At 63.3% G+C, this 57,671-nt stretch carries 49 protein-coding genes and 3 pseudogenes (1 of these 52 only partly in view); 32 read left to right on the top strand and 20 right to left on the bottom strand.

Going from position 1 to position 57,671, the window contains the following annotated elements; genetic code table 11:
• Both J6497_RS23870 and J6497_RS23865 read right to left on the bottom strand, forming a co-directional pair.
• A protein-coding gene (locus J6497_RS23870; RefSeq protein ID WP_225706721.1) for a Ros/MucR family transcriptional regulator crosses the window boundary here: on the bottom strand, positions 1 to 205 show its beginning. Its footprint begins 209 nt before the window's first position; only the first 205 of its 414 coding nucleotides appear in the window; the start codon lies at positions 203 to 205; its stop codon lies off the left edge, out of view.
• A gap of 173 nt (positions 206 to 378) precedes the next feature.
• Complete coding sequence (locus J6497_RS23865) at positions 379 to 1,266, bottom strand: YgaP family membrane protein (RefSeq protein ID WP_312010351.1); 888 nt, start codon at positions 1,264 to 1,266, stop codon at positions 379 to 381.
• A 341-nt stretch (positions 1,267 to 1,607) separates the two neighbouring features.
• Here J6497_RS23865 and J6497_RS23860 point away from each other — a divergent pair, with 341 nt between their 5' ends.
• Both J6497_RS23860 and J6497_RS23855 read left to right on the top strand, forming a co-directional pair.
• Positions 1,608 to 3,257 carry a glycosyltransferase family 39 protein gene (locus J6497_RS23860; RefSeq protein ID WP_225706719.1) on the top strand — a complete coding sequence of 550 codons (1,650 nt, stop codon included), beginning with the start codon at positions 1,608 to 1,610 and terminating at the stop codon, positions 3,255 to 3,257.
• 103 nt (positions 3,258 to 3,360) lie between these two features.
• Positions 3,361 to 4,140, top strand: a complete 780-nt coding sequence (locus J6497_RS23855) for a class II aldolase/adducin family protein (protein WP_225706718.1) — start codon at positions 3,361 to 3,363, stop codon at positions 4,138 to 4,140.
• A 151-nt stretch (positions 4,141 to 4,291) separates the two neighbouring features.
• Here the strand turns inward: J6497_RS23855 and J6497_RS23850 are convergent, their stop codons facing one another.
• From J6497_RS23850 to J6497_RS23835, 4 genes are all read right to left on the bottom strand, one after another.
• Positions 4,292 to 4,822 carry an REP-associated tyrosine transposase gene (locus tag J6497_RS23850; protein WP_225706717.1) on the bottom strand — a complete coding sequence of 177 codons (531 nt, stop codon included), beginning with the start codon at positions 4,820 to 4,822 and terminating at the stop codon, positions 4,292 to 4,294.
• Between the two features lie 66 nt (positions 4,823 to 4,888).
• Positions 4,889 to 6,292, bottom strand: coding sequence for a M20/M25/M40 family metallo-hydrolase (locus J6497_RS23845; RefSeq protein WP_225706716.1), 1,404 nt, complete (start codon positions 6,290 to 6,292; stop codon positions 4,889 to 4,891).
• 11 nt (positions 6,293 to 6,303) lie between these two features.
• Positions 6,304 to 7,629 carry a glycosyltransferase family 87 protein gene (locus J6497_RS23840; protein ID WP_225706715.1) on the bottom strand — a complete coding sequence of 442 codons (1,326 nt, stop codon included), beginning with the start codon at positions 7,627 to 7,629 and terminating at the stop codon, positions 6,304 to 6,306.
• A gap of 45 nt (positions 7,630 to 7,674) precedes the next feature.
• Complete coding sequence (locus J6497_RS23835) at positions 7,675 to 9,297, bottom strand: helicase HerA-like domain-containing protein (protein ID WP_225706714.1); 1,623 nt, start codon at positions 9,295 to 9,297, stop codon at positions 7,675 to 7,677.
• Positions 9,298 to 9,644: 347 nt separating this feature from the next.
• Here J6497_RS23835 and J6497_RS23830 point away from each other — a divergent pair, with 347 nt between their 5' ends.
• The 14 genes and pseudogenes from J6497_RS23830 to J6497_RS23765 all read left to right on the top strand — a co-directional run bounded on the left by J6497_RS23830 (position 9,645) and on the right by J6497_RS23765 (position 21,293).
• Positions 9,645 to 10,010 (top strand): DUF2267 domain-containing protein, encoded by a 366-nt coding sequence (locus J6497_RS23830; RefSeq protein ID WP_225706713.1) that lies wholly within the window; start codon positions 9,645 to 9,647, stop codon positions 10,008 to 10,010.
• Positions 10,011 to 10,047: 37 nt separating this feature from the next.
• Positions 10,048 to 10,455 (top strand): DUF4332 domain-containing protein, encoded by a 408-nt coding sequence (locus J6497_RS23825; protein WP_225706712.1) that lies wholly within the window; start codon positions 10,048 to 10,050, stop codon positions 10,453 to 10,455.
• A 48-nt stretch (positions 10,456 to 10,503) separates the two neighbouring features.
• Positions 10,504 to 11,352: a dihydropteroate synthase gene (gene folP / locus J6497_RS23820; protein WP_446479931.1), complete on the top strand. Its 849-nt coding sequence runs from the start codon at positions 10,504 to 10,506 to the stop codon at positions 11,350 to 11,352.
• On the top strand, positions 11,349 to 11,729 hold the full coding sequence (gene folB, locus J6497_RS23815) for a dihydroneopterin aldolase (RefSeq protein WP_225706710.1): 381 nt from the start codon (positions 11,349 to 11,351) through the stop codon (positions 11,727 to 11,729). The genes folP and folB overlap by 4 nt, the downstream gene beginning before the upstream one ends.
• Positions 11,730 to 11,732: 3 nt before the next feature.
• Positions 11,733 to 12,014 (top strand): annotated as a pseudogene (gene folK, locus J6497_RS23810) (2-amino-4-hydroxy-6-hydroxymethyldihydropteridine diphosphokinase); the annotation flags it as partial.
• 184 nt (positions 12,015 to 12,198) lie between these two features.
• The gene (locus J6497_RS23805) at positions 12,199 to 14,064 is read left to right on the top strand and encodes a methylmalonyl-CoA mutase family protein (RefSeq protein WP_225706709.1); all 1,866 of its coding nucleotides are present in this window, start codon (positions 12,199 to 12,201) and stop codon (positions 14,062 to 14,064) included.
• A gap of 2 nt (positions 14,065 to 14,066) precedes the next feature.
• Positions 14,067 to 14,531: a GFA family protein gene (locus J6497_RS23800; RefSeq protein ID WP_225706708.1), complete on the top strand. Its 465-nt coding sequence runs from the start codon at positions 14,067 to 14,069 to the stop codon at positions 14,529 to 14,531.
• Between the two features lie 43 nt (positions 14,532 to 14,574).
• A complete protein-coding gene (scpA, locus tag J6497_RS23795; protein WP_225706707.1) occupies positions 14,575 to 16,731 on the top strand; it encodes a methylmalonyl-CoA mutase in 2,157 nt (718 codons plus the stop codon).
• 35 nt (positions 16,732 to 16,766) lie between these two features.
• A complete protein-coding gene (locus J6497_RS23790) occupies positions 16,767 to 17,063 on the top strand; it encodes a nucleotidyltransferase family protein (protein ID WP_225706706.1) in 297 nt (98 codons plus the stop codon).
• 1 nt (position 17,064) lies between these two features.
• Entirely contained in the window at positions 17,065 to 17,409 is a 345-nt protein-coding gene (locus J6497_RS23785) for a HepT-like ribonuclease domain-containing protein (protein WP_225706705.1), read from the top strand.
• Between the two features lie 5 nt (positions 17,410 to 17,414).
• Positions 17,415 to 18,188 carry an RsiV family protein gene (locus J6497_RS23780; RefSeq protein ID WP_225706797.1) on the top strand — a complete coding sequence of 258 codons (774 nt, stop codon included), beginning with the start codon at positions 17,415 to 17,417 and terminating at the stop codon, positions 18,186 to 18,188.
• The gene (gene meaB / locus J6497_RS23775) at positions 18,185 to 19,171 is read left to right on the top strand and encodes a methylmalonyl Co-A mutase-associated GTPase MeaB (protein ID WP_225706704.1); all 987 of its coding nucleotides are present in this window, start codon (positions 18,185 to 18,187) and stop codon (positions 19,169 to 19,171) included. Before J6497_RS23780 ends, meaB begins: the two co-directional genes overlap by 4 nt.
• Entirely contained in the window at positions 19,168 to 19,827 is a 660-nt protein-coding gene (locus J6497_RS23770) for a pyroglutamyl-peptidase I (protein ID WP_225706703.1), read from the top strand. Before meaB ends, J6497_RS23770 begins: the two co-directional genes overlap by 4 nt.
• Positions 19,828 to 19,922: 95 nt before the next feature.
• Positions 19,923 to 21,293: a TIGR03808 family TAT-translocated repetitive protein gene (locus tag J6497_RS23765; protein ID WP_225706702.1), complete on the top strand. Its 1,371-nt coding sequence runs from the start codon at positions 19,923 to 19,925 to the stop codon at positions 21,291 to 21,293.
• Between the two features lie 3 nt (positions 21,294 to 21,296).
• Here J6497_RS23765 and J6497_RS23760 read toward each other — a convergent pair whose 3' ends face one another.
• From J6497_RS23760 to J6497_RS23745, 4 genes and pseudogenes are all read right to left on the bottom strand, one after another.
• Entirely contained in the window at positions 21,297 to 21,755 is a 459-nt protein-coding gene (locus J6497_RS23760) for a TIGR03809 family protein (RefSeq protein ID WP_225706701.1), read from the bottom strand.
• A 454-nt stretch (positions 21,756 to 22,209) separates the two neighbouring features.
• Positions 22,210 to 22,781 (bottom strand): annotated as a pseudogene (locus J6497_RS23755) (S8 family serine peptidase); the annotation flags it as partial.
• Positions 22,782 to 22,834: 53 nt separating this feature from the next.
• On the bottom strand, positions 22,835 to 23,569 hold the full coding sequence (locus J6497_RS23750; RefSeq protein ID WP_225706700.1) for a hypothetical protein: 735 nt from the start codon (positions 23,567 to 23,569) through the stop codon (positions 22,835 to 22,837).
• Positions 23,566 to 24,135, bottom strand: a pseudogene (locus J6497_RS23745) (sigma-70 family RNA polymerase sigma factor). The gene J6497_RS23750 and the pseudogene J6497_RS23745 overlap by 4 nt, the downstream one beginning before the upstream one ends.
• A gap of 426 nt (positions 24,136 to 24,561) precedes the next feature.
• On the opposite strand from J6497_RS23745, the gene J6497_RS23740 reads away from it, so the two are divergent.
• Together J6497_RS23740 and J6497_RS23735 are read left to right on the top strand one after the other, a co-directional pair.
• Positions 24,562 to 25,710 (top strand): GGDEF domain-containing protein, encoded by a 1,149-nt coding sequence (locus J6497_RS23740; protein ID WP_283844868.1) that lies wholly within the window; start codon positions 24,562 to 24,564, stop codon positions 25,708 to 25,710.
• A 75-nt stretch (positions 25,711 to 25,785) separates the two neighbouring features.
• Positions 25,786 to 26,892 (top strand): DUF2336 domain-containing protein, encoded by a 1,107-nt coding sequence (locus J6497_RS23735; RefSeq protein WP_225706699.1) that lies wholly within the window; start codon positions 25,786 to 25,788, stop codon positions 26,890 to 26,892.
• Positions 26,893 to 27,084: 192 nt separating this feature from the next.
• Here J6497_RS23735 and J6497_RS23730 read toward each other — a convergent pair whose 3' ends face one another.
• Both J6497_RS23730 and J6497_RS23725 read right to left on the bottom strand, forming a co-directional pair.
• Positions 27,085 to 27,723 (bottom strand): NrsF family protein, encoded by a 639-nt coding sequence (locus tag J6497_RS23730; protein WP_225706698.1) that lies wholly within the window; start codon positions 27,721 to 27,723, stop codon positions 27,085 to 27,087.
• 2 nt (positions 27,724 to 27,725) lie between these two features.
• Positions 27,726 to 28,271, bottom strand: coding sequence for a sigma-70 family RNA polymerase sigma factor (locus J6497_RS23725; RefSeq protein ID WP_225706796.1), 546 nt, complete (start codon positions 28,269 to 28,271; stop codon positions 27,726 to 27,728).
• A gap of 263 nt (positions 28,272 to 28,534) precedes the next feature.
• Between J6497_RS23725 and J6497_RS23720 the strand changes: the two genes are divergently transcribed.
• The 4 genes from J6497_RS23720 to J6497_RS23705 all read left to right on the top strand — a co-directional run bounded on the left by J6497_RS23720 (position 28,535) and on the right by J6497_RS23705 (position 32,979).
• A complete protein-coding gene (locus J6497_RS23720; RefSeq protein ID WP_225706697.1) occupies positions 28,535 to 29,347 on the top strand; it encodes a hypothetical protein in 813 nt (270 codons plus the stop codon).
• A 117-nt stretch (positions 29,348 to 29,464) separates the two neighbouring features.
• Entirely contained in the window at positions 29,465 to 30,244 is a 780-nt protein-coding gene (locus tag J6497_RS23715; RefSeq protein WP_225706696.1) for an enoyl-CoA hydratase, read from the top strand.
• 221 nt (positions 30,245 to 30,465) lie between these two features.
• Positions 30,466 to 31,884: a TolC family outer membrane protein gene (locus tag J6497_RS23710; RefSeq protein WP_249793705.1), complete on the top strand. Its 1,419-nt coding sequence runs from the start codon at positions 30,466 to 30,468 to the stop codon at positions 31,882 to 31,884.
• Positions 31,885 to 32,007: 123 nt separating this feature from the next.
• Positions 32,008 to 32,979: an amidohydrolase family protein gene (locus tag J6497_RS23705; protein WP_225706694.1), complete on the top strand. Its 972-nt coding sequence runs from the start codon at positions 32,008 to 32,010 to the stop codon at positions 32,977 to 32,979.
• Here the strand turns inward: J6497_RS23705 and J6497_RS23700 are convergent.
• Positions 32,969 to 36,097 carry an efflux RND transporter permease subunit gene (locus J6497_RS23700; protein ID WP_225706693.1) on the bottom strand — a complete coding sequence of 1,043 codons (3,129 nt, stop codon included), beginning with the start codon at positions 36,095 to 36,097 and terminating at the stop codon, positions 32,969 to 32,971. The genes J6497_RS23705 and J6497_RS23700 overlap by 11 nt on opposite strands.
• A gap of 31 nt (positions 36,098 to 36,128) precedes the next feature.
• The gene (locus tag J6497_RS23695) at positions 36,129 to 37,373 is read right to left on the bottom strand and encodes an efflux RND transporter periplasmic adaptor subunit (RefSeq protein WP_225706692.1); all 1,245 of its coding nucleotides are present in this window, start codon (positions 37,371 to 37,373) and stop codon (positions 36,129 to 36,131) included.
• Between the two features lie 600 nt (positions 37,374 to 37,973).
• On the opposite strand from J6497_RS23695, the gene J6497_RS23690 reads away from it, so the two are divergent.
• Positions 37,974 to 38,114 carry a hypothetical protein gene (locus J6497_RS23690; RefSeq protein ID WP_225706691.1) on the top strand — a complete coding sequence of 47 codons (141 nt, stop codon included), beginning with the start codon at positions 37,974 to 37,976 and terminating at the stop codon, positions 38,112 to 38,114.
• Positions 38,115 to 38,286: 172 nt separating this feature from the next.
• On the opposite strand, the gene J6497_RS23685 is transcribed toward J6497_RS23690, so the two are convergent.
• The 4 genes from J6497_RS23685 to J6497_RS23670 form a co-directional block, all read right to left on the bottom strand.
• Complete coding sequence (locus J6497_RS23685) at positions 38,287 to 39,126, bottom strand: universal stress protein (RefSeq protein ID WP_225706690.1); 840 nt, start codon at positions 39,124 to 39,126, stop codon at positions 38,287 to 38,289.
• A 401-nt stretch (positions 39,127 to 39,527) separates the two neighbouring features.
• The gene (locus tag J6497_RS23680; RefSeq protein ID WP_225706795.1) at positions 39,528 to 43,250 is read right to left on the bottom strand and encodes an error-prone DNA polymerase; all 3,723 of its coding nucleotides are present in this window, start codon (positions 43,248 to 43,250) and stop codon (positions 39,528 to 39,530) included.
• A complete protein-coding gene (locus tag J6497_RS23675) occupies positions 43,250 to 45,010 on the bottom strand; it encodes a Y-family DNA polymerase (protein ID WP_376708261.1) in 1,761 nt (586 codons plus the stop codon). The genes J6497_RS23680 and J6497_RS23675 overlap by 1 nt, the downstream gene beginning before the upstream one ends.
• On the bottom strand, positions 44,904 to 45,695 hold the full coding sequence (locus J6497_RS23670; protein ID WP_225706689.1) for an ImuA family protein: 792 nt from the start codon (positions 45,693 to 45,695) through the stop codon (positions 44,904 to 44,906). The genes J6497_RS23675 and J6497_RS23670 overlap by 107 nt, the downstream gene beginning before the upstream one ends.
• Positions 45,696 to 45,878: 183 nt before the next feature.
• Here J6497_RS23670 and J6497_RS23665 point away from each other — a divergent pair, with 183 nt between their 5' ends.
• Both J6497_RS23665 and J6497_RS23660 read left to right on the top strand, forming a co-directional pair.
• On the top strand, positions 45,879 to 47,237 hold the full coding sequence (locus J6497_RS23665; protein WP_225706688.1) for a UdgX family uracil-DNA binding protein: 1,359 nt from the start codon (positions 45,879 to 45,881) through the stop codon (positions 47,235 to 47,237).
• A gap of 399 nt (positions 47,238 to 47,636) precedes the next feature.
• Positions 47,637 to 49,265, top strand: a complete 1,629-nt coding sequence (locus J6497_RS23660) for an inorganic phosphate transporter (RefSeq protein WP_225706687.1) — start codon at positions 47,637 to 47,639, stop codon at positions 49,263 to 49,265.
• A 74-nt stretch (positions 49,266 to 49,339) separates the two neighbouring features.
• Here the strand turns inward: J6497_RS23660 and J6497_RS23655 are convergent, their stop codons facing one another.
• Complete coding sequence (locus J6497_RS23655; RefSeq protein ID WP_225706686.1) at positions 49,340 to 50,512, bottom strand: M20 aminoacylase family protein; 1,173 nt, start codon at positions 50,510 to 50,512, stop codon at positions 49,340 to 49,342.
• A gap of 213 nt (positions 50,513 to 50,725) precedes the next feature.
• Here J6497_RS23655 and J6497_RS23650 point away from each other — a divergent pair, with 213 nt between their 5' ends.
• From J6497_RS23650 to J6497_RS23620, 7 genes are all read left to right on the top strand, one after another.
• Positions 50,726 to 52,345 (top strand): GMC family oxidoreductase, encoded by a 1,620-nt coding sequence (locus J6497_RS23650; RefSeq protein WP_225706685.1) that lies wholly within the window; start codon positions 50,726 to 50,728, stop codon positions 52,343 to 52,345.
• A gap of 107 nt (positions 52,346 to 52,452) precedes the next feature.
• Entirely contained in the window at positions 52,453 to 52,827 is a 375-nt protein-coding gene (locus J6497_RS23645) for a type II toxin-antitoxin system RelE/ParE family toxin (protein ID WP_225706684.1), read from the top strand.
• Positions 52,824 to 53,165, top strand: coding sequence for a helix-turn-helix domain-containing protein (locus J6497_RS23640; protein ID WP_225706683.1), 342 nt, complete (start codon positions 52,824 to 52,826; stop codon positions 53,163 to 53,165). The genes J6497_RS23645 and J6497_RS23640 overlap by 4 nt, the downstream gene beginning before the upstream one ends.
• 269 nt (positions 53,166 to 53,434) lie before the next feature.
• Positions 53,435 to 54,385 carry a metallophosphoesterase family protein gene (locus tag J6497_RS23635; protein WP_225706682.1) on the top strand — a complete coding sequence of 317 codons (951 nt, stop codon included), beginning with the start codon at positions 53,435 to 53,437 and terminating at the stop codon, positions 54,383 to 54,385.
• Positions 54,386 to 54,399: 14 nt separating this feature from the next.
• Entirely contained in the window at positions 54,400 to 54,723 is a 324-nt protein-coding gene (locus J6497_RS23630) for a cupredoxin domain-containing protein (protein ID WP_225706681.1), read from the top strand.
• A gap of 91 nt (positions 54,724 to 54,814) precedes the next feature.
• Positions 54,815 to 55,369, top strand: a complete 555-nt coding sequence (locus tag J6497_RS23625; protein WP_225706793.1) for a sigma-70 family RNA polymerase sigma factor — start codon at positions 54,815 to 54,817, stop codon at positions 55,367 to 55,369.
• Positions 55,366 to 56,127: an anti-sigma factor family protein gene (locus tag J6497_RS23620; RefSeq protein WP_225706680.1), complete on the top strand. Its 762-nt coding sequence runs from the start codon at positions 55,366 to 55,368 to the stop codon at positions 56,125 to 56,127. Before J6497_RS23625 ends, J6497_RS23620 begins: the two co-directional genes overlap by 4 nt.
• A gap of 102 nt (positions 56,128 to 56,229) precedes the next feature.
• On the opposite strand, the gene hpnO is transcribed toward J6497_RS23620, so the two are convergent.
• Positions 56,230 to 57,621 carry an aminobacteriohopanetriol synthase HpnO gene (hpnO, locus tag J6497_RS23615; RefSeq protein WP_225706679.1) on the bottom strand — a complete coding sequence of 464 codons (1,392 nt, stop codon included), beginning with the start codon at positions 57,619 to 57,621 and terminating at the stop codon, positions 56,230 to 56,232.
• Positions 57,622 to 57,671: the final 50 nt, after the last annotated feature.

The following is a 57,671-nucleotide window of genomic DNA, read 5'->3' as shown; positions in this document are numbered from 1 at the left end:
GAGTAACCGACTTCTTCACCGATACCGCGGGCTTGGCCGGTTCGAGCGGAGCCTCGGTCCGTCCGCTGGCAACCCGCGTCAGGGCAGCATGAACCTGGCTGATCAGGTTGGGGATCTCGGAAGCCTGGGTCGGATTGTTGCTGAGATAGGCCGATACGATGTTGGCGGTCAGTTCGACGGGGTTTTTGCCGGTTGCATCGGTCATCGCGCAATTTTCTCTTGAGGCTTGAAGGGCGGATCCCGCAGACAGTATCGGCCAACACCAATACATCGGCGGAGCCACGCATTACTTGCAAATATGGGTGGACTACCAGGATTCTAGCAAGAACTACGCGCCTTTATTTTTCAACACAGCGCGATTGCAAGTATTTCTCAACCCTACGACGAACGCTGGTCGAGATGCGCCCGCAACTCGTCGATGGAGGCGAAGCGCATCATGCCTTCCGGCATCTGCGCCTCGATCGAGCCGTCGGAATAGAGCGAATAGGCCATGCCATCGACGACGCCCGATTTCAGCACCGTTACCGGCGGCTGCTCCTGCGGCTGCGGCGGACGACGGTCGGCCGCGGGCGCGCCGGGGCTCTCGCCTGACGTCAGCGGCGTCCGGGGCGCGCGGCGCGGCGGAAGGTCGGAAGGTCGTTGCCGCTCCGATCTTGGCCATGTGTCATCGAAGTTCACCTGCGGCGCCTCGCCCGATTCGGCGTCTGGTGCCGGCGGATTCGAACGCAGGTCTGGCGAAGCCATGTCGGGGGTCAAAGATTCGCCTCCGCGCGCCCGTTCGCGCTCCTTGCGCGTGGACGAGAACATCAGGTTGCGCCGCTTGGGTGCTGCCGGGGTAGCCTCCGACGATTCTGCGACGGGCGGCATTTCATTGCGGACGCGATCGCGGGCCGCGGCCTCATGATACCAAGGCGGCGGCGTCGCGCCGGGCGCCGTTGCCGCTGCCCCAGAATCTTCGGCCGCCGATTGGTCACGCCTGAATGGGAACCTGCTCTCGGAAGCAGCCGCAGCACGCGGCGCGACGGGCGACAGCGGAAATTCCGGGCGCGGCTCTGCAGGCATCCCGCTTTCCAGGCGCCGGGCGAGGTTCCGCAGCTCCCGCACATTGAGCCAGAGGCCGAACATAATCAGGCCGGTGCAGAACCCGAACACACCGGAGAGAATCAGCGTGCTGCCGACGCTGAATTCCTTGTATTGAATGCCATAGCCGATCGCTAGCAGGCCTGCCAAAAGCACGCCAAAACCCGCGACCAACATCCCGATCATCATCGAACTCACCCCCGAAAACCGCGCTAAATCTATGCGCCGGCCCCCTATGCCACGATACCGTCATATTATGTGCATCGCCAACCAACAATTCCGGAGACGGTTCCTATCCGGATCTTGAACCAGGAGATTAGCGCCGACTCCGCTCCTCTGGGACAGTCGGCCGGCAACGCGTCCCCGTAAATTTACCGGCTACGAATTGATGCCAAATTGCTGCGATGCATCCGGAAATTACGCCACAATTCCCAATTACTCGGTAATGGAACTGCGCTATATGGATGCCGGGGAATGAGGCCCTTAAAGCGTCAGCAGGGCCGAGGGACGCCGGGTCACCAATAGCCATGTCATCCATCACGACTTCTGCCATCGAAACGCCCGCGCGGCGCTCGGTGGAAAAGACTTGCGACGATCTCGCGATCGTCGTGCTGACTGCGGTCGCCTTGATCGCAGGCCTCACGTTCCGCGATTACGGGCTGGGCTGGGACGACTACACCCACGCCGAATATGCCGATCTCCTGCTGCGCATGTATGGTTCCGGTTTCAAGGACACCGGCGCGCTGTCATTCGCCAACCTCTACATGTATGGCGGCGGTTTCGATATGGCCGCGGCGCTCCTGCACAAGGTTATTCCGCTCGAATTGTTCGAAACGCGCCGGCTGCTCGGCGCGGTCGTTGGCGTGATCGGGCTCGCGGTCACCTGGCGGCTCGGTCGCCGCGTGGGCGGCCCCTTGGCCGGACTTGCCGCGCTGCTGTTGCTCGCGCTGTGCCCGACGTTCTACGGCCACATGTTCATGAACCCGAAGGACGCGCCATTCGCGGTGGCGATGGTGATCCTGCTGATGGGCCTTGTGCGCCTTGTCGAGGAATATCCGGCGGCCTCGCCGCGCACCATCCTGATCGTCGGATTTGGCGCCGGCCTTTCGCTCGGCTGCCGGGTCCTCGGCGGGCTGGCGCTGATCTACGCCGCAGTTGGTTTTCTGCCATTGCTGCTTGAAGAGGTCCGCGAGCAGGGCCTGCGCGAGGCGGCGTACCGCTTCGCCCACGCGGTCTACGTGCTGCTGCCCGGGCTGATCTTCGGCTATCTCGTGATGGGCCTGATCTGGCCGTGGTCGATCATGGAACCGGGCCATCCCCTCGAGGCCGTCACCTATTTCTCGCACTTCTTTGAAAAGCCCTGGAAGGAGATGTTCGACGGCGCGCTGGTCTCGGTGCCGGACATGCCGTGGTCCTATCTGCCGACGCTGTTCGCGCTGCAGCTTCCCGAGGTGCTGCTCGGCCTCTTGATCGCAGCGGTCGTCATGAGCCTGATGTCGCTGTCGCGTGCCGACGTTGCCGCGCGGCGCAAGACCATCCTGCTGATGTTGACCCTGGCGGCAACGTTGCCGCTGGTCGTCGCGATGGTGAAGCGGCCGGCGCTCTATAACGGCATCCGCCATTTCATCTTCGTGATCCCGCCGATGGCGGTGCTGGCCGGCTTCGCCTTTGCGCGCACCATGGACTGGCTCGGCGAAAAGCGCAGGAGCTGGCAGCCGGTGGCGCTCGCCGTCTTCACCTTCGGCCTACTGCTACCGCTCAGCGAAATGATCCGGCTCCATCCGTATCAATATACCCACTTCAACCACATCGCCGGCACGGTCCGCGGTGCCGACGAGCTGTTCATGCTGGATTACTGGGGGCTTGCCCTGAAGCAAGCCTCCGACGGCCTGCGCGAGCAATTGATCGAGCGACAGGAAATTCCGCCGCAGAACGGCAAATGGAAGGTCGCCGTCTGCGGCCCGCAGCGCCCGGCGCAGGTTGCGCTCGGGCCTGACTTCACGATCGGCTGGGACAGCCAGTCCGCCGATTTCGCGATGACGCTCGGCGAGTTCTATTGCAAGGGCCTGACCGCGCCCGTGATGGTCGAGATCAAGCGCGACGACGTCGTGTTCGCCCGTGTCTACGATATCCGCGGCCGCAGCATCTCGAGCCTGCTCGCGATCCCCGCCCCCTAAGTTACCGCGCGCCGCATATCAGTCACGCCGAGCCTGGCTTGCTGCTCGGCGGCGGCAAGGCTACGCTCCGCGCTGACAAATCGACACATGGGAGAAGCCGGTCATGTCGCCAGCGGAAGCTCGCCTAAAGGAAGTGCCGTCGGATATGACAGATGCCGAGTGGCAGCAGCGCGTCAACCTCGCCGCCTGTTACCGCCTCGTGGCGCTCTATGGCTGGGATGATCTGGTCGATACCCACATCTCCGCGCGTGTGCCCGGGCCAGAGCATCATTTCCTGATCAATCCGTATGGCCTGATGTTCGAGGAAATCACGGCCTCCAGCCTGGTCAAGGTCGATCTCGATGGCAACCTGCTGTCCAAGACCGACTACAACATCAATCCTGCCGGCTTCACGATCCATTCCGCCATCCACGAGGTGCGCGAGGACGCCGGCTGCGTGCTCCATCTGCACACGCCTGACGGGACCGCGGTCTCGAGCTGTCCCGAAGGGCTGCTGCCACTGAACCAGACCGCCCAACTCGTCACCCACGATCTCGCCTATCACGACTACGAAGGCATCGCGCTCGATCATGACGAGCGCCCGCGGCTGCAGCGCGATCTCGGCAACAAGAACCACATGCTGTTGTGCAATCACGGCACGCTCACGGTCGGCCGCTCCGTCGCGTCCGCCTTCGAGCGCATGTACCACCTGGAGCGGGCCTGCACGATGCAGGTGCGCACCCGCATGCTGGGGCCGACCGTCCACCCGGTCGAGCAGTCCGTGATCGACAAGAACGCCGCGCTGCTCTCCAATCCCGACCGCGCCGAATTGCGCTCGACGACGCTGGTCTGGCCGCCCCTCCTCCGCAAGCTCGACCGCATCGACCCGAGCTTCCGCAATTGAATTTTCGGGATTTTGGTGTAAGGTTGGGTCCAACAACCTCTGCACTACCGAATAAGAACGCCGCCCAATTCCGGGCGGCGTTTTAGCTTTGTGGGCTTGCCGTAGGATGGGTAGAGCGCAGCGAAACCCATCATATCGTCATATCGTCGCTCTAAGATCGCTCGCCGAAATTCCCGCCAAGCTCCGCAATGTCCCCTGCCGAATCCTCTGGGTAGATGCCGAGCCTCACCATCCGGTGGAATGACGAATACGGCCAATCCCTGACCCGGGTCACAAGTCCATGCTTGACCGGATTGATATGAATGTAGTCGATGTGGCGCGCGAAATCGTCCTCGTCGCGAATGGTATGCTCCCAATATCGCCGCTGCCATATGCCGCGTTCGCCCTTTGCGGCACGACTGGCTGAGATCGGTTCGTCAGATGAAAGATTGCGCGAAAACGTTGACTTGATCTGCCGCCAGCGCGTTGCGAAGGCTGTGTCCCCCTCGGGCAACGTCCAAACTGCATGGAGATGATCCGGCAGCACCACCATAGCATCAATCGTAAATGGATGACGCGCGCGGGTCTCCCGAAAGGCAAGGCGCAGCGTCTCGATGTGCTCCGTTAGTAACTGCAGCCGCCGGTCCGTTAGGTTCACAGTGAAGCTACCGCCGGGAACAAAGTTGCGGCGGTAGTCAGTCATTGTCAGGCGCTCGTATGGTTAGATGATGGGTTTCGCTTTCGCTCTACCCATCCTACGAATTCCGGTCTATTTCGGCTGCTCCGCCAGCGCCGCGAGAATCCGCGCCCAGGAGCGGATGCCTTTGTGGAAGCTCTTGAGGTCGTATTTCTCGTTCGGCGAATGGATATTGTCGTCGTCGAGCCCAAAGCCGACCAGGAGCGAATCGAGGCCGAGCGTGCGCTTGAAATCGGCGACGATCGGGATCGACGCACCTGATCCCATGAGAACCGCTTCCTTGCCCCACTCGTCCGTCAGCGCGCGCCTGGCGGCGGCGAGCGGCTTCATGTTCCAGTCAAGCGCGATCGCGGGCGCACTGGAATGGTCGCCGAACTCGACTGAACAATCCGCCGGGATTCGCGCCGCCACGTAATCGCGGAACGCCTTGCGGATCTTGGCTGGATCCTGGCCCTCGACCAGGCGGAACGAGACCTTCGCGGAGGCGAGCGACGGGATCACCGTCTTCGAGCCCTCGCCGATATAGCCACCGACGATGCCATTGATGTCGCAGGTCGGGCGCGAGGAGATCTGCTCGATCAACAGACGATCCTTCTCACCGGCCGGCACCGAGAGCCCGATCGGCTTCAGGAAAGTGTCGGGCGTCAGGTTCAGCTTCTTCCACTGCTCGAAGACATCGGGCGGCAGGTCCTTCACCCCGTCGTAGAAGTCGGGAATGGTGATGCGGCCGTTGTCGTCGAACAGTCCACCGAGAATGCGGGTCAGCACGCGGATCGGATTCTGCGCGCCGCCGCCGAACACGCCCGAATGCAGGTCGCGGTTGGCGGCCTTGATCTTGACCTCGTCATAGACCAGTCCACGCAGCGAGGTCGTGATCGCCGGCGTGTTCGGATCCCACATGCCGGTGTCGCAGACCAGCGCGAAGTCGGCCTTCAGCTCCGCCTTGTTCGCTTCCAGGAATGGCAGGAAATTCTTCGAGCCGACTTCCTCTTCGCCCTCGATCAGGATGGTGACGTCGACCGGCAGCGAACCCGCGACCTGTTTCCAGGCGCGGCAGGCTTCGACGAAGGTCATCAACTGGCCCTTGTCGTCCTCCGCGCCGCGCGCAACGATGATCTTGCGGCCATCGGCATGGTCGGTGACAACGGGCTCGAACGGCGGACGGTGCCAGAGATCGAGCGGGTCGACCGGCTGGACGTCGTAATGTCCGTAGAACAGCACGTGCGGCCGTCCGTCCGTGCTGCCATTGGCCTTGGCGACGATGGCTGGATGGCCCGCGGTCGGCCTGACTTCGGCAGCGAAGCCGAGCGTCGCGATGTCCTTGGCAAGGTGCTCTGCCGCCGCCTTGCAGTCAGCCGCGAAAGCTGGATCGGCCGAGATCGATTTGATCCGCAGCAGCGCGAACAGCCGCTCCAGGCTGTTGTCGAAATCGGCGTCGATGCGGTCGAGGACCGCCTGGAGCTTTGGATTGGACATCGCTGAATTCCCTAGCTGTGGGCGGTGTTGTCACCGAGTTTTAGCTCGCCTGCCGCTGGAGGCAAAGCGCCGGCCGCATCGGCTGGAGGCCGATCCCGTATATGCCAGACTAATCCACCTGCAAGCACGATGGTCGCCACGAGATTGTTACCGTAGGCCTGCACATCGATCGGAAACAGCGGCAGCGACAACAGCATCAGGCATCCGGCGGCGGCGAGCACGATCCAGGTCCCGGTCCTGACCGCCGGCCGCGGATCATAGGCGGCGCGATGCATCAGGACCGTCATCGGAAAGAACAGCCACAGGAAGTAATATTGTCGCGCCAGCGGCGAGGCGACCGTCATCAGGCAGAACAGGATGCCGATTTCCTCGGCATCGGATTTCTCGGTCCGGCGTGACGCCGGCGGCATCACCGCGAGATAGCCGAGACCGAGTGCGAGCGAGACCGCAAGCACGATGAGATTCGACGTCTTGAAATCGAGATTGACGATATTCATCGTGCGCGCCGGCTTGGCCACGAACGGATCGTCCTGATTGTAGTTCACCGGACGCGTCAGCCGATGCGTCATCGCGATGATCGACTGATTGACCCACGACCAGTTCTGCTCGTCGCGTTGGCCGAAGCCTTTTTCCGAGCTCGAGCCGACCATGCCCTGATACCAGGTCTTCAATTCCGTGACGTTGTGCTGGAAGCCGCGGAACGGCGCCGGCAGCACGAACAGGAACACGGCAAGAAATACGAGCGTGCTAGCAACCGCCGTCCAGTGCCTGCGCCAGATCAGATAGGGCAATACCGCTACCGGAAACACCTTGATCGCGGTCGCCAGCGCAAACATGCTTCCCGCGAACCACGACCGTTTCAGCCGCAACAGCCAAAATCCGTAGAGCATCATCGCCAGCAGCATCAGGTTCGGCTGGCCGAGATCGAACATATCAAAGACAAACGACAGCGTGACGATGCCGGGCAGCGCTTCCAACAGCCAGCCCGGCTTGCGGCCCGATCCCGCCATCGCGTGCGACAGCTGCGCCGTCGTCCACCACGCGATGATATTAAGCAGGCAGAGCGCAAGATAGAGCGCAATCTTGCCGAAATAGCTGGGCACGGCGAGCAGCACCGCCGGCAGCGGCGGGTAGATGAAATCAAAATAGGTGTGGGGATCGGCAGGATAGAGATCCTTGCCCTGCACCACCTGCTGCCCGGCCCAATACCACAGCGGATAATCCTTGGTTTTGCCGTGCCCGAAAATCTCGGGGACGAGCACATTCGCCGTCAATGCGATGCAAGCGAGGAAAAACAGGATGTCGAGCGGTGCCCGAAGCGATGGATATCTCAGCACAAGCTCGTTCCAGGAATCGTGGGCAGGTCGCGGCAGGAAAACATGTTAGCGCCGCAACAGCCCGCCGAGCGCGCCGCGCACCAGTGCGCGTCCGATCGAGCCGCCGAGCTGACCGCCGACCGATTTGCCGACGTTGGCCACGAGGCCGCCGATCACCTTGTTAGTGACCGAGCGGGTGACGTTGCGCGCGACGACCTGGCCAGTCGAGAGCCTGCCGCGCCTGACATTGGTGCCGAAAATCGCGGCGGCAATATCGCCGATCTGGCCGAGAATGCCGCCGCCTCCGCCGGCCTCCGGACCGTCCGCCGTCACCGCCGTGCCCTCGATCCGCTTCTGCAGCATCTCGTAGGCGGATTCGGAATCGACTGCGGTGTCGTATTTGCCCTTGAACGGGCTGGCGTCGATGATCTTCTTGCGCTCCTCCGGCGTGACCGGCCCGATCCGCGCCGACGGTGGCCGGATCATCACGCGCTCGACCATCGACGGCGTACCGCCGCCTTCAAGGAAAGATACCAGCGCCTCGCCCTTGCCTAGTTCCATGATCACGCGGGCGGTATCGAGCTTCGGATTGGGACGGAACGTCCCTGCGGCGGCCGCAACTGCCTTCTGATCGCGTGGAGTGAAAGCGCGCAACGCATGCTGCACGCGGTTGCCCAATTGCGCGAGCACCTTGTCCGGCACGTCGATTGGATTCTGGGTGACGAAGTAGACGCCGACGCCCTTCGAGCGGATCAGCCGCACCACCTGCTCGATCTTGTCCAACAGCGCCTTCGGCGCATCGTTGAACAAGAGATGCGCCTCGTCAAAGAAGAACACCAGCTTCGGCTTCGGCAGGTCGCCTGCCTCCGGCAGTTCTTCGAACAATTCTGAAAGCATCCACAACAGGAAGGTTGCATAGAGCCGCGGACTCTGCATCAACTTGTCGGCCGTCAGGATGTTGACCATGCCGCGGCCGTCGCTGTCGGTCTTCATGAAATCCTTCAGCGTCAACGCCGGCTCACCGAAGAATTTCGTGCCGCCCTGGTTTTCCAGCACCAGGAGCTGGCGCTGAATGGTTCCAACGGTCGCCTTGCTGACATTGCCGAAGCTCTGCGCGGCTTTCCGGATTGGCTCCAGCGGATCCTCCTCGTCATCGGCGGCTTTCTTGGCGCTAGACGGCACAATCGCATCGAGAAGCGCGCGCAGATCCTTCATGTCGATCAGCGTAAGTCCGTTCTCGTCGGCCACGCGAAACGCGACGTTGAGAACACCTTCCTGGACATCGTTCAGATCGAGCATGCGCGAGAGCAACAGCGGGCCCATCTCGGTGACGGTAGCGCGCACCGGATGCCCCTGCTCGCCGAACACATCCCAGAACACCGTCGAGAACTGATCCGGCTGGAATGCGAGCCCCATCTCGCTGGCGCGCTTGACAATGAAGTCCTTGGCCTCACCGACTTCGGCGATTCCGGACAGATCTCCCTTGATATCGGCGGCAAACACCGGAACGCCTGCGCGCGCAAATCCTTCCGCCATCACCTGCAGCGTGACGGTCTTTCCGGTTCCCGTCGCACCGGTAACAAGGCCGTGGCGATTGGCAAGCGCAAGCGTCAGCCATGCCGCCTGTTCGCCCTTACCGACAAAAATCTTCTCATCCGTATCGGCAATCTTGTTATCGGAAGTCGCCATCGCATCGCCTCTTCGCGCGTATCGGGAAGGCATCTTCACCGAACGTGCCCATCATATTGCATCTTGCCCGTCGATTGAAACTGTCAAGCGCCGACGGCGCTTTTTTTGCCGCCCGGATGCGATGCTTCTTATCTTGTCTTACTCTCACGAGCCGTTCAAAAAACGATGACGCAACGCGAAAGAACAGCGCGGCTGGCATATGCACTCTTGCATTACTGCAACACTTCGCCTGTGATGAAGGCGAAAAGCGGGGTCATCTGCGCTCCTCGCTTGTAATTCGCAGCACAGGCGCTCAAGATCAATTCCCAAGCAAGGTCCGGCGGCAAGCCGGCTGGGGACGGGGCAAGATGGACGAACTGGTTGGACGGCTGGCCGCCGAGGCCGGCATCGATAGCGTTGTCGCCGAAAAAGCCGTCGGCATCGTTCTGGGTTTCCTCCGTCGGGAGGGGCCATCCAGCCAGGTTGAAGCGCTGATCTATCAGATTCCGGGCGCGGAAGCGGCGATTGCGGCTTCGGATAACAGTGCAGGTCTCGTGCGATTGATGGGCGGCGGATTGATGGCTGCCGGCACCAGGCTGATGGCGCTCGGCCTCAGCATGAATGAGGTTCAGAAGCTTGCGCGTGAACTTTTCCGGTTCGGGCGCGACAAACTCGGAGCGGATCAGATGGGCGAGATCGTCGCGGGGACGCCAGGACTCAGCCAATTTGCTTGAACGCACCCTCAGGTTGAGTCATTCAATACCAGACATCATGACATACCCACTTTCCGAGATCGAAGGGCTGAGCGCCTATTGCGCCTCGAAATTGAAGGCGCAGGGCATTCGCACCACGGACGCGCTGCTTGAAGCCGCCCGCACCGTCAAGGGACGCAAGGCGCTCGCGGCCAAGACCGGCATCAGCGAACAACAATTGCTCGAATGGGCCAATGTCTCCGACTACATGCGCATTCCCGGGATGGGCAAGGCAAAGGTCGGGTTGGTTCGCGCCGCCGGCGTCACGACCGTTCGCGAACTCGCGCTGCGCAATCCGGCACGGCTTGCGCAGAACATGAAGGACGTGAACACCAGGCGTAAGCTGGTCCGCGTCCTGCCATCGGAAAAATCGGTTGAGCGGCTGATCGAGCGCGCACGTAAATTGCCGCCCAAGATCACGTACTAAACCCACTCCCATCTTGACTCGCCGTGGCGGGACGCGCAAAGCCACCGCATGATCGCTGCGATGCAAAGGGACATCCATTCCGGCGCCGCTGCCGTGCTGCCGGCGCTGCTATCCCGGCCCTACCCGGCCGTGATGGGCGTGCTCAACATCACCCCGGATTCCTTTTCCGACGGCGGCCGGTTTGCCGCGCCCGAACAGGCGCTGGCGCAAGCACGCAAGATGGTCGCTGAAGGCGCCGACGTCATCGACATCGGTGCCGAGTCCACCCGCCCCTACGGTTCCGAGCCGATCTCGGCGGAAGAAGAATTGCGCCGACTGCAGCCGGTGCTGCCTGGTGTCGTCTCGCTAGGCGTACCCGTGTCGATCGACAGCATGAAATCGGAAGTCATGGCCTGGGCGCTAGATCACGGCGCGCTCATCGCCAATGACGTCTGGGGCCTGCAGCGCGATCCCGGCATGGCGCCCTTGGTGGCGGCACGGCATGTACCCGTCATCATCATGCATAACCGCGAGCGGGCCGATCCCTCGATCGATATCATGAAGGACCTTGCGGCCTTCTTCGCGCGTTCGCTCGACATCGCCGCCAAGGCCGGCATTTCACCCGACCAGATCGTGCTTGATCCTGGCATCGGCTTTGGCAAGACGCCGCAGCAAAGCATGATGGTGCTGGCGCGGCTTGCCGAGCTTCGCGCGTTCGGCCTGCCGCTGCTCGTCGGCGCCTCGCGCAAGCGCTTCATCAGCACCGTGACGCCGTCGGAGCCGAACCAACGCATCGGCGGCTCGATCGCGGCGCATCTTATCGCCGCACACGGCGGCGCGCAGATCATCCGCGCCCACGATGTTGCGGAGACTGTGCAGGCGTTGCGGGTGGCGGCAGCGATCAGGGAACAGGAATGACCGACACGATCTTCATCACCGGCATCGTCATCCATGCCCGACACGGCGTGATGGAACACGAGACCGAGGTCGGCCAGCGCTTCGTCATCGATCTCGAGCTCGCCGTCGAACTCTCGGAATCCTCGCGCACCGACAAGCTCGCCGACACCGTGTCCTATTCCAATGTGGTGGCGACCGCGACCGAGGCATTCAAGGATACCAATTACAAGCTGCTGGAACGGGCTGCCGGCGCGGTGGCGGACGCGGTGCTGTCGACGTTTCCTCGCGTCAGCGCCGTCAAGGTCACCGTACACAAGCCGCATGCGCCGATCGCCGCGATCTTCGAGGACGTCGGCGTGGTGCTGACCCGCACGCGGCAAACGGCCACGCATGGCTAGCGCTTCTGTCTTCAGAAGGTGGAGAGCAAGTTCGGTCGCGATCGCTCCCATGAACGCCGCTTCGGCCCGCGCACGCTCGACCTCGATCTGATCGCCTATGACGATGCCCGGATCGACCGTCCGGAATTGACGCTTCCGCACCCCCGCCTGTTCGAGCGCGCCTTCGTGCTGGTGCCGCTCGCGGAAATCGCGCCCGACCGTGTCATTGCGGGACGCAGCATCAGGGATGCGCTGGCAGCGGTTTCGACCGAGGGTATCGTACGGCTCCCGGAGTCCGGCGAATAGCGCCGTAGCCCGGGTGGAGCGGAACGCGCAACCCGGGATATCTGCATCAACGTTTACCAGCGGCCCCGGGTTACGCTAGCGGTTCACCCGGGCTACGGTACCCCAAACTACCGTTTGGCTTGTCGGCTCCGGCATGGCAATTTCCGGCCAAACGGCGAGCAAGACTTGAGGAACGATAGGGCGGATGACGACCACGACTGACGATCTGCGATTGGCGGCCGATTTTGCGCCGGCGACTTACGAGGACTGGCGCAAGCTGGTGGACGGCGTCCTGAAGGGCGCGCCGTTCGAGAAGCTCGTCGGCAAGACCTATGATGGCATTAAAATCGAGCCGATCTATCGTCGCGCCACCACTGCCAGCTCGATCGCCGGCCGCGGCCTGGCTGCGCCCTGGCAGGTCATGCAGCGGATCGATGATCCCGATCCGCGCCGGGCCAATGCGCAGGCGCTGCATGATCTCGAGAATGGCGCCACCGGCCTCGCGCTGGTCTTCGCCGGCGGCAGTGGCGCCCATGGTTTTGGACTCGAGCCGACCGCCGAAACCGTCAACAAGGTGCTTGAAGACATCTACCTCGATGCCGGAATCGCCCTTGATCTCCAGATCGGTCCGCAATCGCGGATGGCCGCGATCCACGTCGCGGAATATGTGAAGCGCAGGGGCTTCGATCCCGCCAACTGCGACATCCGTTTCGGGCTCGATCCGCTGGCGGCCTGCGCGGTCTGGGGTTCTAGCCCCTATGACTGGAACGAGATCGTGCCGGCTGTGGCCGGCGCGATCAAAGGCCTTGTGGCGCTCGGCTTCAAGGGGCCTTTCGCCGCCGCCGATGGGCGCGTGATCCATGATGCGGGCGGATCGGAGGTGCAGGAACTCGCCTTCGTGCTGGCCTGCGCCGTCGCCTACCTGCGCCCCCTTGAACAAGCCGGTGTCGCGCTTGAGGATGCCCAAAGCATGGTCTATGCGCGGCTCAGCGCCGATGCCGATCAGTTCCTGACGCTGGCGAAATTCCGCGCGCTACGCCTGCTATGGGCGCGGATCGAACAGGCTTGCGGATTGATGCCACGGCCAGTGTTCATCGCTGCCGACACTGCCTGGCGGATGCTGACTCAACGCGATGCTTATGTGAACATGCTGCGCGCCACCATGGCCGCGTTCTCCGCGGGCCTTGGCGGCGCCAACGCCGTCACCGTGCTGCCGCACACGCTGGCGCTCGGCCTGCCCGACGACTTTGCGCGGCGCGTTGCGCGCAACACGCAACTCATTCTCTTGGAAGAGTCCAACCTCGCGAAAGTATCCGATCCGGCGGCGGGCTCCGGCGGCATCGAGGCGCTGACAAAAGAGCTTTGCGAAGCGGCCTGGTCGTTATTCCAGGAGATCGAAAAGGCCGGTGGCATTTTCGCCGCACTTCGGCAGAACCTGATCCAGCGCAAGGTCGCCGCTACGCGCGCGGCCCGCGAGGCCAACATCGCCAAGCGTCGCGATGTGCTGACCGGCGCCAGCGAGTTTCCAAACCTTCATGAAGCCGACACGACGGTGCTGGACGCAGAGCCGATTGTGCTGCCGCCTTATGGTGAGGCCAAATTCAAGTTCGATGCGCTGTCGCCGATGCGGCTCGCCGAGCCTTTCGAGGCGCTGCGCGACAAGTCCGACGCAAAGCTGAAGTCGAGCGGGGCGCGCCCCAGGGTGTTCCTCGCCAATCTGGGTACGCCCGCCGATTTCACCGCGCGCGCCACCTTTGCGAAGAGCTTCTTCGAGACCGGCGGTATCGAGGCGCTCGACAACGAGGGATTCTCCGATCCCAGCGCGGTCGCCGAGGCCTTCAAGGCGTCGGGGGCCGCGATCGCCTGCCTGTGTTCCTCGGACAAGGTCTACGCGGAACACGCCGCCGCGGCCGCCAAGGCCCTTCAAGCCGCCACCGCAAGACATATCTATCTGGCTGGACGGCCGGGGGAGCTGGAAACCGCACTGCGTGCTTCCGGCGTGACCGATTTCATCTTTGCCGGCTTCGACGCGCTGGCGACGCTGCAGGAAGCCTATCGGCGGATGGAGTGAGCATGACGTCGAGCGCCAAACCCGTTCTGACCGGCGGCTGCCAATGCGGCGCGATCCGCTTTGCGGTGACGGCGGCACCCACGCGGATCAGCATCTGCCATTGCCGGATGTGCCAGAAGGCCTCCGGCGCGCCATTCGCCTCCTTCGCCGACATCGACCATGCCGATTTCGCCTGGACCCGCGGCAAGCCGGCCTCGTTCCGCTCCTCCACGATCGCCGAGCGTGACTTCTGCCCCGCCTGCGGCACACCCTTGAGCTTCCGCGTCATCGACGGCCCCCGGATCGAGATCATGACCGGCACCTTCGACCGACCCGACATGGTGGTGCCGACCCGGCAATACGGCGCCGAATCCCGCCTCGGCTGGGTGGTCGGCATCGCCAACCTGCCGAGCCAGACCACGCAGCAGAACTATGGACCAGAGAAGATGGCGACTATCGTCAGCCACCAGCATCCGGACCATGATTGAGATGGCCGTCCCCTTTCGATCGCACATGTTATAGTTGATGACCATGAGCCGCATACCTGATTTCGCCGATATCGCGTTTGAGAAAACCGTGGCAGCTGCCTCTCCCGGCAACGCCGAACCTTGGCTGACGCCCGAGGGCATCCCGGTCAAGCCGGCCTACAGCGAGACCGACCTCGCCGGCATCGACTTCCTTGAGACCTGGCCCGGCATCGCGCCCTATCTGCGCGGTCCCTACCCGACCATGTATGTCAACCAGCCCTGGACGATCAGGCAATATGCCGGCTTCTCCACGGCTGAAGATTCCAACGCGTTCTATCGCCGCAACCTTGCGGCTGGGCAGAAGGGCCTCTCGGTCGCCTTCGACCTCGCCACCCACCGCGGCTACGACTCGGATCATCCGCGCGTCTCCGGCGACGTCGGCATGGCCGGTGTCGCCATCGATTCAATCTACGACATGCGCACGCTGTTCGCAGGCATCCCGCTCGATCAGATGAGCGTGTCGATGACCATGAATGGTGCGGTGCTGCCGATCCTCGCGCTGTTCGTGGTGGCCGCCGAGGAACAGGGCGTGCCGCCGGAAAAACTGTCGGGCACCATTCAGAACGACATTCTGAAAGAGTTCATGGTGCGCAACACCTACATCTATCCGCCGGTACCCTCGATGCGGATCATCTCCGACATCTTCGCCTTCACCTCGCAGCGGATGCCGAAATTCAACTCGATCTCGATCTCCGGCTACCACATGCAGGAGGCCGGGGCGACGCAGGATCTCGAGCTCGCCTACACGCTCGCCGACGGCGTCGAATATCTGCGCGCCGGCCTTGCCGCCGGTCTCGATGTCGACCGCTTCGCGCCGCGGCTGTCGTTCTTCTGGGCGATCGGCATGAACTTCTTCATGGAAGTCGCCAAGATGCGCGCCGCGCGCCTGCTCTGGGCCAAGCTTCTGAAGCCGTTCAATCCCAAGGACCCGCGCTCGCTCTCATTGCGCACGCATTGCCAGACCTCCGGCTGGTCGCTGACCGCGCAGGACGTTTTCAACAACGTGATGCGTACCACCATCGAGGCGATGGCGGCGACGCAAGGACACACCCAGTCGCTGCACACCAACGCACTCGATGAAGCGTTGGCGCTGCCGACCGACTTCTCCGCCCGCATCGCGCGCAACACCCAGCTCTTCCTGCAGCAGGAGAGCGGCAATGGTCGGATCATCGATCCCTGGGGCGGCTCCTACTACGTCGAGCGGCTGACCCGCGATCTCGCCGCAAAAGCCTGGGGCCACATCCAGGAGGTCGAGGCGCTCGGCGGCATGGCGAAGGCGATCGAAGCCGGCGTGCCGAAGCTGCGGATCGAGGAAGCGTCCGCGAAAACGCAGGCGCGGATCGATGCCGGCAAGCAGGCGGTGATCGGCGTCAACAAGTACAAGCCGGAGAACGAGGCGCCGATCGACGTCCTGAAGGTCGACAACACCAACGTGCGGCGGCTGCAGATCGACAAGCTGAAGCGGCTGCGGCAGGAGCGTAATCAGAAGGATGTCCAGCAGGCGCTGGCGGCACTGAGCCGCTCGGCTTCCGAAGGCAACGGCAATCTGCTGGCGCTCGCCATCGACGCTGCACGCGCGAAGGCGACCGTCGGCGAGATTTCGGACGCCATGGAGAAGGTGTTCGGCCGCCATCGCGCCGAGATCAAGTCCATCACCGGCGTCTACAAGCGGGAGGCAGCCGCCATGTCCAACCGGGTCGAGAAAGTGCAGGCGCTGATCGACGCCTTCGAGGAGGCCGAAGGCCGCCGGCCACGCATCCTGGTGGCCAAGATCGGCCAGGACGGCCACGACCGCGGCCAGAAGGTGATCGCATCGGCCTTTGCCGACATCGGCTTTGACGTCGATATCGGGCCGTTGTTTGCCACCGCTGACGAAGCGGCGCGGCAGGCAGTCGAAAACGACGTGCACATCCTTGGCGTCTCCTCGCTTGCCGCCGCCCACCTGACGGCCGTGCCGGAACTGAAGGCCGCGCTGAAGAAGTACGGCCGCGACGACATCATGATCATCGTCGGCGGCGTGGTGCCGCCGCAGGATTACGAGGCGCTGTACCAGGCGGGCGCGGAAGCGATCTTCCCGCCGGGCACCGTGATCTCCGACGCCGCCGAAGAGCTGATCCACAAGCTCAACGCCCGGCTCGGGCATAGCGAGGCGGCGGAGTAGCTGATAGACTGGCCAAACCGCCTACGGGTTGTGCGATGACGCGTGACGAGATCATTGCCGCGATACGGAATAACGCCGACGCCATCAAAGCGACGGGCGTGTCGAAACTCGCCATCTTCGGTTCGCGCGTCCGCGGCGACAATCGTTCCGATAGCGACATCGACGTACTTGTGGAGATCGAGCCAGACGTCTCGTTCTCGCTTCTCAACTTGATTGGTGTTGAGCACATCATCGAGGACGCGACTGGGCTGGAGGCGCAGGCCACCCTGCGGCGATCCCTAACTCCCCGCTTCGCGCAGCGAATAGCCGACGAAATCGTCGAAGTATTTTGACGTGCGACCGACCCTCGCTGATCGAATCGATCACATCGCTATAGCGATCGACGACATTCGACACATGGTGGCCGAGTTTACGCGCGAAAGCTTTGCCAACGATCTGATGGTACGACTGGCGGTGGAACGGTTGCTTGAAATCATCAGTGAGGCATCCCGGTTTATTCCAGCAGAATTGAAGGCGAAAGAACCTGGCATCAATTGGAGAGGTTTGGCTGATCTCGGAAATTGGTTGCGCCACGCCTATCACAGAACCGACCCAGATTTGCTGTGGAACATGGTCGAGCGCGATCTCGAACCTCTCAAGAACTTTGCCGAACAAATTGCCAAGGAAGCCAAACCTTGACCCTGCTGAGCAAATTGAGCGTCGCGCTGGCACTGAGCATCATATGTCTCGTTCCTGCCTTCGCAGCCGACCCAAAGCCCGACGCTTTGGTCAAGAACAGGAGCATCGAAGCCACCGTCTATCTCGACGACAAGATCAAGGCCGACGCGGCGCTGGCGGCGGACTGCCTTGCCGAAGGCAGGAAGTGGATCGACAAGAGCGCCGCCGAGGCGGCATCCGCGCGGAAGCAGGATCCGCAACTGTTCGATCGTGGCGGCTGGACCTTCGAGCGCAAGTACAATGTCCGCTCGGTGATCGATGGCCGTTACGTGAGCATCGTCCGCAACGACTATATCGATACCCACGGCGCGCATCCGAACTCGGACGTTAATACCATCCTGTGGAATTCTACCGAGAAGAAGCGTATCAGCATCCGCCCCTTCTTCACGGAGACCGCCGACAACGGGCCGACCATGAAGGCGATGCTGGAAGCGGTCATCGCTTCGCTAAACATCGAGAAGAAGAAGCGCGGCGCCGGCGAAACGGCGACCGCCGAGTGGTACAAGGAACTGAAGCCGACGCTGCTCAAGCTCGGCGCGGTGACGCTGGCGCCGTCGACCGAGGCGGGCAAGAGCTCCGGCCTGACGTTCCACTACCCGCCCTATGCCGTGGGTCCCTACGCCGAGGGCCGCTATGTCGCGTTCGTACCCTGGGAGACGTTGAAGCCGTATCTGACTCCGGAGGGTGCCAGGATCTTCGGCGGATCGCGGCCCAAAGCTGATGAAGACGATCAGCAATGAGCGGCACGAAGGCGCTCGACATCAACGCCCTTGCCCATGACTTGCGCGCCCGCAATCGCGCGGCGCTGGCGCGTGCGATCACGCTGGTTGAAAGCCGTCGTGCCGACCACCAGGCGGCGGCGCGCGATCTCGTGCAAATGCTCTTGCCCGACACCGGCAAGGCTTTCCGTGTCGGCATCACCGGCTCGCCCGGGGTCGGCAAGTCCACCACGATCGATGCGCTCGGCATGTTCCTGATCGAGCACGGACACCAGATCGCGGTGCTGGCGGTCGATCCGTCGTCGGCGCGCACCGGCGGCTCGATCCTCGGCGACAAGACGCGGATGGCGCGGCTCGCGGCGTCCGACCAGGCCTATATCCGCCCCTCGCCTTCCTCTGGCACGCTCGGCGGCGTCGCGGCGAAGACGCGCGAGGCGATGCTGCTGTGCGAGGCGGCCGGCTTTGACGTGGTGCTGGTGGAAACCGTCGGCATCGGCCAGTCCGAGACCGTGGTCTCTGAGATGACCGATTTCTTCCTTGCCCTGATGCTGCCCGGCGCCGGCGACGAGCTGCAGGGCATCAAGAAGGGCCTGGTCGAACTCGCCGACATGATCGCGATCAACAAGGCTGACGGCGACAATCTCAAGCGCGCCAATCTCGCAGCCGCCGACTATCGCAGCGCGCTGCATATCCTGAAGCCCCGCTCCGAACACTGGCATCCGCCGGTCGAGACCTATTCGGCGCTGACCGGCGCGGGCATCGACAAGCTCTGGCAGAAGATCGTCGAGCATCGCACCGCGATGAACGCCTCCGGCGAGTTTGCCGCGCGGCGTCGCGAGCAGCAGGTGAAATGGATGTGGTCGATGCTCGAGCAGCGGATCATGGCGCGGCTGCGCTCGGATCCCACGATCCGCGCCAGGGTGAAGAAGACGGAGGCCGAGGTTGCCGATGGCCGCATCTCCCCAGCGGTGGCGGCCGAGCAGATCGCGGACCTTCTGCGATGAGCGAAAAGCTCTCCGTCCTCGTCACCGGCTTCGGTCCGTTTCCCGGCGCGCCGTTCAACCCGACCATGCCGCTGGTGAAGCGGCTGACGGAGCTGCGCCGTCCGGCTTTCGATGACGTCAAGCTGACCAGCCACATCTTCAGGGTGACCTACGACACCGTCGATCGCGAATTGCCTGAATTGATCGCGCGCGTCCGTCCGCAGGCGCTTCTGATGTCCGGGCTTGCCAACCGCACCGCGCATCTGCGGATCGAGAGCCGCGCCCGCAATGCGGTCACCACGCTGGTTGCCGATGCCGGCCGCCGCCGCGCGCGCAAGGGCTCGATCGTCGACGGCGCCGATGCAACAATGTTCGGACCGCATACCGCAAAACTGCTGCGCGCCGCGCTCGCGACCGGCATCGACGCGCGCGCCTCCCGCGACGCCGGCAGCTATCTCTGCAACTACTTGAGCTGGCGAGCGATCGAAGCGATGGACAAGACCGATGGCCTGCGGCTCGCCGCATTCGTGCATGTGCCACTGATCCCTCGCCACGGCGCCGCGCGCCGCAAGGGAACCGAGCGCATCACGCTGGAAGATCTCGTCGATGCCGGCGAGGCGCTGCTGCTGGAAATCGTGAAGCTGGCGCGGCGCGCTGTAGTCTCCACCCACGATTAACCCTACCCCAACAATCATCCCCGCGCGCCCTCGCGTTCACCACGCGCGACTGCCGTTCTGCGCTACGATTTGCGGTGTCGCGAGGGCCATGCACCATGGACGTCAATCGCCGTCATCTCATCGGAGCTGCCACAGCGGGCGCCGCCGGCGCGCTGGCGCTGCCCGTGGATGCTGTGCGCGCGGCGCCGCTTCCCTCCGCGCTCGGCCGCGATGCCACGCAATATGGCGTCCGCCCTGGCAACCCTGACGACCAGACCAAAGTATTGCAGCGCGCGATCGATGAGGCGGCGCGCGCGCAAGCGCCGCTGGCGCTGCCGCCCGGAGTTTACCGCTCCGGCCCGCTCCGCCTGCAGCGCGGCTCGCAGCTCATTGGAGTGCGCGGCGCGACCAAGCTCGTCTTCAACGGCGGGCTGTCGATGTTTCTTGGTGAGGGCGCCGACAGCATCGGCCTCACCGGCCTCACGCTTGACGGCGGCAACGTTCCGCTGCCGACGCGGCGCGGCCTCGTGCATTGCCTCACCGCGCGCGATGTCCGCATCACCGGCTGCGAGATCACCGGCAGTGGCGGCAACGGCATCTGGTTCGAGCAGGTGTCGGGCGATGTCAGTGGCAACATCTTCACTGACATTGCGACCACCGCCATCGTCTCGTTCGACGCGCTGGGCCTGATGGTCGCGCGCAACACGATTTCGGGCACCAACGACAACGGCATCGAGATCCTGCGCACCGCGATTGGCGACGACGGCACGATCGTTGCCGACAACCGCATCGAGGACATCAAGGCCGGTCCCGGCGGCTCCGGGCAGTATGGCAACGCCATCAACGCGTTCCGAGCCGGCAATGTGACCGTGCGCGGCAACCGCATCAAGAACTGCGATTATTCCGCCGTGCGCGGCAATTCGGCGTCGAACATCCACATCACCGATAACAGCGTCAGCGATGTACGCGAGGTTGCACTCTATTCGGAATTCTCCTTCGAGGGCGCCGTCATCGCCAACAACACGGTCGACGGCGCTGCCGTCGGCGTCTCCGTCTGCAATTTTAACGAGGGCGGCCGCATCGCGGTGGTCCAGGGCAACATCATCCGCAACTTGATCCCGAAGCGGCCGATCGGGACCGCGCCGGACGATGACGCCGGCATCGGCATCTATATCGAGGCGGACAGCGCCGTCACCGGCAATGTGATCGAGAACGCGCCCTCCTTCGGCATCGTTGCCGGCTGGGGCAAATATCTGCGCGACGTCGCCATCACCGGCAACGTGATCCGCAAGGCTTTTGTCGGTGTCGGCGTGTCGGTGGTGCCGGGCGCCGGGATCGCGCTGGTCAACAACAACATGATCTCGGAGGCGCCGCGCGGCGCCGTGGTCGGGCTCGACCATGCGCGGGCGATCACGGCGGATCTATCCGTTGCCGGCGCGCAGCAATATGCGCAGGTCGTGCTCGGCGGCAACGCGGTACGAAAATGACTTCTAGAGCGCGTTGCGCAGCAGCGGATAGCGCGCCTGCATGGCGGCAAGGTCGAGCAGCGGCAGTGGCGTCTCTTCCATCACCGGCGCTTCCTCTTCCTCGGCCTGCTCGAGCGCGACAATTTCGATCGGCGCCGCTTGGGGCACCACTGGCACCGGCGGTTCGACCGGTCGGGACTGCAGCCGCACCGGAGGCGGCAGCGGCGTCACCCGGCCGCGGCCGAGCCAGGAAATGTCGATCGGCGAATTGTCCAGCGAAGCCTCGCGCCGCAACAGGTCGCGCCAGGTCTCGACCGCCTGCTTGGCCTCCTGGATGTTCTCGAGGAAGGACACATCGCTGTGATAGCGGCGCCAGCGCCCGGATTCGAACAGTTCGGTGAGGTGTTCCAGACGCGCTTCCGCCAGCGCGCACCAGCGCGCCACGATCTCGCGGCCTCTGGCCGCGTCAGTTCGATTTGTCATTAAGACAGCCCGTGAAGAGAGAAACGGACGCAGGACGCAACCGAACCGAATCAAAATGTGATGGGGATATTCTGTGGAAAAGGTTAAAAAAGTCTAACACCTTTTCGTAAACGACTCGGGGCACTCAGAGAAGTCCGCGTGAATACTAGGATTATTGGGACCGCCGCTATTAGACCGTCGAGGCGACACCTGCATGACCGTTCGCGCAACCAGCGGGCGCGGTCCACAAAATACCATCGGCCCAAAATGAAAGACCCGTCCGGGGGGACAACCGGACGGGTCAAGCCATATGGGCGCTTGGGGTGGATGGGCGCTCGCGCCTGATATAGCTGACGGGGAGGAATGGATCGCTCCCACACATATTGGTCGCGACATCCTGCCCGACGTTCAAAATCCCCGTCCGATTTTTTAACCCGCCGCAGGGACCGGTCTGCGGCTCGAAAGCGCGGAAAACTTACTGCGCGGCGGGGCTTTTCGCGTCATTTGCCGCCGATTTGTCCGCGGCCATGGAGGGTGCCGGTTGTTCCGTCGCCCGGCTCACAGAAGTGTTATCCAGCGCGGGCGCAGCCGGTGCGAGCGGAACCGCCGGTGCCGCAACGGCGGACACAGCCGCCAACGCATCGGCCTGCCCCGCCCCGAATAGATCGTCGCGTCCGGGGACGCCGAGATCGCGCACGGTGCCGGTGAGGATTGAGCGGACCTCGTTCGGTTTCAGCGCCGGATTGCGCTCCAGTATCAGCGCCGCGATGCCGCTGACGAAGGCGGCGGAAAACGACGTAGCCGAGGTGATCTGGTACTTGCCGTCCGGCGCCGGCAGGAAGATGTCGGCACCGGGCGCGGCGAGCGCGATGTAGTTGCCCCGGTTCGAGGCGGAGAACAGTTTCTCCTGCGCATCGGTACCGCTGACCGCGATCACGTTCGGGTCGCGGCGGGATAGAGCGGCGCCGATTTCGCCCCAGCATTGCCGGCGGCCGCGACCAGCACGATGCCGCGCGCCGCGCTCGCGGCGACCGCCCGCTCGATCAGGCCATGGCATCTCGCGCTTGCGCTTCGTGGGAAGATCTATGAACGGCTGCGCCTTACGGCGTTTCCACCGCGAGGCTGACGATCTTTTCCCTCTGCAGCCTGCCGAGCAGCGCGGCGACGTCGTTCCTGCTCATCGCGCCGTTGCCGAACTGAATGCGGAACATGCCTTCACGGGCACCGCCGATGATCGAGGCCTGGTAATTGTCGAGCAGCGCCGTGATGTCGGAGATGCGCGCATCCGGCGCAAAGCGCACCAACGCACGCAGCGGGCTCGCCGCAGTGAGGTTCCGGGTAATCGGGGCTGCGGAGCGCAACTCCGGTGCCGCCGCCCGCGGCTCCAGCGTGAGCGACGCCGTCTGGAACGAACTGCCCTGGCTCTTCATCATCAGTACCGCGCCGATCACGCCGGCCTGCAGCAGCAGCACGATCGCGCCAACACCCGCCGACCACGCCAGCGTCCGCGGCGACAGGCTCGCGAAGAACTGCGAGATTCGCGTCGAAAGCCTCACCGAAGTCGACGCCGTGCGCACCGGCTCCTGGTCGATCTCGGCGAACAGCTTCTGCATCGCGCGCATGGACGGCGCGCCCAGGCTGTCATTGAGGTGGATGGTCTCGGCATATTCCTCGCGGATCACAGCATATTGCCTGGCGAGCTCCGGATCGCTGGCCAGCGCCTCTTCGACACGCCGCGCATCGCGCGCGTTCAACGTGCCCGCGGCATGCCAGGGCAGCAGCAGTTCGATGTCGCTGGGCTCTTGATCCAGCACTTTTCTTATCGCTGCCATCACGGCCAACCTCGCTCTATGCCGGCTGCCTTGAGCAGTTCGGCCAATTTCTTGCGCGCATAGAATAGGCGCGTCTTCACGGTATTCCCGGAGATACCAACGATCTCGGCGACTTCCTCCACGGACTTCTCGTGGTAGTAGACGAGATCGACAATCTCCCGGTGCTCCAGCGAAAGTGCCGTCAGACACTTGCGCAACGCTTCACCCGTATCCTTCTTCTGCACCGCCACTTCCGGATCGTCGGACGCATCCTCGATCGCGTTAGCGGCCTCGTCGTCCAGTTCAGCGTCCTTCCTGCGCCGCAGCGCAGACAGGGCCTTGAACCGGGTGATCGCCAACAACTAGGTCGAGACGGCAGATCGGCCTTCGAATTTACCGGCCTGGCGCCACACATCGAGAAACACCTCGCTGATGAGGTCCTCCGCGACCTGTTCGTCCCGCACAAGCCGGAGTCCGAAACGGTACACTCTGACGTGGTGCCGCCCGTACAGCACCTGCATGGCGAGCCGGTCGCCTTGAGCGATTCTGGCGATCAGAGCCTCGTCTGAAGCCGCCTGTGTCGCGCTCAATGGCCGTCTCGCAAGATTGGTCGAAGGGAGGTGGGGGCTGGTTCGATGGCGAGGGCAGAATTCTTCACATTACCGCAATGTGCAGAACGCATGTGTGAGCTAACCCACAAGCCGTGAATTCCCTGCGAATTCGGCACCCTTACCCCCCCCCCCTTCGGTATCATGGTAGGGTAACCTTCCCCGAGACCATGCCGGCTGCTCGCAACCTTAGCAAGAGTCAGCCCATAAGGCAGTCCTCCCGCCAATTCCAACCCGTCGTGTCCCGCGCTCATCCGTCGCCGGCTCTCGTTGCGATTCGCCGGGATTTTCACCTGCGAAAACAAGGGAGATGGCGCGATTTCCACGGATCAGATTCGGCTCCGAAAGATACCAAACCTAAAGGCTTTCCCCTTAGATTTTGCGAGTTTTCCTTCCAATGGCGAGCGCATGGGCACCGCCGCGTCCTCATTTCTGAACCCCATTGCCGGCGGATTGGATGGCCGCGGCTCCCGGCTGGCCGCCACGAAGCTGTCGCGCCGCGCCAGACGTCGGCTCCAGATCCAGGCGATGATCGGCGCCTGCTACGTCGTCGACGCCCTCGTGCTCCTCGTCTATGCGAGCGCCGGCACGGTCCCGATGGCGTTGGGCATGGCCTACGCGCTCTGCGGGTTGAGCCTGTGCGCGCTTTACGCGCTGCTTTCCGAGCTTGGCTTCCACGAGCGCTTCAGGGATCACTATCTGGTCGCGCCGCAGTCGGCCCTCAACATGGTGAACCAGCTCGCATTCACCTACATCGCGCCGCAGGTCGGCGTGCTCTTCCTGTGCAATCTGTTCGTGGTGTTCGGCTTCGGCGCCCTCAGGACTTCGGCGCGCCAGACCGCCTTGATCTGGGCGGTGATGGTGCTTGGCCTCGCCGTGCTGTTCCTTCTGACCGATAAGCCGATCGCGATGCCGCACGGCAACACCCTGGAGCGGCTCGCCACCATGCTGGTCTTTGCGCTCACCATCGGGCGCTGCATGTTCTTGGGCATGTTCTCCAGTTCGATGCAGCAATCGCTGTACCAGAACGGACAGAAGCTGAAGGAAGCCTACAAGCGCATCGAAGAGCTCGCCGAGCTTGACGAACTGACCGGCGCGTTCAACCGGCGCAGCATCATGCGGATGCTGGACGAGGAGATCGTTCGCTGCGAGCGTACCGGCGCGACCTGCTCGGTCGCGCTGATCGACCTCGACTGGTTCAAGCGCGTCAACGACATCTATGGCCATCCGACCGGCGACGAGGTGCTGAGGACCTTCGCGATCTCCATGTTCGCCAACATCCGCAGCATCGACCGCTTCGGCCGCCACGGCGGCGAAGAGTTCCTGCTGATACTGCCTGAGTTGAACGAAGATGGCGCCATGCGCGCGCTCGACCGGCTGCGGGCGATCATCGCCGAGCTCGACTGGAGCGCGTTCTCGCCGGTCATGAAGGTGACGATATCCGCCGGCATCGCCACGCTGCGGCCCAACGAGGGTCCGGACATGCTTCTCGCGCGCGCCGACAGCGCGCTTTACTCGGCCAAGGCACGGGGACGCAATCGCATCGCCAGTGCATGATCAAACGCATTCGCTCCCAGCGTCGAAGAATACGACGCGGTCGCATCGCCAATACTCCAGGACAGAGTCACAGTCATGATTTCGAAAGCCGCAATCGGTCCCGAGAACCTGCTCGACGAGCTGCAGACGACGCTCGCACATGGAACGGTGGCGCGCCGCGTCGAGACCCTGCGCCGTGTGACCGATCTCTTCATCAACGGCGCAGTGGACTATTCGGATGAGCAAGTCGCGCTGTTCGACGATGTCTTCCAGTGCCTGCTGCTTCACATTGAAACCTCAGCGAAGGCGCTATTGTCCAACCGGCTGGCGCCGATCGACACCGCTCCACCGCTGACTGTCCGGACTCTCGCCTTCGATGACATGATCGAGGTCGCCGGCCCTGTGCTGGCACAATCGAGCCAGCTCGACGATGATACCCTGATCGAGACCGCGCGGAATAAGAGCCAGGCGCACCTGATGGCGATCTCGGCGCGCAAGACGCTGAGCGGCGCCGTCACCGACGTGCTGGTGCTGCGCGGCAATGACGAGGTGATCCAGAGCACCGTCAACAATCCCGGCGCAGAATTCACCGAGCGCGGCTTCACCCGCCTGATCAGCCGCGCCGAAGGCGACGACGACCTTGCAACCTGCATCGGGTTGCGCCCGAGCATGCCGCGGCATCTCTATCTGAAGCTTCTGGCGAAGGCATCGGACACGGTGCGGCACCGGCTCGAAGCCGCCAATCCCCAGCAGGCCAAGCAGGTGCCGAGTGCGGTGCGCGAGGCCACGCGGCGTGCGCGCTCCTCGCCCTCAGCGGTTACGCGCGACACAACGATCGCCCATGCGCTGGTGAAGTCGCTGTACGAGGATGGCCGTCTCGACGAATTTCAGGTGGCGGCGTTTGCCGAAGCCGGCAAGTTCGACGAAACCAATGCCTCGATCGCAGCTCTCGCCAACGTGAACGTCGCCGTCGCCGAGAACATGATGATCGAAACCCGCGCCGAAGGCGTGATGATCCTGGCCAAGGTCGCTGGCTTCTCCTGGTCGACCGTGCGCTCGATCATCAACCTGCGCGACGAATTGTCGGGCGGCGAGCCGACTGACCTCCTGGCCTGCCTGGAGACATACGAACGGCTGCGACCATCGACCGCGCAGCAGGTCTTGCGCTTTCACCGCATGCAGCAAAGCACGCCCGCGGCGTAGCCTTAGTCCTATTCCGTTGCCCGGATGGAGCGCCGCGCAGTCCGGGACTGGTGCGATAGTAGACCCTCATGGTGAGTAGGCGCGAAGCGCCGTCTCGAACCATGAGGCCCCGATCTCGCCCGTGGCCCATCCTCGAGACGCCGCTTCGCGGCTCCTCGGGATGAGGTGGAGCCCATAGCCCCGTCCGATCCATCAATATCGAAGCACCTTCGACCCGATCAGCGCACCGATCGCGGCGACCAGCGCGGTCCCGATCGTGTACCAGGTCGCCACGAACAGCGGGGAATCGTCGGTGCAGTGCGATGCATAGAGCGTGGCTGCCAGTCCTGCGGCCATCAGGCCGGCGATCGCGCCGGCGACGGCCGGACGCGTCGGCGCGCCATGGCGCAGGCCGAACAACGCGGCCGCTAGCAACGGCAGCGACATTAAGGGAATCGAGATCAGGCATGCCCGCGAATTGTTGCCGACCAGCCGCGTCATCATCGGCGCGCGCTGCGGCATCATCATCTCGCCGCTGATCCCGGCCACCAGCAGCCCGGCCGGGACAAGCAGCCACCAGCCAAAGCCGCGCAGCGACGCCTCGGGGCGCGACAAATGCAGGCTGACGGCGATCGCGGAAGCGGCGAGCGCGAGCGTGACTGCGAACTTCAGATCGAAGAACGGGTTGCGCATTGCGGTCATGACATCAGGCCTGACGCCGAGTTCGGCGAAGAAGATCAGCAAAGAAATCGGTGCGGCGGCGAGCAAAGCCAGCATCAGGACGAATCCCACCGGCTGCGCGCGCTGGGCGTTGTCGGCGGCAAGCGTGCGAATGAGCTGATCCGTGTCCATCTTCAACTCTCCCGCAGCTTCGCCGTCAGGCTGGCGAGCCCGCGATGCAGCGCCACCCGCACTGCTCCCTCACTCATTGAGAATTTTGCCGCTGTGTCCTTGATGGAAGCGCTGTCGACGGCAATCGACTGCAGGACTTGGCGCTGCCGCGCCGGCAATGTGTTCAGATGTGCGGCGATTTCGCTGGCGGAGGCCGTCTGCTCCTGCGTCTCGCCGGGCAGGGTCTCGGCGAAATCGTCGATGTTGACGAACACCCGCTTGCCCCGGCGCCGGAGCGCATCGATCAGCTTGTTGCGGGCAATCGCGAACAGCCAGGGTGCAAACGGGGCGTTTACGTCCCATGTGTGTCGCTTCGAATGCACCGCCAGCAGAATGTCTTGCACGATATCCTCGGATTGATCGATCGGCTGCCCCGCGCGCGCCAAGCCGCGGCGCGCGGCCGCCCGCAGGACCGGCGTGATCGCCTTGAGCAGGCGATGATACGCCGTGCTGTCGCCTGAAATGGCCGACCGCATCAGGCCGGTCCATTCATCCTCACGCTCGCGCACGCGCGCTCCCACAACGTAATTCGGTCGATCCTTCAATTCGTTACGCCCGGAGCGATAGATCACGAAGTCGTGAACGTACACGCGAGCGCCAGAATCTCAAATTCGGATCACGGTAAGTCGACTGTGCCTTTGAGATCCGCAGGGCTCTTAACATCGATTGCCGGAGCTCGCACCGGCCGGATCGCAGGCACCGAATTTTGTCTGGAGGAAAATCGGCACCACACCCGAAAGCGGCCGCTTTGACGCAACAGTGCCGCCCCGTTTTGGCCCGGCAAAACCCGAAGATTCCCTTTTTCTGCCCCGCTGTGGACATGCGCCGGGGTCTCATTTCGCCCTCGGGGGCGGGCAAATGGGGAGATTGTCAGATGATCACCAAAGCCAGCGGGCTTCTGGCGGTGCTTGTGGCCGCAGGGCTGTTTGCAGGCGTCGCCGCGCCGTCGCCGGTCGAGGCGGCAGGTTCGGGCGGCACGACTGCCTCGGACACTGATAACGCGACAAGCGTTAAGAAACAGAGCACGCGTCACGGAAAGCGCAACAAGTCGGCCAAGACCGAATCTAAATCCCGCGAATCCAAATCCACCGAATCCAAATCCACCGAATCCAAATCCACCGAATCCAAGTCCTCCGAGACGAAGAAGCCGGATGGCGCCGAGGTCGTCGACGCCGCAGCCGTGTCGACTGCGCTTCCGGTATCGGTCGCCAATGCCAAGGCCGAACTGACGCCCAACGTCCCGGCCGACAATGCGAGCGCGATGTCGGCGAAGGTCAACACGCTTCTCGCCGCATCTGACAAGCCGGACGAGGTGAAGGCGCCCGGTGATGACGACGTCGTCGCCTCCGACCAGCTCAACGAAGTCGATCGCGCGTTGCAGGAGAGCCAGCAGCAGAACCAGCCCGCCGCGCAGCCGCAGCAGCCTGCTCCGGCGGCCGCGATGACGACCGCCCAGGCACCGGCGGCACCGGTCGCCAGCTCCGACGACTCGACCTGGGACCGAACCTCCCTGATCGGAAAGATCTTCATCGCCGCGGGCGCGCTGCTGACGATGGCGTCGGCTGCTCGCATGTTCATGGCCTGACGTCCCCTTCTGCCCGGACGCGCAGCGCAAATAGCGCCCCGCCGCGTCCGGGCGCCCACTTGAAGCGCACCCCGTCAGCGGGCACATTGCCGCTAGATCAGAAAAACGGGGTGGATCATGTCGACGTTTGAACACATCATTGTCGAGAGCAAAGGCGCGGTCGGCATCATCAAGCTGAATCGTCCCAAAATGCTCAACGCGCTCTCCTTCGGCGTCTTCCGCGAGATCGCGGCTGCAGTCGATGACCTCGAGGCTGACGACGCGATCGGATGCATCGTCCTCACCGGCAGCGAGAAAGCCTTTGCCGCCGGCGCCGACATCAAGGAGATGCAGCCGAAAGGCTTCATCGACATGTTCACCAGCGACTTCGCCGCGATCGGCGGCGACCGCGTCGCCAGATGCCGCAAGCCGACGATGGCGGCGGTGGCCGGATATGCGCTTGGCGGCGGCTGCGAGCTTGCCATGATGTGCGACATCATCATCGCTGCCGATACCGCAAAATTCGGCCAGCCCGAGATCACGCTCGGAACTATCCCCGGAATCGGCGGCACGCAGCGGCTGACGCGCGCGATCGGCAAGTCGAAGGCGATGGATCTCTGCCTCACCGGGCGGATGATGGATGCCGCCGAGGCCGAACGCTCCGGCCTCGTCAGTCGCGTCGTACCCGCCGACAAGCTGATGGAAGAAGCACTCGTCGCCGCTGAAAAGATCGCATCGATGTCGCGCCCGGCGGCCGCGATGGCCAAGGAAGCGGTCAACCGCGCCTTCGAGACCACGCTGTCGGAAGGCCTCAACGTCGAGCGCAACCTGTTCCACTCGACCTTCTCGCTCGAAGACCGCTCCGAAGGCATGGCCGCCTTCATCGAGAAGCGACAGCCTGTGAACAAGAACAGGTAAGTTAGATCACCGTCGTCGTTCCTGGGCCCGCGCAGCACGAGCCCAGAATAACGGCATAGCTCGCGCGGCAAAAGTCGTCGCTGTGACGAACCGGCAACAGACAAGCACCGATTTGATGTGCAGATGTCGCGCGACCGTTTGTCAGTAGCGGCACCTTCCCCTAAACAGTAGATGTGACCCAGTCGGCGGGGGCGGACGGTCGGGGTGGTTTGCGGGTTATTATGGTCGGACTTGCCGCTAGAATTAGCGACGTAAGAAGGCGTTTGCTTCAGACAGGCATTTGCCTTGGCGTGTTGCTTTGTGTCGATTTCGCCGCCTCGGCGGTCCGTGCGGAGAGTCTCACTGACGCGCTTGCCAAAGCCTACAAAACCAACCCGGCGCTGAATGCCGAGCGGGCGCGGCAGCGTGCAACCGACGAAAACGTGCCCCAGGCGCTCGCCGGCTATCGTCCGCAGATCGTCGCAACCCTCTCCGCCGGTCTGCAGGCGGTGCGCGACCTTCTGCCGGACAACGTCGTTCAGACTGCGAACCTGAAGCCGTGGCAGATCGGCCTGACGGTCACGCAGACGTTGTTCAACGGTTTCAAGACCGCCAACAGCGTGCGCGTGGCGGAACTGCAGGTGCAATCCGGCCGCGAGGCGCTGCGCAATGTCGGCCAGGGCGTGCTGCTGGACGCCGTCACCGTCTATACCAACGTGCTCGCCAACCAGTCGCTGGTCGAGGCACAGCGCGCCAACGTCGCATTCCTGCGCGAGACGCAAGGCATCACCCAGAAGCGGCTCAACGCCGGCGATGTCACGCCCACCGACACCGCGCAGGCCGAGGCGCGATTGAACCGCGGGCTTGCCGATCTCAACGCCGCCGAGATCAATCTCGCGATCAGCCAGGCGACTTACGCGCAGATCATCGGCAATGCGCCCGGGCAATTGCGGCCGGCCGAGACCATCGACCGCCTGCTGCCGCGCAGCCGCGAGGACGCGATCGGGCTCGCCTACCGCGAGCACCCGGCGGTGATGGCAGCAAGCTATGACGTCGACGTTGCCTCGACCACAATCCGTGTCGCCGAGAGCAGCCTCATGCCGAACGTCACCGTACAAGGCAGCGTGAGCCGCAGCCGCGATGGGGACCCGACCCTTGGCACATTCGGAACCGACCAGGCCTCCATCATCGGCCAGTTGAACCAGCCGATCTATGACGGCGGCATGGCAGCGTCCCAGACCCGCCAAACGAAGGAAGTGGCGGCGCAGAGCCGGCTGGTGCTCGACCACGTTCGTAACCAGGCGCGCACGGCTGCGATCAGCGCGTGGGTCGCCAACGAAGGCGCCAAGACGGCGGTCTCCGCTTCCGAGTCCGAAGTCCGCGCCGCGAACGTTGCGCTGCAGGGCGTGCAGCGCGAGGCGGCCGGCGGCCAGCGCACCACCGTTGACGTGCTCAATGCACAACAGGATTTGATCCTGGCCAGGGCCCGGCTCATCGGCGCTCTGCGCGACCGCGTGATCGCCTCCTACAGCCTGCTAAGTGCCATCGGCCGCCTCGACGTCAAGAACCTCCATCTCAATACGCCGGATTACCTGCCGGACGTGCATTACCACCAGGTGCGCGACGCCTGGCACGGGCTGCGCACGCCGTCGGGACAGTGATCCGGTATACGCACCGCCGCCTTCCCGCCCGCACATTCGCCCTGTAACCTCGCTCGACCAGCGGCCGATAACGCTGGGGCGCAGCAAGCGCCGATCAAACGAGGAAACGCAGGGAGAAGACCGATGCTGACGCGACGCAGTATGATGCTTGCCTCCATCGCGGCCGGAGTGATCATGAACAACAGAAACGTCTACGCCAAGGCAGCGCAGCCCTCGACACCGGTGAATTTCGACGTGCCGGCCGGCGCCTGCGACTGCCACACCCACATCCATGGCGATCCCCAGAAATTCCCGTTCTTTGCCGGCCGCGTCTATACGCCGGAGCCGGCCTCGCCCGAGGAGATGAGCGCGCTGCACAAGGCGCTGGGGATCGAGCGCGTGGTGATCGTGACGCCGAGCGTCTACGGCACCGACAATTCCGCGACCCGCTTCGGCATGATGGCGCGCGGGGCGACGGCGCGCGGGGTGGCTGTGATCGACGACAAGACGCCGGACAGCGATCTCGATGCGATGCAGAAGGACGGTTTCCGCGGCATCCGCCTCAACCTCGCAACCGGCGGCATCAACGATCCCAATGTCGCCCGCGCCCGCCTGACTGGCGGAATAGACCGTGTCAAGGGACGCGGCTGGCATGTGCAGGTCTACACGAACTTGCCGATCATCCCCGCGGTCAAGGACCTGGTTGCGGCATCGCCCGTGCCTGTTGTCTTCGACCATTTCGGCGGCGCGCAGGCCGCGCTTGGCGTGGAGCAACCGGGATTTGCTGATATGGTCGACCTGGTGAAGTCCGGCAAGGCCTATGTGAAAATCTCCGGCGCCTACCGCGCCTCCAAGCTCGCACCCGACTATCAGGACGCGATCCCGCTCGCCAAGGCATTGATCGCGGCAAATCCCGACCGCATCGTCTGGGGCACCGACTGGCCGCATCCCGATACGGTCGTCCCGCCCGGAAAGCAGGTCGCGGATGTTATTCCGCTGTACCAGATCGACGACGGGCGGCTCCTCAATCAGCTCGCGGTGTGGGCGCCGGACGCGGCGACGCGCAAGAAGATCCTCGTTGACAATCCGGCACGGCTCTACGGTTTCACCTCCTAGAGTCGCGCCGCGAGAAATAGGAGATCAGAACCGGCAGCGTCACGAGGATGACGAGCGGCGCCAGCATCATGCCGGTCACGACCACGACTGCGAGCGGCTTCTGCACCTGTGAGCCGATCCCTTCCGACAGCGACGCCGGCAACAGCCCGACGCCGGCGACGACGCAGGTCATCAACACCGGCCGCAGTTGCAATTCACCGGTGCGGACCACGGCCCGCATCCGGTCGTAGCCTTCGTCGATGAGTTGATTGAACTGCGACAGGATGATGATGCCGTCCATCACGGCAATGCCGAACAGCGCGATGAAGCCGATCGCGGCCGAAACGCTGAAGGGAATCCCGGAGACAAGCAGCCCGAGCACGCCGCCGAAGATCGCCATCGGGATCACGCTCATGGCGAGCAGCGTATCGACCATCGAGCCGAAATTGAAGAACAGCAGGATCGCGATCAACCCGAGGCTGATCGGCACCACGATCGACAGCCGCTTGATGGCGTCCTGCAGGTTGCCGAACTCGCCGACCCATTCGACATGCGATCCCGGCGGCAGCTTGACCTGGTCGGCAACCTTCTGCTGCGCCTCCTGGATCGCGCTGCCGAGATCGCGCTCGCGCACCGAGAATTTGATCGGCAGGTAGCGCTCCTGCTGCTCGCGATAGATATAGGCGGCACCCGAGATCAACTTGATCGAGGCCACCTCGCTCAACGGAATCTGCGTGATCCCGCCGTTCGGGCCGGCAACGCCGATGCGCAGGTTCTGGATCGCTTCGGCGCTCTTGCGGTACTCCGGCGCGAGCCGCACGATGATCGGGAAATGCCGGTCGCTGCCGGGCTCGTAGAGATCGCCGGCGCTGTCGCCTCCAACCGCGACCTTGATCGTGGCATTGATGTCGCCTGGTGACAGGCCGTAGCGTGCGGCACGGGCGCGGTCGATGTCGATCTGGATCGTCGGCTGGCCAAGCGAAGTGAACACCGCAAGGTCGGTCACGCCCTGCACGGTCGAGAGCACCGACTTGATCTGATTGGCCGTGTCGGTCAGCGCCTGCAGGTCGCTGCCGTAGAGCTTGATCGAGTTCTCGCCCTTCACGCCGGAGACGGCTTCCGAGACGTTGTCCTGCAGATATTGCGAGAAGTTGAACTCGACGCCGGGAAACTTGTCCTGCAACTGCGCCAACAGCTGCGCGGTCAGTTCCTCCTTGTCGCGTGTGTCGGGCCATTCGCTCGCTGGCTTCAGCGGTGCAAAGAATTCCGCATTGAACAGGCCGGCGGCGTCGGTGCCGTCATCGGGACGGCCGTGCTGCGACACCACCGACTCCACCTCGGGACGGGCACGGATCATCCGGCGCATCTCGTTGACATAGGCATTGCCCTCCTGCAGCGAAATCGTCGGCGGCAGCGTGGCGCGGATCCACAGATTGCCCTCTTCCAGCTTCGGCAGGAATTCGAGCCCGAGCAAGCGCACCGACAGCGCGGTCAAGAACACGAGGGTGGCAGCGCCGGCCATCACCATTCGCCGGTTAGTGATCGCCCAGTTCAGGACGGGCAGATAGAGGCGATGGAGCTGCTTCATGATCCAGGTCTCGGTCTCCTGGATATGCGAGGGCAGGATGATCGCGCTCAGCGCCGGCGTCACCGTGAAGGTCGCGAGCAGACCGCCGGCGAGCGCATAGGCATAGGTCCGCGCCATCGGCCCGAAGATATTGCCCTCGACGCCGCTCAGGGTGAACAGCGGCAGGAAGGCGGCAACGATGATGGTGGCGGCAAAGAAGATCGAGCGCGACACGTCGGCAGACGCCGACAGGATCGCGTGGCTCTTCATCCCCATCATGGTTTCGGCGGAGATATGGCTCTGCTCGGCTTCCGAAAGCGCCGTGGTCTGCGACAGGCGGCGGAAGATCGCCTCCACCATGATGACGGTGCCGTCCACGATCAGTCCGAAGTCGATCGCGCCGACCGACAACAGATTGGCGGATTCGCCGCGTAGCACCAGAATGATCACGGCAAAAAATAGCGCGAACGGAATCGTGGAGCCGACGATCAGCGCGCTGCGGAGATCGCCGAGGAAGATCCATTGCAAGAGCACGATCAGGAGGATGCCAACCACCATGTTGTGCAGCACGGTGTGGGTCGTGAGATCGATCAGGTCCTTGCGGTCGTAGATGCGCTCGATCCTCACCCCTGGCGGCAAGATCGAGGAATGGTTGATGGATTTGACCAGCTGCTCGACACGGGCGATCGTCGGCGAGCTCTGCTCGCCGCGCCGCATCAGCACGATGCCCTGCACGACGTCATCGTCATTGTCGAGGCCGGCAATGCCGAGCCGCGGCTTCTCGCCGACAGTGACGGTTGCGATATCCCTGACCAGCACCGGGTTGCCGCCGGACTGCGACACCATGGTGTTGTTGAGATCGTCGACCGAACGGATCAAGCCGACGCCGCGCACCACCGCCGACTGACTGCCGATATCGACCGTGTTGCCGCCGACATTGATGTTGGCGTTGCTCACCGCCTGCAATACCTGGGGCAAAGTCAGGCCGTTGGCGACGAGCTTGTTGAAATCGACCTGCACCTCGTAAGTCTTGGTCTTGCCGCCCCACCCGGTGACATCGATCACGCCGGGCACGGCGCGGAAGCGGCGTTGCAGCACCCAATCCTGCAATGTCTTCAAGTCGAGGACGCTGTAATTGGGTGGGCCGACCAGCCGGTAACGAAAAATCTCGCCGATCGGGCTGAGCGGCGAGATGGTCGGCTGCACATTGCCCGGCAGAGGCGGCAGTTGTGCGAGGCGGTTCAGCACCTGCTGCAGCGCCTCGTCATAGGTGTAGTCGAAAGAGAACTGCAGCTTGACGTCGGAGAGGCCGTAGAGCGAGATGGTGCGGATCGTGCGCAGGTTCTTCAGCCCGGCGACCTGGGTCTCGATGGGAATGGTGATGTAGCGCTCGATCTCCTCCGCAGACAGGCCCGGGCTTTGCGTCACGACGTCGACCATCGGCGGCGTCGGATCGGGATAGGCCTCGATATTGAGGTGCTGGAAGGCGATCAGGCCGCCGATCAGGACGGCGGCGAAGATGCCGACCATCAGATAGCGGCGGCTGACTGCGAGAGCGACAAGGCGATCCATTCAGATCGGAGCTTTCAATATTTGGGGAATGTCAGCTGCCGGAGGCGGCGCGATCGATGAACAGGCTGCCTTTGGTGACGATCTGCTCGCCTGGACGCAGATTGCTGACGATCTCGACGAGATCGCCGTTGGTGATGCCCGGCTTGACCTGGCGCAGTTCGATCGTTTTGTCCTGATGCGCGACCCAGACGCGGACCTGGTCGCCCTCATAGATCAGCGCCTGCTTGGGCACGCCGACCGACGGATGATCGCCCGGCGAATACAGCGTGACATTGGCGAACATCTCCGGCTTCAGCGCGCCATCCGCGTTGTCGATGGTGGCGCGGACCAGAAGCCGGCGCGTCACTGGATCGATCGCGGCGGCGACATAATTGATGCGCGCGGTCAGCGAACGGCCCGGCAGCGCCATCACGCTGAAGGTGACGTCCTGCCCGACCGCGACCTTGGCGGCGTCGCTCTCGCGGACGAAGGCGAGCAGCCAGACGGTCGAGAGGTCGCCGATGACGTAGACGGGATCGCTGGCGCCGGAGGAGACATACTGCCCAGGGCCGGCCTTGCGCTGCACCACGGTGCCGCCGATCGGCGCAAAGATCGTGATCTCCGGATTGATGCCGCCCTTCTGGCGCAGCGTATCGATATCTTCGTTGGCAAAACCGAGAATACGCAGCTTGTTGCGCGCCGCCTCCAGCGTCGTTTGCGCCGAGCGGAGATCGTTCTGCGCCTGGACCAGCGTGGCCTGGCTCTGCTGATAATCCTTCAGCGGCACGGCCTTGCCTTCGAACAAGTCCTTGGCGCGGTTGTCCTGGAGTTGCGCCAGATCGACCGCCGACTTCGCCTTGTTCACGCTTGTCATCGCCGAGATGTAGTCGTTCTGCGCCTGCACGGTGTCGGCGGCTTCGATCACGAACAGCGGCTGGCCTTTGACGACGCTGTCGCCGGCCCGCGCCAGCAGCCTGGTGATGCGGCCGGTATAGGGCGAGAACACGGGGGTGGAGCGATCCTCGTCGATGCCGATCTTGCCCTCGGTGACGTATTCGGCGCGAAAGGCACGCTCGGAGACCGGCTGCAGGCTGAGGCTCGCCCATTCGGCAGGGGTCGGCGTGTAGCGTTGCAGGCCTTTGCGGGATTGGCTCGAGACCTCGGAATGGCCGTTTTTTGCCAACTTGGTATTCAGGGATCCATAAGCCACGCCGCCGGCGATCGCCAGCACGGCCACGACCACCGCCAGGCGCTGGCGGTTAAGGATCTGCAATCGCTTGGTAATGTCGTTGACCATGGGGCCCGTGGCTGACGTCGGAGGTTCCGCTGCGCTAATAGTGCTGAATTACCGTTCTAGACAACCTAAAAAGCGACAATTGGCCGCAGGTTTTAATCTTTTGGACAGTCGGGCATGAACGCCGGCTGAATGCCGGGCTCCGGACAATTCCGGGGTAGTGGAGTTTGGTAGAGATGTGCGTCCGCGTTCTCGCGGCGCGTTGCGCCCGAGGTTTGCGTCTCGTTTCACCCTCTTCGATAGCAGAGGGCGCAGGGAAAGCCGGGTGCCGGTTGCACCCGTGGGCCCCGTGCAACAAAAAGCACGGGGGTAGGACCACAGGTCAACCGGAGCAACACCGGCTTTACTTCGTGCTCTTCCCGGTGACCGGGCTTTCTTGCCACCGTCATCTCTCGCGCAAACTTGTTTGCGCAAAAAACTTAGCGCCAGCGTCGGGGCGCCAGAACCACACGACTTCGCCGTCCACGGATAGTCACGCTCGTCAGTTGCAACACCCGCGTCCACCGCATCTCACCGCAACGTTCGTGACGATCGCGAGCCGCCCCTCATTTCGGGTGAGACGCGCGGAGTTAAATCACTGATTTGCCCGACGACGGAAGCGGAATGTTTTTCGCCGCAGGGCTGGACGGGGCAAATCATGTTGGAATTGCTGGCGAATTTTTCTCCGTCATTCCGGGGCATCGCGAAGCGATGAGCCCGGAATCGATATCACCACCTGCACAAATGGACGAATGGATTCTCTGATGTGCAATTGCACATCATAGCTCGCGCTGCGCACGCCCCGGAATGACGGAGAGTGAGATGCCCGTGGCCCATCCCTCGAGACGCCGCTTCGCAGCTCCTCGGGATGAGGGTTAATTCGTGGCGCCTCGCCTTTAATGAAAATCGCGCGACGGCGTCCGGCGGGCTCGACTTTCTAATGCGCCATCAATAGCGGCAAGTCTGCGTGCTCCATGATGTGGCTGGTGGCGCCGCCGAAAATCATTTGCCGCAGTCTGGCCCTTGTGAAGGCTCCCTTGACCAACAGATCACAGCCTTCCGCCCCGGCCGCGGCGAGGACGGCTTCACCGGTGCTGCGGCCGTTCAGCTCAACGCTCATGGGCTCGGCGGCAATGCCATTATACCGCAATTGCTTGCGCACCTGATCGGCTGATGGACCCGGTACGTCCTGTCCGCCGACGACAGTCAACACTGTCACGCGCTCAGCCAGGCGCAGCAAAGGCATCGCGAAAGCATTGGCGCGAGCCTGCTCGGTGCTGCCATTCCAATGGATCATGATGTTGGTCGCGACCTGTTTCGGAGCGGTCGGCGGCGACAGCACAACAGGCCGGCCGCTTTCGAACAGTCCCGATTCGATCGCCCGCTTATAGAGAGGATCCGTGTTAGCGCCCGGCCTGCTCATAACAATCACGTCGAACGCGCGGCCATGGCTGCCGACGATGCCCTCGCCCGGCGACACCTCGGCAAACCAGCTAAACCAAGGTCGGTCCGCGGTCGCTCTCGCAGCAGCAACACCGTGCTTCTGCATGAAGGTTTCGAAAAGCTCGCGCTCCCCTGCGGCCTCCTCTTCGCGCCGCGCGCGATAGGCTTCCATGGTATAGCTGCTGGCCAGCCCCGCCACGACAAACTCGGGGGTACCAAACCACAGTGGAACACCCTCGATATAGGCGCCGGTGCGCTGCGCGAGCAGCACCGCCGTTTCGAGCGTGGATGTCATGGCCGGGGTATTTTGGGTTGGTACCAAAATCGTCTTCATTGTCAGCTCCCGCTCGTTGCAAATGAACGATAGCGCAGCCAAAACAGCATTAACTTTCGACATGCTAAACCTTCGAGACAAAACCGCCAAGCCACGCCAAGTGCATTGCGAAATGGATTCCTCTGATGTGCAATTGCACATCGTAGCTCGCTGCATCGCGGCGCGCCGGAACGACAGTGAGAGGTTTTTGCGGCCCATCCCTCGAGACGCCGCTTCGCGGCTCCTCGGGATGAGGGGTCATTCCGGAGCGATACGTTAGCATCGAGCCCGGAATCCATTTCGCCGCTTGCGCAAGTGGACGAATGGATTCCGGGTTCGCGTGGAGCCTGTCATCGGGCCGCGCTCCGCGCGGACCCGTTGGCGCGCCCCGGAATGACGGAGGAAAGAGGTGGTGCGCTCCCTCAATGAAAATCCCGCGAAGCCGGCAGGATGCGCACGTTGCGGGGGTGGCGGATTTTTTGCGGGGTGTTTTCGCCGTGGTCGCGGCGGTCATCGTTGAGGGGTTCGACCAGAGCGGGGCCGGCGGGCACGGCGGGCTTTGCGCTGAACGCGTCGTTAGAGAGATTGAAGAGGTCGTAGGAGCGGTCGATCATGCGTTGCGCGACCAGGTGGGTCACCTCCTCCGGGCTGCTCTGGATATAGCCTTCGACCAGGATCAGCCGTGCGCCCATCACTTCTTTCCGGTATTGCTCCATCACCTTCGGCCACACCACGATATTGGCGATCCCGGTCTCGTCCTCGAGCGTCATGAACACCACGCCATTGGCGCTGCCCGGACGCTGCCGCACCAGCACGACGCCGGCGCAGCTGACGCGACGACGGTCGTTGCGATGGCAGACCTCATTGCAGGGCACGACGCGCTCTTTTGCAAACATCGCGCGCAGGAATTCCATCGGATGGCCCTTCAGCGACAGGCGGATGGTCTGGTAGTCGGCGACCACCTGTTCCTGCCGCGGCATCTGCGGCAATGGTTTTGCGTTCTCGTCCGGCTGCTCGCGGGCAACAGCGGCTTCGAACAGCGGCAATGGCACGTCATCGGGCAGCCGCCGCACCGCCCAGAGCGCCGCGCGGCGATCGAGGCCAATCGAGCGGAAGGCATCGGCGTCGGCGAGCAGGATCAACGCGCGCTTGGGCAGGCCGGTGTCACGGGCAAAGTCCTCCAGCGAGGTAAAGGGACGCCGCTGCCGCGCTGCGACGATGCGATCGGCCCAGTCGTTGCTTTCTTCACCTCTCCCATTGGGAGAGGTCGGCGTACTCGGATCGGCGCTTTGCGCCGTCCGAGCACAGGCTCCGCGCCGGGTGAGGGGCGCGGTCTCTCGTGGGACCTGAGCCCCCTCACCCGACTTGCACATGGTCATGTGCAAGTCGACCTCTCCCCGCTGGGGAGAGGTGGGAGCTTGCGGCGCCACCGGTTCGATCAAAGAGAATTCTGCCTGCTTCACCTCCCCCGCTTGCGGGGGAGGTCGGATCGCATCGCTAGATGCGATCCGGGTGAGGGCTCTCTCCACACGAAGGTTCTCGCCCGCGGAGAGACCCTCACCCCGACCCTCTCCCGCAAGCGGGAGAGGGAGCGCAGGCATCTTCCGAAATGACGCCTGGATTTGCTTCAGCCTCTCCTCATCTGGATCTTTCCAATTGAAACCGTCGATCTGGCGGAAGCCGAGGCGGACGGCGCAATGTTTGCCGGTGCCCTCCTCCAGCGTGTTCTGGGCGAAGCTATAGGACACATCGATCTCACGGACCTCGACATCGTTCTTGCGGGCGTCGCTGACGATCTGCGCGGGCGCGTAAAAGCCCATCGGCTGCGAGTTGAGCAGCGCGCAGCAGAAAGCGTCTGGATGATGATGCTTGAGCCAGGAGGAGATGTAGACGAGTTGCGCGAAGCTCGCGGCGTGACTTTCCGGGAAGCCGTAAGAGCCAAAGCCCTTGATCTGGTCGAAGCAGCTTCTGGCGAATTCGCCATCGTAGCCGCGCGCGACCATGTTGCCGATCAGCTTGGATTCGTATTTGCCGATGGTGCCGAGGTTGCGGAAGGTCGCCATCGAACGCCGCAGGCCGTTGGCCTCTTCGGAGGTGAACTTTGCGGCTTCGATGGCAATCCGCATCGCCTGCTCCTGGAATAGCGGCACGCCAAGCGTCTTATGCAGGACATTATACAATTCGTCCGGAGGACCGTGCTCGGGCGATGGCGACGGGTAGCTCTCTTTTTCCTGCTTGTTTCGCCGGCGCAGATAGGGATGCACCATGTCGCCCTGGATCGGCCCCGGGCGCACGATCGCGACCTCGATGACGAGGTCATAGAAGGTTCGCGGCTTCAGCCGCGGCAGCATGTTCATCTGCGCGCGGCTCTCGACCTGGAACACGCCTAGCGATTCACCGCGGCACAGCATGTCGTAGACTTTGGGATCGTCCTGCGGGACCGTAGCCAGCTCGTATCGCTTGTCCTTGTGCTCGGCGATCAAATCAAAGCTCTTGCGGATGCAGGTCAGCATGCCCAGCGCCAAGACGTCGACCTTCATCATGTTGAGCGCATCGACGTCGTCCTTGTCCCATTCGATGAAAGTGCGGTCGTCCATCGCGGCATTGCCGATCGGCACATAGGTGTCGAGCCGGTCCTGCGTCAGCACGTAACCGCCGACATGCTGCGAGAGATGGCGCGGGAATTCGATCAGCTCGGTGGCGAGATCGACAGCGAGCCCGATCATCGCATTCTTCGGATCGAGTCCGGCCTGCTTCACCTGCATGTCGTTGAGGCCCTTGCCCCAGCTTCCCCACACGGTATCGGCGAGCGCGGCAGTGACGTCCTCCGTCAGCCCCAGCGCCTTGCCGACGTCGCGGATCGCGCTGCGCGGACGGTAGTGGATGACGGTCGCGATGATCGCGGCGCGATGCCGGCCGTAACGGCGATAGACATATTGCATCACCTCCTCGCGCCGCGAATGCTCGAAATCAACGTCGATATCGGGCGGCTCCAGCCGCTCTTTCGAGATGAAGCGCTCGAACAACAGATCGACCTTGGTCGGATCGACCGAGGTGATGCCGAGCACGTAGCAGACAGCCGAGTTCGCCGCAGATCCCCGCCCCTGGCACAAAATGCCTTGGCTGCGCGCGTAACGGACGATGTCGTGCACGGTCAGGAAGTAATGCGCGTATTTCAGCTCGGCGATCAGCGCGAGCTCCTTGTGCAAGGTGGCACGGAGCTTGTCGGGAATATCACCGCCGAAATAATGGTCAACGCCGGCCCAGGTCAGGTCTTCGAGATGCTGCTGCGCGGTCTTGCCGGGCGGCACCGGCTCATCAGGATATTGGTATTTGAGCTGGTCGAGCGAGAAGCTGATGCGACCTGCAAAGCGCATGGTCTCCGCGATCGCATCAGGGAAATCGCGGAACAGCCGGGCCATCTCGTAAGCTGGCTTCAGATGCCGCTCGGCATTGGCTTCCAGCTTCCTGCCGATCGCGTCGATCGTCGTCTTCTCCCTGATACAGGTGAGCACGTCCTGCAGGGGACGGCGCGCGGGATGGTGATAGAGCACCTCGTTGGTCGCGAGCAGCGGCACTTCGGCTTTCGTTGCAAGGTGATGCAACCGCGCCAAACGACGCTTGTCGTCGCCGCGATAGAGCAGGCTTGCGGCGAGCCAGACCCCCTCGGCACGGCTCGCCTTCAACCGCGCGAGCAGATCAAGCACCTTGGCCGCCTCGAAACGATGCGGCAATGACAGCACCAGGAGCTGGCCTTCGGCGAACTCCAAAAGATCACTCAGCTTCAGATGGCACTCGCCCTTTTCGATCCGCTTGATGTCATCGCCCCGCTTGCCGCGGGTGAGAAGCTGGCACAGCCGGCCGTAAGCCGCGCGGTCGCGCGGATAGACCAGGATGTCAGGCGTGCCATCCATGAAGACGATGCGCGAACCGATCAGGAGTTTTGGCGGGTGTTTTACCTTGGGGTTCTCGAGTTCCTTGTAGGCGCGCACCACGCCGGCGAGCGTGTTGTGATCGGCAAGCCCGATCACGGGAATGCGGTATATGCTCGCCTGATGCACATAGGCGCGCGGATCCGATCCGCCGCGGAGGAAGGAGAAATTGCTTGATATGCCGATCTCGGCATAGTCGGGCTCAGGCTCCATCATGCGAACAGCCCATGCACGAACCAGTTGGCGGGAACGGGCTTGCCGTCTTCGTCGATCAGTTCGTTTTCGTAGAGACCATCACGGAAGATCCAGAAGCGCAGACCCTGCTCGTCTTCGACACGGAAATAGTCGCGCGTCAGCACTTTTCCGTCCCGCTGCCACCATTCCATGGCGATGCGCTCGGGCCCCTCGACCCGCACCACCTGATGCGTGGCGCGCCGCCAGGTGAAGTGATGCGGCGGTCCATCCGGCACGGTAGCGAACGGCACCTTGATCGGCTCTGGCCTTTCGAACAGTCGCAGCGGACGGAGCGGCGGCTCGCCCTCGGTGCGCGCCGGCCAGGCGGCTTGCGACGTTGCGGCCAGATGATGCTGCGCAGGCGCGGCAAGCACCGCGCGCTCGGGGATATGGGTATCCTCCGGCAGGTGCACGACCACGCGCTTTCCCCCAATGCGGGCTGCGATGCGGTCGATCAGCGCAGCAAGCTCGTCATTGTCATGGACATGAGCATTGAGATCGCGCTGCTGCTGCACCACGATCTCGGTACGACCAGCGGACAGGCGGATCAGGTCGAAGCCGAAGCCGGGATCGAGGGGATCGCTCAGTGCGTCGAGCCGCTCGCGGAACAGGCGGTCGATCACTTCGGGCTTGGTCACCGCACGCCCGGTCTCGACGGCAAGCGTGCGCACCGCGCCGTCGGTGCGGAAGAAGCCTGCTTCCAGCTTCCGCGCGCCCTTGCCCTGCTTGTCCATTGCTTGGACCAGCATCTTGGCGAGGCTCTGCAGCATCATCGCGATGACAGGCTCGGTCGTGATCGGCTCGGGAAAACGCTTTTCGACGATGTAGTCAGGCAATGGCTTGCGCGGGCTGATCGGCGCATCGCCCTGCCCCAGCGCATGCTCGAGCCGCGTGGTGAAAGCCGCGCCGAAACGCGCCGCGATCTCATGGCGCGCGCGGGCGGCGACATCGCCGATCGTCTTCAAGCCGGCGCGGCGCAGGCCTTTGGTGATGGCGTCATCGGCTCCCAATGCCGAGATCGGCAACGGGGCAACGGCCTCGGCCTCCGCACCATCCTCGATGCTCCTGCCTGAGGAATGCCGCGTCAGCGTGCGGGCGCAGACCGAGGTCGAGGCGATCGCGCCGCTGACGGCAAAGCCGCGCCGGGTCAGCGCGCCGCAGACGATCTGCAGCATCGCACGTTCGCCGCCGAACAGATGGGCGCAGCCGGTGATATCGAGGAAGAGACCGTAGGGCTGATCGAGCGCCACCAGGGGTGTGAAGCGGTCGCACCAGTCGGCGATGTCGTTGAGCGTCTTGGCATCGGCGGCTTCGTCGGCATCGTACACCGTCAATTCCGGACAGATCGCGCGGGCATTGGCGAGCGGCAGGCCGATCGACAGGCCGCTTCGCGCGGCGGTGTCGTCGAGCGAGTGGATCACCAGCGCATTGTGCTGTTTGATGACAACCACACTTGGGAGTTCTTTCTTCACCTCCCCCGCTTGCGGGGGAGGTCGGATCGCATCGTCAGATGCGATCCGGGTGAGGGCTCTCTCCATACGAAGAGTCTCGCCCGCGGAAACACCCTCACCCCAACCCTCTCCCGCAAGCGGGAGAGGGGGCGATGCAGCGCCCGTGTGGTGAGAAATAGTTTCAACCGGCGAGGCGCTGCTTCGCGCCAGTTGCCGCTTGATCCGGTCGATGGGCAGGCGTGGCAGCCACAGGCTGAGGATACGACGGTTCACTGAAAAGGCACTCATCACATTTCCATTCCATGATCCATCGCCCGACCGGGCCATGACGATTGCGAACGAGCTGCGCATCGAACAGAGGCGCACCCCACGTGCTCCAACTGGCGCCCGGCGGCGAATGCGCTGCGCGCACGATCCATCTGGTTTCCGCGGTGGAGGGAAGCGGCGTTGCCGCCAGGCGGAGCAGCAGCGCGGGAACGCCTGATGATTGCGAGGCAAGCGTCAGCTTGCGGCTTGCGACCAGATCGAGCTGCTTGGACTCGCCCCAGACCTCCATGATGACGGCGCCTAACGCGTCGCAGGCGAGCGCATCGGCCGTGGTGCGCAAGGCATTGTCGATGTCGGCGGCGCGCACGGTGACGAGGAGACGCGGATCGAGGCCGAGTTCCGACAGGCCGCTCATCGACAGCGCACCGGATTCGATTTCGGAAAAATCCTGCCGCACCCAGACCAGCGGCTTGCGCGCGGCAAGACGGCCGGCGAGGCCTGCGATGAAGCCGGTGGCGGAAGCGCCTTGGTGACCCTCGGCAAACACTTCGTGCACCGCAGCTTTCGCAAGCCCGCCCTTGAGCATCGCGTCAGCACCGGCATGGCCAAGCGCGATCCGCTGCAGCGCATGCGCTTCGTTGGATGCCTCAAGGCGCTCGATGTGCCCGCGCAGAGACGCGAGCGTGCTCAGGCGTGCGCTCGTCATGCGCCGCTCCTTTAGGAAGATATCGGGCCGTTGCTGGCTTTTCGGAGAGAAACCAGAAGCCGGCCCATTAGTTCATGATATGTTCTAATATAAAGCCAACCGCGCGGGAGGAGTCAATCGGATTGGTAACGGGATAAAATTATTTATTAAAATCAAATGGTTGATGAGAGCGGAGCAGGTATCATGCACCACATCATCCTGGGCAGCGAGACTGATTTCGACGGCTGGCGTACGACGGCGCGGGCGCTGGTATGGAACGACGTGACGCCCGACTACGTGACCTGGACGGTGCGTGACCACGGGCCCGACCTGTCGGAAATATCGACGGCCAAGGCCCCGTTCGAAGTGCCGGAAGGCACGTTCAACGTACCAGCCAAATTCGTCGAGCTGGCGAAAGCTGTAATCCTGCATCGTGACGCGGAGCGCTTCGCCCTGCTCTATCGCCTGTTGTGCCGCCTGCGCCGCGACCATGACCTGCTCGAGGTCGCTGACGATCCCGAGGTCGCGCGTATCCATGCGATGGCGAAAGCCGTGCATCACGAGGTGCAGCGGACGCGGACGTCGATCCGCTTCCGCGAGATCGGACGCGAGCACAAATCGCACTTCGTCGCCTGGTTCGAGCCGCAGCATCATGTCGTGGAGCTGGCCGCGCCGTTCTTCGCCAGCCGCTATGCCGACATGCCCTGGTCGATCCTCACACCAGACGTTTGCGCGCATTGGGACGGGCATGCGGTGTCGATCACGCCGGGTATCAGCGAGGCCGAGATGCCCGCAGGCCATCGGCTGGAGGAGATCTGGCAGCGCCATTACGCTGCGATCTTCAACCCGGCGCGGCTCGCGGCGAAGAAATCGAGGAACCCGCCGGAGGCTTTGACGATTAAGCCCACAAGCGACAGCGCCACGCCACCGGAACCAGCCATGATCCGCCGCAACGCCGACAGCCTGAGCACGTTGCGCGAGGAAGCCGCGGATTGCCGCGCCTGTCATCTCTACAAGCACGCGACCCAGACCGTGTTCGGCCAGGGTCCGCAAAGCGCGCAGGTGGTGCTGGTCGGCGAGCAGCCGGGCGACAAGGAAGATCTCGCTGGAAAGCCGTTCGTCGGTCCCGCCGGCCTGATGCTCGACCGCGCGCTGATCGAGGCCGGCATCGACCGCAAGAAGGTCTACGTCACCAATGCGGTGAAGCATTTCAAATTCGTGCCGCGCGGCAAGATCCGCCTGCACCAGAAGCCGAATACGCCGGAGATCAAGGCATGCCGCCAATGGTATGAGCGGGAACTCGCATCGATCAAACCCGACCTGGTGGTGGCGATGGGCGCGACCGCAGCCCAATGCGTGTTCAACAAGCTCACGCCGATCAACAAGAACCGCGGCCACCTGATCGATCTCGACGAAGGCATTAAGGCGCTGGTGACGGTGCATCCCTCCTATCTGCTGCGGCTTCCCGATGAGGAGGCGAAAGCGCGGGAATATCAGCGCTTTGTCGAGGATCTGAAGATCGCGGCGGACCTATTGAGGAAACGCGCGCAGGCCGCGGCATAAGCACGGCACCATGCATAGGCCACAAATATCAAGCCGTTGATAAGACTGATATCTGTTTACAACCTTACATTGATAGACGATACTTTCTTATTACAGGGGGGAGTTTGGAGCGTCTTGTTCACGCCAATGACGTTCCCATGCGGTCGGCGCGCTGCCACGGCGCCACAGCCCCGGCACCAGGCAGCGCGCGACCGCTCTTTCGTCTCCCAGACGCTTCGCCCACGCGCGTAGTTTGCCATACGAATGATCCGCTTTGGTGTCGTGAGCGCGCATAACATCATCGATGCAGCACCCACGCACCGTTGCGCTACGCGGCTCACGCAAACTACGGCTGTCATCCAACCTTCAAGGCAATCGGTCAAAACTAAAGCCTCCTCCTGTATTCGACGGAGCGTCAGAATGACCGATTTTGCACTCAATTCATCAGTGGGCGGCGAAAGACCGATCCAGCCAGCCTCAAGACCAAATCTCGACAAAGGCTTCAATCCGCTGACGATGATCCTCTTCTTCGGCATCCTCGCGGCGGGATTGCTGTTCGTCGCCTACAGCATCTATTCCGATGTCGATGCCACCGGCACCCGCGTCACCACCTTTTTGCCCTACATCCTCTTGTTCGTTGCGCTCTTGATTGCGCTCGGTTTTGAATTCGTCAACGGCTTTCACGACACCGCCAACGCGGTCGCGACCGTGATCTACACGCATTCGCTGCCCGCCGAAGTCGCGGTGATGTGGTCGGGCTTCTTCAACTTCCTCGGCGTGCTGCTCTCGTCCGGCGCGGTCGCATTCGGCATCATCTCGCTGTTGCCGGTCGAACTGATCCTGCAGGTCGGCTCCAGCGCGGGCTTCGCCATGGTGTTCGCGCTGTTGATCGCCGCGATCCTGTGGAATCTCGGCACCTGGTATTTCGGCCTGCCGGCCTCGTCCTCGCATACGCTGATCGGCTCGATCATCGGCGTCGGCATCGCCAATGCGCTGATGCGCGGCCGCGACGGCACCTCTGGCGTCGACTGGAGCAAGGCCACCGAGATCGGCTATGCTCTCTTGCTGTCGCCGCTGGTCGGCTTCGTCTGCGCCGCGGTGCTGTTGCTCGTGCTCAAGATGATCGTGCGCAACCCCGCGCTCTATGCCGCACCCGAAGGCAACAGGGCGCCGCCGCTCTGGATCCGCGGCCTCCTGATCCTGACCTGCACCGGCGTCAGCTTCGCGCATGGCTCCAATGACGGTCAGAAGGGCATGGGCCTGATCATGCTGATCCTGATCGGCACCGTGCCGACCGCCTATGCGCTGAACCGCGCGCTGCCGGAATCCATGGTCGTCCAGTTCCAGAAGAACTCGGAAGCCGCCTCCAAGGTGATCGCGGCGAAGGGCGCCGGCCACAGCATCATCGGCGACCCCCGTCCGGCGGTGACGCAGTACATCTCGCTGCATCACCTCAACGAGGGCACCTTCCCCTCGCTCGCCGTGCTGGTGAAGGATGTCAGCGACCAGGTGATGAAGTACGGCTCGCTGAACAAGGTGCCTGCCGAAGCCGTCGGCAACACCCGCAATGACATGTACCTTATTTCGGAAGCGATCCGCTTCCTGATGAAGGACAAGGAGAGCGACCTCAGCAAGGAAGAGATCGCGACGCTGAACGCCTACAAGGCCTCGCTCGACAGCGCCACCAAGTTCATCCCGACCTGGGTGAAGATCGCGGTCGCGATCGCGCTTGGCCTCGGCACCATGATCGGCTGGAAGCGGATCGTGATCACGGTCGGCGAGAAGATCGGCAAAAGTCACCTGACCTACGCGCAGGGCGCCTCCGCGGAGCTTGTTGCCGCAGCCACCATCGGCGCCGCCGATACTTTCGGCCTGCCGGTCTCCACCACGCATGTACTGTCGTCGGGCGTCGCCGGCACCATGGCCGCCAATGGCTCGGGCCTGCAGATGGCCACCATCCGCAACCTGCTGATGGCCTGGGTGCTGACGCTGCCGGCCGCGATCATGCTGTCGGCTTCGCTTTACGTGCTGTTCGCGAATGTGTTCTGAGCAGCCAACCTGCCACAACAAAGGCCCGCGCGATGCGCGGGCCTTTTCCTTTGCTCACCTTTATTCGCGCCGTGTCACGCCGCCAACGTGTTCTCCACCAGCTTGATCCAGTAGGAGGTGCCGTAGACGATCGCCTCGTCATTGAAATTGTAGGCGGGGTGATGCAGGCCGGCGCTGTCGCCATTGCCGCAGAAGATGAAGGCGCCGGGGCGCGCTTCCAGCATATAGGCGAAATCCTCCGCGCCCATCATCGGCGGCATCTCGTGGACGTTGTTCTCGCCGGCGATTTCCTTGGCGACCTCGATCGCGAACTCGGTTTGCGAGCGGTGGTTGACGGTGACGGGATAGCCGCGTTCGTAGGTGAGGTCGATCTTGGCGCCGGTCATCTGCGCGACGCCGGCGACCACTTCATGCACGCGCTTCTCGACCAGCGCCCGCACCTCCGACGTCAGCGTGCGCACCGTGCCGTGCAGCTCGGCGGTGTGCGGGATCACGTTGCGCGCGTTGCCGGCGTGGAATTCGCAGATCGAGATGACGGCCGAATCCAAGGGATCGACAGTGCGCGAGACGATCGACTGCAGCGCCGTGATCAATTGCGAGCCGACCAGCACGCTGTCGATGCATTTGTGCGGCCGCGCGGCGTGGCCGCCGAGGCCTTCGATCCTGATGTCGATCGCGTCCGTTGCCGCCATGATCGGGCCGGTCCGGATAGCGAACGATCCGACCGGGATCCCGGGGCCGTTGTGCATGCCATAGACTTGCTCGATCCCGAACCGCTCCATCAGCCCGTCCTTGATCATCGCGGCAGCCCCGGCGCCGCCCTCCTCCGCCGGCTGGAAGATCACGACCGCGTCCCCGGCGAAATTGCGGGTCTCGGCGAGGTAGCGGGCGGCACCTAAGAGCATCGCGGTGTGCCCATCATGGCCGCAGGCGTGCATCTTGCCCTGCGTCTTCGAGGCATATGGCAGATTGGTCTCTTCCTCGATCGGCAGCGCATCCATGTCGGCGCGCAGCCCGATCACCCTGATGTCGCCGTTGCCGGCGGGTTTCTTGCCCTTGATGACGCCGACCACGCCGGTGCGGCCGAGCCCGGTCGCGACCTCGTCGCAGCCGAATTCGCGCAGGCGCTCGGCCACAAATGCTGCAGTGCAGTGGGTATCGTACATTAGCTCGGGACGTTCATGGATATCCCGCCGCCAGGCCTGGATGGCGGGCTGCAGATCGGCGACGCGGTTGACGATGGGCATGGCACTTCTCAGATCTGTGATTCAAACGTCTGTGATCTCTCTACCATGCAAGCTGCGGTCCACCCAACAGGCGCGCGTGGCTGCCCATGCCCAACCGTCATGGCTGGACTTGTCCCGGCCGCCCGCCTCTGACTATTAGGACAGCAGAAAAATGCTTGGATGCCTGGAACATTTTCGGGCAACGCGGCCAGCGGACGGGTGGAAAGCAAGAGAATGCCTGGAAAGCTCGAGGGTGATTTCGACTATATCGTCGTGGGCGCCGGCACGGCCGGCTGCATCATGGCAAACCGGCTCTCGGCCGATCCCACAAAGCGCGTGCTGGTGCTGGAAGCCGGCGGCGACGACAACTGGATCTGGTTTCACATCCCGGTCGGCTATCTCTTCGCGATCGGAAATCCTCGCTCTGACTGGATGTTCAAGACCGAGGCGGAGCCCGGCCTCAACGGGCGTGCGCTCGCCTATCCCCGCGGCAAGGTGATCGGCGGCTGCTCGGCGATCAATGCCATGATCTCGATGCGAGGACAGGCCACCGATTATGATCACTGGCGCCAGCTCGGCCTCGCCGGCTGGGGTTATGACGACGTGCGGCCGGTGTTCCATCGGCTTGAGGATCATTTCCTCGGGCCGAGCGAGGACCATGGCACCGGCGGCGGCTGGCGCATCGAGGCGCCGCGGCTGTCCTGGAAAGTCCTGGATGCGGTCGGCGATGCCGCGGAAGAAATGGGCGTCAAGCGCATTCCCGATTTCAACACCGGCGACAATGAGGGCGTAAGCTATTTCCACGTCAACCAGAAGCGCGGCCGCCGCTGGTCTTCCGCGCGCGGTTTCCTGAAGCCCGCATTGCACCGGCCGAACCTGCGGCTCGAAAAGAACGTGCTGGTCGATCGCCTGATCGTCGAACAGGGCCGCGCCGTCGGCGTGCGCTTCATCCGCGGCAATGAGACCATTGAGGCCCGCACCAAGGGAGAAGTGATCCTCACCGCCGGCGCGATCGGATCGGTGCAGGTGTTGCAGCGCTCCGGCATCGGGCCCGCTGACTGGCTCGCCTCTCTCGGCATCGATGTCGTGCTCGACAAGCAGGGTGTCGGGCGCAACCTGCAGGACCATCTGCAGCAGCGCGCGATCTACAAGGTCACTGGCGTGCGCACGCTGAACGAGACCTATTACTCGCTGTTCCGACGCGGCCTGATGGGCCTCGACTATGCGCTGCGCCGCCGCGGGCCGCTGACCATGGCGCCGTCGCAGCTCGGCATCTTCACCCGTTCCGATGCCACCCGCGAGCGCGCCAACATCCAGTTCCACGTGCAGCCGCTGTCGCTCGACAAGTTCGGCGATCCCCTGCACCGCTTCCCCGCCATCACCGTCAGCGCCTGCAATCTGCAGCCGACCTCGCGCGGCACCGTCCGCATCCGCTCTGCCCAACCGGACGAGAAGCCGTCGATCGCGCCGAATTATCTGTCGACCGATGAGGACCGCCAGGTCGCCGCCGACGCGATCCGCACCACCCGGCGCCTGATGAAGCAGAAGGCGCTCGCGCAGTACCGACCGGAGGAATTCTTGCCCGGTCCTTCCGTGGGTGACGACGACGCATCGCTGGCAAAGGCCGCCGGCGATATCGGCACCACGATCTTCCACCCCGTCGGCACCGCGAAGATGGGCACAGCCAACGACCCGATGGCCGTGGTCGACGAACGCCTGCGCTTCCACGGCATTGCGGGCCTGCGTGTCGTCGACGCTTCCGTGATGCCAACGATCACCTCAGGCAACACCAACACGCCGACTGCGATGATCGCCGAGAAAGGCGCGACGATGATTTTAGAGGATGGGCGGTAACCCATCTTGTTCTGTGCGCCGAATTCAACATTCAGACCGCATCTTCCAAGCAACAGTCTTTGGCAGCAGCCATTGACCAAATCCTATAGGTATATTACTATAAGCAAGTGAATGATCCATTGCGCGCGATCAAGCCCGCCGTTTTTGTGGGCTCCAGCCAGAAGGACTTGCGGGCCTTTCCTGCGGCTGTCCGAAGCGAAATCGGTCAATCGCTTTTCGAAGCGCAACTGGGCGAGCATCCAGGCAACGCCAAGCCCTTGAAGGGCCTAGGCGGCGTGCTGGAGATTCGAGGCAATTTTGACGGCGACACTTACCGGGCCGTCTACACAATCCGGCTCGAAGGCGTCCTTTACGTCCTGCATGCGTTCCAAAAGAAATCCACAAGCGGGATCGCCACCCTGCAACGACACATGGATCTGATCCGGCAACGCCTGCGCGACGCCGAGGCCATCCACAAAGCGACCAAGGGAGACCAGCGATGAGCGCGAAGAAAAAAGTGCCCGCCCATACCAAAGGCTCCGGCAATATTTTCGCTGATCTCGGCCTGCCCAACGCCGAGGAGCATCAGCTGAAGGCCGCGCTGGTCGTTCAGCTCAAGCGGCTGATGGCCGAACGGAAGTTGACTCAAACCGAGGCGGCCAGACTGGTCGAAATGAAACAACCCGACCTGTCAAAACTCCTGCGAGGTCACCTCAGGCTTGCGTCCGTAGAGAAACTGATGCGGATGCTCACTGCGTTCGACCAAGACGTGGAAATCAGATTGAAGCCGCATCGTAAGCGTGGCGAGGGAGGCCGGATTACGCTTATTCCTGCGGCGTAGAGCAATCCGTCGTCATTCGGACTAATACCGCCATGCCGAGGCGCTGCGGCAATCCTCGAATAGAGACTGCATGGACTGAATCGAGCGAAGCGCAATCCGGGAACCGACAAGGCGTGTCGTGGATTCGCTTCGCCTCGTTCGGGCTACGATCTCACCCCTCACGAAATCGTCATCGCCTCACGCCAACAGATCGCCGCCGCCGGGAATAAGCACTCCCCTCGCCCGATCACGTCTCCGCAGGCCCAACCACGGGCGCATGGAGAACTGCGATGAGCGGGTTCGATCACGACCACAGGGATGAAGAGCGCGGCGTGAGCCGCCGCAAAGTGCTGGAGTGCATGACCTGGGCGGGCACAGGTGTGCTCTGGACGGTGGCGGGTGGCGTGCCGCGCTCGCTCGGCATCGTCGACTCGGCGCAAGCGGCCGAGCCCTCTAGCATGACCTTCCTGCAAATCAGCGACAGCCATATCGGCTTCGACAAGGCGGCCAATCCAAATGCGCTTGGCACGCTGGAAGAAGCCATCGGCAAGATCAACGCCATGCCCGCAAAGCCCTCCTTCATGATCCACACCGGCGACATCACGCACCTGTCGAAAGCTGCCGAGTTCGACAATGCCGAGCGCATCATCTCGCAAGCCAAGCTCGACATACACTACGTGCCGGGCGAGCACGATCTGATCGACGAGGACGTCAAGCTCTACAGGGAGCGCTACGGCCGCGGCACCCGAGGCGCCGGCTGGTATTCGTTCGACGCCGGCGGCGTACACTTCATCGGCCTCGTCAATGTCGTCGACCTCAAGGCCGGAGGCCTGGGCAATCTCGGGGCCGAGCAGCTCGCATGGCTCGAGAACGACTTGAAGGGCCGCTCGACATCGACCCCGATCGTGCTGTTCGCCCACATCCCGCTCTGGACGGTCTATCCGACCTGGGGCTGGGGCACCGAGGATGGCGGCCGCGCGCTGGAATACGTGAAGGGCTTTGGCTCGGTGACCGTGCTGAACGGACACATCCACCAGGTGATGCAGAAGGTCGAAGGCAACGTCACCTTCCACGCTGCGCGCTCGACCGCCTTCCCGCAGCCGGCGCCGGGCACTGCGCCCTCGCCCGGCCCGATGAAGGTCGAGGATACCAGGCTCCGCAGCCTGCTCGGCATCGCCAGCATCAATTTCAAGCGGGGCCAGGAGCGCCTCGCCATCATCGACACGCCGCTGCAGGGCTGAAGAGGAACAGGTTCATGAGCGCGATCAATCGCCGCGACTTCGGCATCGCCGTTGCCGCGGCCATGCTGCTGCCCGCCACCGCGGCCCGCGCCGGGGACACGGCAGTGCATATCGACAATTTCGTCTTCCAGCCCGCGCAGCTCGACGTGAAGGTCGGCACGACCGTGACCTGGACCAATCGTGACGACATTCCGCACACGGTGGTGTGCGCCGGAAAATTCAGGTCGAAAACCATGGACACCGACGACAGCTTTTCATTCACCTTCACGGCGGCCGGCGAGTACAAATATTTTTGTTCGCTGCACCCGCACATGACAGGCATGATCAGGGTCGAGTAAGTTGCCGATCTCAGCCAGCGCAACCATGCCCGGCCGGCGGATCGAGACCGGACGGGCCAAAATATTCGCCGCACAAACCGGGCATGAGGCGATGAAAGCGTCGGAGGAAGATCCCGAGAAGGCGCGGCGCTTTCGCGAGGCCGCACTGCCTTATCTCGACGATGCCTATACACTGGCACGCTATCTCCTGCGAGATGCCAATGATGCCGAGGATGCGGTGCAGGAATGTTTCCTGCGCGCCTACAAGCATTTCGACAGCTATCGCGGGCCGGCGATGAAACCATGGCTGTTCACGATCCTGCGCAATGTCTGCCGTGCCGAATATGCGCGGCGCGCAGACATTAAGACCGGCGCAATCGAAGATGTCGCTGACAGCGCGGAGGCAACCCCGCTCTGGCATGAAGCGCAGGAGACGCCGGAAGCGCAGATGCTGCGCGAGAAGGATTCCGCTGCAATTCGCCGGCTGATCGCATCGCTCGCCGAACCGTTTCGCGAGACCTTCGTGCTCCGGGAGATCCAGAATCTTTCATACCGCGAGATCGCCGATGTTGCGGCCGTGCCCGTGGGCACCGTGATGTCGCGCCTTGCGCGCGCCCGCGCGATGCTGCGCTCGGCGTGGCTTGCGGAACAGGAGCAAGCAAAATGACCTGCGAGGAAGCCGAGGTGCTGCTTCAGGCGCTGATCGACGGCGAGCTCGACGCGGGACACGCGCGCGAGGTCGAGAACCACATCGCAGGCTGCCCGCGCTGCGCGGCGCTGGCGAAAGACTATCGCGCGATGAGCCGCGTGATCGCGGACAAGGGTGCAAGCTACACCGCGCCGCCGGAGCTACGCCGGCGCATCGAGGCCGCGCTGCCGCAGCCGAGGGCGGCACCCAACCGCCGCGCGGTGCTACGCGGCTTCGCGCTGGGATCGGCGGTCTCCGCGATGGCGGCGACCGGCCTCGTCGCCATCATCCTGCGCAACGACGACAAGACGCGCATCCAGTCGGAACTGGTCTCGGCGCATCTGCGCTCGCTGCAGGCGGGCCATCTCACCGACGTGCTCTCCACCGACCAGCACACGGTCAAGCCATGGTTCAACGGCAAGCTCGATGTCGCCCCGCCCGTGATCGACCTGACCGCGAAAGGCTTTACCCTGATCGGTGGCCGGCTCGACTATGTCGACGCCCGCGCGATCGGCGCCGTCGTCTATCGAAGGCGCCAGCACGTCATCAACCTGTTCGTTGCGCAGACATCAGATATCGAGCGACACGCCGCCCGGACGAGCGCGCGGCAGGGCTTCAACATCCGCCACTGGAGCAATCACGGCCTGAACTTCTGGGCCGTCAGCGACCTCGGCGCCGACGAGCTCGCCGAGTTCGGCGACAAGTTCGAGGCAGCCATGAAGAGTGCAGCTTCGTAGCCCGGATGAAGCGAAGCGTAATCCGGGAACAGCGTCGCAAGTGGCGGCAAACCCAGGATTGCGCTTCGCTTCATCCGGGCTACGGAGGCCGCAGAATTCCGATCAGGCGGACTTGCGCACCGCGTTGTCGACCAGCGTCTTGCCGAGCGACCAGATCGCGCCGGGGACCTTGTGGCTGCCGGCGATCACGGTGTCGAAGGCCTTTTCGATCCAGGTGCAGTCGTCCTCGGTGAGTGTGAGCGGCGGCAACAGCTTGATGGTGTGGCTGCCGTGGCCGGCGACCTGGGTCAGGATCTTGTGATCCTTGAACAGCGGCACGGTGATGAGCTGGCAGAACAGGCCCTTGTTGGCGGTCTCCAGCACGTTCCAGGATGCGCGCAGTCGCAGCGATTTCGGCGGGCCGAACTCGATGCCGATCATCAATCCCTTGCCGCGCACTTCCTTCATCAATTCGTAGCCAGGGACCATGCGCGTCAGCGCAAGGCGAAGTTCGGCGCCGCGCTTGGCGGCCTGCTCGACCAGCTTCTCGGCCTTGATGACTTCGAGCGTCGCGATGCCGGCGGCCATCGCGAGATCGTTCTTCGAAAATGTCGAGCCGTGCACGACGGCGCGATCCATCTGATTGAAGATCTTGTCGAAGATGCTCTTGCGCGTCAGCAGCGCGCCGACCGGGACATGGCCGCCGGACAGCGCTTTCGCGAGCAGCACCATGTCGGGCTCGACGTTCCAGTGCTCGATCGCCAGGAATTTGCCGGTACGGCCGATGCCGGTCTGGATCTCGTCGGCGATGAACAGCGTGCCGTATTTCCGGCACAGCGCCGCAGCACCGGGCAGGAATTCGTCCGAGGGCATGTTGACGCCCTTGCCCTGGATCGGCTCGACGATGAAGGCCGCGACCTGGCGCGACGACAGCGCTTGCTCGAGCGCGGCAAGGTCGTTGAACGGAATCTGGGTGCAGCCCGGCAACAGCGGCTCGAAGCCGGAGCGGAAATTCGCATCGTCCATCAGCGACAGCGCACCATAGGACAATCCGTGGAATGAATGCGAGCAGGAGACGATGCCGGGGCGTCCAGTCGCGCCCCGCGCGAACTTGATCGCGGCCTCTACTGTCTCGGCGCCCGAATTGGAGAAAAATATCTTGTCCAGATATGGTACGTACTCGAGCAGCCGCTCGGCCAGGATGCCCGCGAGCGTAGACACATCGAGCTGCACCAGGTTGGGCAGGTCGGCATCCAAGACGCTCTTCAAGGCCTGACGCAGCGCCGGGTGGTTGCGGCCGATCGCAAAAACGCCAAATCCGCTCAGTAGATCGAGATAACGTGCCCCCTCGCGATCGAAGAGATACTGGCCTTGCCCTTTTTGAAAGCCGACGTCATAGCCGATGGTCTTGAGCACGCGCACGAGCTGCTCATTCAAATAGCGCGCGTGCAGGGAACTGCGTTGCGCCTGGCGCTCCACAAACATCTCGGAAACGTCTAGATTTGAGCTTAGCATCGGCTACATACGTCGGTTGATGGTCATTTCGTCAACTCAAAACGCTGATT

This window comes from Bradyrhizobium cenepequi (assembly GCF_020329485.1).
Taxonomy (GTDB): Bacteria; Pseudomonadota; Alphaproteobacteria; order Rhizobiales; family Xanthobacteraceae; genus Bradyrhizobium; species Bradyrhizobium cenepequi.
This window is presented reverse-complemented; position numbering and strand designations above follow the sequence as displayed.

Bases quoted from the DNA above. Each gene is read 5' to 3' on its own strand.
- J6497_RS23865 (WP_312010351.1), bottom strand. From the start codon at position 1,266: ATGATCGGGATGTTGGTCGCGGGTTTTGGCGTGCTTTTGGCAGGCCTG.
- J6497_RS23860 (WP_225706719.1), top strand. From the start codon at position 1,608: ATGTCATCCATCACGACTTCTGCCATCGAAACGCCCGCGCGGCGCTCG.
- J6497_RS23855 (WP_225706718.1), top strand. From the start codon at position 3,361: ATGTCGCCAGCGGAAGCTCGCCTAAAGGAAGTGCCGTCGGATATGACA.
- J6497_RS23850 (WP_225706717.1), bottom strand. From the start codon at position 4,822: ATGACTGACTACCGCCGCAACTTTGTTCCCGGCGGTAGCTTCACTGTG.
- J6497_RS23845 (WP_225706716.1), bottom strand. From the start codon at position 6,292: ATGTCCAATCCAAAGCTCCAGGCGGTCCTCGACCGCATCGACGCCGAT.
- J6497_RS23835 (WP_225706714.1), bottom strand. From the start codon at position 9,297: ATGGCGACTTCCGATAACAAGATTGCCGATACGGATGAGAAGATTTTT.
- J6497_RS23830 (WP_225706713.1), top strand. From the start codon at position 9,645: ATGGACGAACTGGTTGGACGGCTGGCCGCCGAGGCCGGCATCGATAGC.
- J6497_RS23825 (WP_225706712.1), top strand. From the start codon at position 10,048: ATGACATACCCACTTTCCGAGATCGAAGGGCTGAGCGCCTATTGCGCC.
- folP (WP_446479931.1), top strand. From the start codon at position 10,504: ATGATCGCTGCGATGCAAAGGGACATCCATTCCGGCGCCGCTGCCGTG.
- folB (WP_225706710.1), top strand. From the start codon at position 11,349: ATGACCGACACGATCTTCATCACCGGCATCGTCATCCATGCCCGACAC.
- J6497_RS23805 (WP_225706709.1), top strand. From the start codon at position 12,199: ATGACGACCACGACTGACGATCTGCGATTGGCGGCCGATTTTGCGCCG.
- J6497_RS23800 (WP_225706708.1), top strand. From the start codon at position 14,067: ATGACGTCGAGCGCCAAACCCGTTCTGACCGGCGGCTGCCAATGCGGC.
- scpA (WP_225706707.1), top strand. From the start codon at position 14,575: ATGAGCCGCATACCTGATTTCGCCGATATCGCGTTTGAGAAAACCGTG.
- J6497_RS23790 (WP_225706706.1), top strand. From the start codon at position 16,767: ATGACGCGTGACGAGATCATTGCCGCGATACGGAATAACGCCGACGCC.
- meaB (WP_225706704.1), top strand. From the start codon at position 18,185: ATGAGCGGCACGAAGGCGCTCGACATCAACGCCCTTGCCCATGACTTG.
- J6497_RS23770 (WP_225706703.1), top strand. From the start codon at position 19,168: ATGAGCGAAAAGCTCTCCGTCCTCGTCACCGGCTTCGGTCCGTTTCCC.
- J6497_RS23765 (WP_225706702.1), top strand. From the start codon at position 19,923: ATGGACGTCAATCGCCGTCATCTCATCGGAGCTGCCACAGCGGGCGCC.
- J6497_RS23760 (WP_225706701.1), bottom strand. From the start codon at position 21,755: ATGACAAATCGAACTGACGCGGCCAGAGGCCGCGAGATCGTGGCGCGC.
- J6497_RS23740 (WP_283844868.1), top strand. From the start codon at position 24,562: ATGGGCACCGCCGCGTCCTCATTTCTGAACCCCATTGCCGGCGGATTG.
- J6497_RS23735 (WP_225706699.1), top strand. From the start codon at position 25,786: ATGATTTCGAAAGCCGCAATCGGTCCCGAGAACCTGCTCGACGAGCTG.
- J6497_RS23730 (WP_225706698.1), bottom strand. From the start codon at position 27,723: ATGGACACGGATCAGCTCATTCGCACGCTTGCCGCCGACAACGCCCAG.
- J6497_RS23715 (WP_225706696.1), top strand. From the start codon at position 29,465: ATGTCGACGTTTGAACACATCATTGTCGAGAGCAAAGGCGCGGTCGGC.
- J6497_RS23710 (WP_249793705.1), top strand. From the start codon at position 30,466: ATGGTCGGACTTGCCGCTAGAATTAGCGACGTAAGAAGGCGTTTGCTT.
- J6497_RS23705 (WP_225706694.1), top strand. From the start codon at position 32,008: ATGCTGACGCGACGCAGTATGATGCTTGCCTCCATCGCGGCCGGAGTG.
- J6497_RS23700 (WP_225706693.1), bottom strand. From the start codon at position 36,097: ATGGATCGCCTTGTCGCTCTCGCAGTCAGCCGCCGCTATCTGATGGTC.
- J6497_RS23695 (WP_225706692.1), bottom strand. From the start codon at position 37,373: ATGGTCAACGACATTACCAAGCGATTGCAGATCCTTAACCGCCAGCGC.
- J6497_RS23690 (WP_225706691.1), top strand. From the start codon at position 37,974: ATGTTTTTCGCCGCAGGGCTGGACGGGGCAAATCATGTTGGAATTGCT.
- J6497_RS23685 (WP_225706690.1), bottom strand. From the start codon at position 39,126: ATGAAGACGATTTTGGTACCAACCCAAAATACCCCGGCCATGACATCC.
- J6497_RS23680 (WP_225706795.1), bottom strand. From the start codon at position 43,250: ATGGAGCCTGAGCCCGACTATGCCGAGATCGGCATATCAAGCAATTTC.
- J6497_RS23675 (WP_376708261.1), bottom strand. From the start codon at position 45,010: ATGAGTGCCTTTTCAGTGAACCGTCGTATCCTCAGCCTGTGGCTGCCA.
- J6497_RS23670 (WP_225706689.1), bottom strand. From the start codon at position 45,695: ATGACGAGCGCACGCCTGAGCACGCTCGCGTCTCTGCGCGGGCACATC.
- J6497_RS23665 (WP_225706688.1), top strand. From the start codon at position 45,879: ATGCACCACATCATCCTGGGCAGCGAGACTGATTTCGACGGCTGGCGT.
- J6497_RS23660 (WP_225706687.1), top strand. From the start codon at position 47,637: ATGACCGATTTTGCACTCAATTCATCAGTGGGCGGCGAAAGACCGATC.
- J6497_RS23655 (WP_225706686.1), bottom strand. From the start codon at position 50,512: ATGCCCATCGTCAACCGCGTCGCCGATCTGCAGCCCGCCATCCAGGCC.
- J6497_RS23650 (WP_225706685.1), top strand. From the start codon at position 50,726: ATGCCTGGAAAGCTCGAGGGTGATTTCGACTATATCGTCGTGGGCGCC.
- J6497_RS23640 (WP_225706683.1), top strand. From the start codon at position 52,824: ATGAGCGCGAAGAAAAAAGTGCCCGCCCATACCAAAGGCTCCGGCAAT.
- J6497_RS23635 (WP_225706682.1), top strand. From the start codon at position 53,435: ATGAGCGGGTTCGATCACGACCACAGGGATGAAGAGCGCGGCGTGAGC.
- J6497_RS23630 (WP_225706681.1), top strand. From the start codon at position 54,400: ATGAGCGCGATCAATCGCCGCGACTTCGGCATCGCCGTTGCCGCGGCC.
- J6497_RS23625 (WP_225706793.1), top strand. From the start codon at position 54,815: ATGAAAGCGTCGGAGGAAGATCCCGAGAAGGCGCGGCGCTTTCGCGAG.
- J6497_RS23620 (WP_225706680.1), top strand. From the start codon at position 55,366: ATGACCTGCGAGGAAGCCGAGGTGCTGCTTCAGGCGCTGATCGACGGC.
- hpnO (WP_225706679.1), bottom strand. From the start codon at position 57,621: ATGCTAAGCTCAAATCTAGACGTTTCCGAGATGTTTGTGGAGCGCCAG.